This is a genomic window from Pseudarthrobacter sp. NPDC092439, assembly GCF_044754945.1.
Taxonomy (GTDB): Bacteria; Actinomycetota; Actinomycetes; order Actinomycetales; family Micrococcaceae; genus Arthrobacter.
Genome location: NZ_JBIVQB010000003.1, coordinates 280,836 through 337,813 on the forward strand (window position 1 = coordinate 280,836; position 56,978 = coordinate 337,813).

Consider the following 56,978-nt stretch of genomic DNA (forward strand, 5'->3'; position numbering starts at 1 on the left):
AGAATAGCGCTGGTGCGCCAGGCCCTCCCCGGACGTGCGGAAGAAGTCGAGCCCGGTTTCCCCGATGGCCCGGATGCGCGGATGCGCTGCGAGCCGTTCGATCTCCGCAAGAGCCTCTTCCAGCCCGCCGCGTTCCGCGTACCGTGGCGCGTCGTTCGGGTGCAGCGCCACGGCACCGAGCAGCCGCGGATCGAGGTCGACGGCGGCAGCGGTGAACCTGGAGGACTCCAGGTCGCAGCCCACCTGTACGGCACCCTGCACCCCTACTGCTGCGGCGGCATCCATCGCGGCGGCAATCCCCACCGGGGCGTTTCCGTCCGGGAAATCCAAATGGGTATGGTTGTCCATCACCGGAACCGGCAGGGGCTCCGGAGCCGGCGGGAAGGGCCGCGCCTTGGCCACCCCGGAGGGGCCCGGACCGGCAGTCTCTTCGGTGCCCGCACCGCGGTAGGCGGCGGGAACAGCGTCATCACACATTCGTCCAGCTTAATGCCGCCGGCGGTCCGCCAGATTTACCGGAACTCACTCCCGGCCGCAGCAGTTGTGTTAGTAGTCTGGAAGATACAGATGCGAGCGCCTACGGCTGGTAACGGCAGGCTTGCTGACCTGTCCAGGTAATACCCGTTGAAAGGTTGCCGATGGAGTCCCACCAACGCACTGCTGACACGCCGGGCTCCGGCAGCCGCCCGGTGGCGGTCCCCGCGGGTGCGGCCGTCCGGCTGAACGGGCACCGGCCGGTCCCGATGGAAGCCGGCCCGTTCCACGATGCCACCCGCCGCATCCTGGACACGGTCAATACGGTCATCGACGGCAAACCCGATGCCGCCCAGCTGGCATTGACGGTGCTGCTGGCCCAGGGCCATCTCCTGGTGGAGGACGTCCCCGGGGTAGGCAAGACCCTGCTCGCCAAAGCGCTGGCACGCACCGTGGACTGCACGGTGAACCGGATCCAGTTCACGCCGGATCTGCTGCCGTCGGACGTCACTGGCGTGTCCGTCTACAACCAGGCATCAAGGAACTTCGAATTCCGGCCGGGCGCGGTCTTTGCCAACATCGTCATCGGGGACGAGATCAACCGGGCGTCGGCCAAGACCCAGTCCGCCCTGCTCGAATGCATGGAGGAACACCAGGTCACGGTGGACGGCACGTCCTACCACCTCGACGAGCCGTTCATGGTGGTGGCCACCCAGAACCCGATCGAGATGGAAGGCACCTATCCCCTGCCGGAGGCCCAGCGGGACCGCTTCATGGCACGTATTTCCATGGGGTACCCGGACCGGGAGGCCGAGATCGACATGCTTGAGACCCACCAGGCGGCGTCGCCCCTGAACAGCGTCACTGCGGTGGTTACCGCTGCGGAGGTGGCCTCGATGATCACCACGGTGCAGCAGGTGTACGTCTCGCAGGCGATCAAGGAGTACACCGTGTCGGTGGGCCGGGCCACCCGGGAGAGCCCGCTCCTGCGCCTGGGCGCAAGCCCCCGTTCCCTGCTGCAGCTGCTCCGGGCGGCGAAGGCCACGGCCGCGCTGGACGGCAGGGACTTTGTGCTTCCGGACGACCTGGGCCAGGTCGCCGAGCCGGTGCTGGCGCACCGCATCATCCTTGACCGGAAGGCAGCGGCAGCCGGCGAAACGCCGCAGAGCGTGGTGCGCGCTATCCTGTCCCGGTTGCCGGTAGCCGCCGGCGCCGCTCCAGCCACCAGGAACCGCTAGGGCCAGCCATGGCGCAGCAGGGCTGGTTGCCCGGACACCTGTTCACCCGGCGCGGCTGGGGCATGCTTGCAGCGGGTGCAGCGTCCCTCGCGGCCGCACACATCATGGGCCGCCGGGATCTGCTGGCGCTGGCCATCCTGCTGATCATGCTGCCCCTGGCTTCGCTGGCCGGCCTCCGCCTGGTCCATCCCCGGTTCCGGGTGGCAAGGACCTTCACCCCCTCCCCGGTGGAGACCTCAGCTCCGGTCCGGGTGCACCTCATGGTGGCCCGGACCGGTCCCGGGACGGGACGCGCCGTGATGGAGGAACGCCTGCCGGCCCGGTTCGGCGAATCCCCGTCCTTTCGTTTTCCCTCGCGGGCGGCCACGGGGGGCGCCAGCCGGTGCGAGTACCGGCTGCGCCCGCCGCAGCGCGGGCAGTTCCTGATCGGCCCGGTCACCGCCGAGTTCACCGACCCCTTCGGCCTCTCCCTGCACAGGCAGGCGATCGACGACGGCGAGACGCTGACCGTGACTCCGGCCGCCGTCGTGCTTCCGCGGACCGTATTGGCAGGAGCGCGGGGCCACGACGGCATCACCGCCACCCGCAGCCGCGCCAACCCCAGCGACGACGACGTCATGACCCGGGAATACCGCCACGGCGATCCCATGCGCCGGGTCCACTGGGCCGCGACGGCGCGCCACGGCGAACTGATGGTGCGGCAGGAGGAATCCGTCACCACTCCCGAGGCCACTGTCCTCCTGGATCTGCGGGCGGCAGCCTTTCCCGGCGGGAACCATGACGAAGGCGTGGAAGCAGGCAGCCCGGCGTTCGAGTGGGCAGTGGTGGCCGCCATGTCCGTCAGCTCCCACCTGGCCGGACGAAGCTACGCGCTCAGGCTGCTGGACCAGCACGGCGCACCGGCGTTCCGGCATTCGCCGTCCGCGCCGGAACCGGAGACAGAGGAATACGCGGGACCGTCCGGACTGCAGTCCATCGCCGAGAGCCTGGCCGCCATTCTGCCCGCCGCCGCGCACCGGGATGGCCGGGCAACCGCGCTGCCGCGGCGTCCCGATCCGGAATCCCAGCCCGCACCGTTCGACGACGGCCTGATGGACAAGCTGTCGGCGCACCGCATGCGGGGTCCGCTCGTTGCAGTATTGGGACGGATCAGCGCCGCGGACGCGCGTGCCCTGGCACCCGCGGCCACATACGCCACCACAGCCATGGCGGTGGTGGTCACGGACGTACCGGCGGAGGCCGCTGAGGCGCTGGAACTCCTGCGCGCCGCCGGCTGGCGTGCCGTGGCGGCGGCGCCAAGGACTTCCGTCGCCGACGCGTGGGGCCGTCTGGACGCCGGCCGGGCAGCCCGGACGGAACCGGGGTCCGATGCGCGCCGGAGAGCCGGAGCCGGGCTATGACCATCGCACCCGCCCGGAACCGCGGGCAGGGAAGGAATCCGGCGGCTGGTTCCGGGAGCGGACCCGGAGCTGCACCCCCCGCTGCCCTGCGGCCCCGCGTGGGAGCGTTTCCCTGGGCGATGGCCGCCGCCGTGGCCGTGGCAGTATGCGGTGCTGCCCTCTCCCTGAACGGTGTACTCCGCGGCTGGGGCTGGTACCTGCCGGCGCTCACCACGGTCCTGGCCGTGTGCTTCACCCTGGCAGCGCTGCGCTCGTTGCGGGCCCAGCCCATCCTTGTCACTGCGGGCGGATTCCTTTCCCTGGGCGCCGTCCTCACGCTCACTTTCTTCCGCCGCAGCAGCATCGCCGGCTTCATCCCGGCAGGGGCCACCCTGGACGAACTGGACCGGCTGCTGCGCCGGGCCAGCGAGACCGTCCTTGCCGAAACCGCCCCCGTGGCCCCGAACCCGGGCATCGTGATGGTGTGCTGCGCCATTTTGGGCCTTGCCGTGATCCTGGTGGACGCCCTCGCAGTTCCCCTGCGCATGCCCGCGGCCACGGGGGTCGGGCTCCTGGCCCTGATGGTGGTGCCGGCGGTGATCAAACCCCAAAGCGTAGGCCCGTGGTCCTTCACAGTGACCGCAGCCGGATACCTGATGATCCTGGCATTCAGCCAGTGGTTCGTCCCGCAACCGCTGGCCGGGGAGGGCATGGCACGCACCCCCGGCCAGGCGCGCCGCGCGGCGCTCACCGGCTCCGCGGCCCTGGCCGCCACGCTGGTGCTTTCTTCCGTGATGCCGGGATTCGACCAGGGCACCTTTCCCCAGGGCTCCCGGCTGAACCCGTGGGGCGCATCCACGGGGCTGAACCCCATGATCACACTGGGAACCAGCCTGCGCACCCCCGAGGGAAGCGGCAGGATCACCTACGCCACCAGTGCCACGGCACCTGTGTACCTGCGCTCGGTCACGGTTGACCATTTCGACGGCGAGTCCTGGGGCCCGGACGACCGCACCGCCTCCCGTGTGCCCCTGTCCGGGCGCATCGACCCTGGCTACGACGTCCTGGCCGGAGAGCAGCAGCGCGTGATTACCGCAGTTGATGCCGGCACTTTCACCAGCCCGTACCTGCCGGCTCCGTACGCACCCGAAGCGGTGCTGGGACTTAGCGGGCGCTGGACCTGGGACCCCGCCACGCTGAGCATCAAAGGGACAGACACCACTTCCCGCCGGCAGGAGTACGTGGTGGTCTCCACCGCTCCGGCCGTCACCGCTGCGCTGCTGGCGGGCTCACCGCGGCGGGTGGAAGGCATCGCGGAGGACTTCATCCGCGTTCCGGGCAACGTCCCGGACATCGTGCGGGCCACTGCCACCGAAGTGGCCGGGCCGGTAGAAAGCCCCTACGAGAAGGCCATGGCGATCCAGCGCTATCTCCGCTCGGCCGCGTTCACCTACTCACTGGAGTCCCCGGTCCAGGGCGGCTACGACGGCAACGGGCTCTCGGTCCTGGCGGATTTCCTGGACCGGAAAAGTGGCTACTGCGTCCACTACGCGTCGGCTATGGCGGTAATGGCCCGGCTGGAAGGCATCCCCAGCCGGATCGCGGTGGGATACGCGCCCGGCAGGCTGACAGGTGCCACCGTCACCGTTGCCGGCCAGGGTGACCTTCCCGAATACGAGGTGGACGCACGCGATGCCCATGCCTGGCCCGAACTGTACTTCCAGGGCCTGGGCTGGGTACCGTTCGAGCCCACGCCCTCGCGCGGAGTTGTCCCGTCCTACGCCACGGGAGCATCGGCCCCGACCGCCCCGGGTAACCTGGACAACGGTCCGGACCTCCTGCCTGGCGCAACGGCCGCACCCACCGCATCGGCCACCGAAACCGCAGAGCCGGTTCCGGAAGTCGATGCAGGCGCCGGCACCTCCGGGCAGCCCGGGCCGGGCCCGTGGCCCGCCGGAGTGGGCGCGGTGCTGGCAATCCTCCTGCTGGCCGCGGCTCCGCGGATGGTCCGGCTGGGCATCCGCGGGCACCGGATCCGCCAGGCGGCTGCAGGCTCGCCCGGGTCCGGCTGGCGGGAACTGGTGGATCTCGGCAGGGACTACGGACTGCCGCCCGAGGCCAGCGAGACGCCGCGGGCATATTCGTCCCGTTTCCGCGGTTCCCTGCTCGCCGGAGCGGACGGCCCGGACCGCCAGGCGTACTCAACCGTCCAGGTTCTCACCGCGGAGTTTGAACGCCACGAGTATGGGCCTCCTGCCGCGCCGGCGGCATCCGGTTCGGTGCAGGCTCCGCAAAAGGCTGTGCCCGAGGACGGCGTGCTTGACGAGGTCACGGGCCACATAGATGCCCTGGCGGCGGCGCTCAGGGCGAACGCCACCCCCGGGCAGCGGCTCCGGGCGGAGTGGCTGCCGCCGTCGGTGACCGCCCGGTTGGGCCGCTGGCTCAGCGCACCGTTCCGGGCGGCCGGACGCGCCGCCGCGTCATTGCTGGGGTTACCGCGCTATCCCGCGTAAGGATCGGCGATGCCGATGTACTGCGTGTACAGGTATTCCTCAATGCCTTCCAGGCCGCCTTCGCGGCCCAGGCCGGACTGCTTGACGCCTCCGAACGGGGCTGCGGCGTTGGAGATCACGCCGGCGTTCAGGCCCAGCATGCCGGTTTCCAGCCGCTCCCCCATGCGGAGGCCCCGGTTCAGGTCCCTGGTGAAGACGTAAGCCACGAGCCCGTACTCGGTGTTGTTGGCCAGGCGGACGGCATCATCTTCGCTCTTGAAGGTGATGATGGGCGCCACGGGACCGAAAATCTCCTCGGACAGGATCCGTGTTCCTTCGCTGACCCCAGAGAGGATGGTGGGCTGGTAGAAGTAGCCCGGGCCTTCCACCGGTCCTCCGCCCAGGACAGCCCTGGCCCCGGACGAGACGGCGTCGGACACCAGCTCGTGCACCTTGTCCCGGCTCTTGGCATCGATCAGCGGGCCAACCTTGGATTCCGGCTCTGTACCGCGGGCAGTGGTCATTTCCTTCATTTTCGCCGCGAACTTCTCGGCGAACTCCGCTGCCACTGACTCGTGCACGATGAACCGGTTCGCAGCCGTGCAGGCCTCGCCCATGTTGCGGAGCTTGGCGAGCATGGCACCGGCCACTGCGGCGTCGAGGTCGGCATCGTCAAACACCAGGAACGGTGCGTTGCCGCCCAGTTCCATGGACGTCCGGAGCACGGTGCCGGAGGCATCGGCCAAGAGGCGCCGCCCCACTTCGGTGGAACCGGTGAAGGACAGCTTCCGGAGGCGGGAATCCCTGATCAGCGGCCCCGTTGTGGCACCGGCGGTGGAGGTGGGGATGACGTTCAGGACGCCCGCAGGCAGGCCGGCCTCCATCATGACGGCGGCGAAGAGCTGCGAGGTCAGCGGTGTGAGGTTGGCGGACTTGAGGACCATGGTGCAGCCTGCCGCGACGGCCGGTGCGATCTTCCGGGTGGCCATGGCCAGCGGGAAATTCCACGGGGTGATGAGCAGGCAGGGTCCCACCGGCTTCTTGGTGACCAGCAGCCGGGACTTGCCATCCGGAGACAGGGAGTAGCGGCCGAAGGCGCGGACGGCTTCTTCTGAGAACCAGCGCAGGAACTCGGCACCGTAAGTGACCTCACCGCGGGCCTCCGCGAGGGGCTTGCCCATTTCCATTGTCATGAGCAGGGCGAAGTCCTCGGCCCGTTCGGTAACCAGCTCAAAGGCCCGGCGCAGGATCTCCCCCCGCTCGCGCGGCGGCACCTTGGCCCACGACTCCTGCGCGGCTGCGGCAGCATCCAGGGCGGCGGCCCCGTCCTCGGCGCCGGCATCGGCAATGCTGAGCAGCACTTTCCCGGTGGCGGGGTCCTCGACATCGAACGTCTTCCCTGACGCCGCGTCGCGCCACTCACCGTTGATCAGGAGGCCGGTAGGGACGGTGGCCAGGAGGCGGCTTTCGCGGTCGGCGGTAACGGCCTGGGATGCGGTGACAGTCACGGTGACTCCCTCGTCAGTATGGTGGCGCCCGCTGTGAAGGAACCGGGACGGTCCGGAGCCGGCGGGCTGATTTACTGCCAGACTACTGCCGCCGCGGAAGCCGGTCTACGCCGCGGCGCACTGCGGACGGTGGCGCCTGCTGTGCAGGTGCACAGTCATCCACTGTGGGCGCCGCCGGCCGCCCGGGTCACCGCGCGGCCAGCACCGCCGCGTACAGCTCCCGCTTGCTGACGCGGGCATCCTCGGCCACCGCAGCCACCGCTTCCTTGAGCCGGATTCCCTGGGCAACCAGTCCGTTGACCGCCGCGACATGGTCTTCGGGCGTGCCCGGCGCCTTGTCCGGCGCGCCGCCGAGGACCACGGCAATCTCGCCGCGCACCTCATTGGTTTCCGCCCACTGCAGCAGATCGGCGAGGGTGCCGCGGAGTACTTCCTCATATGTTTTGGTCAGTTCCCGGCAGACGGCCACGGGCCGCTCGGGGCCGAACCGCTCGCGCAGGGCGCGCAGCATAACTTCGAGCCGGTGCGGCGCCTCAAAAAACACCATGGTGCGCCGCTCGTCCGCCAGGTCCGCCAGGCGGGAAGCGCGCTCCCCCGCCTTCCGGGGCAGGAACCCCTCGAAGCAGAACCGGTCCGTGGGCAATCCGGACAGCGCCAGGGCCGTCAACACGGCGGATGGCCCCGGAACGGCCGTCACCGTCAGTCCCGCCGCGACGGCGCCCTCAACCAGCCGGAAGCCGGGGTCAGAAACGGACGGCATGCCGGCGTCGGTCACCATCACCAGGGTGCTGCCGGAGCGGACCTGTTCCAGCAGTTCGGCCGTCTTCGCTGCCTCGTTGTGTTCGTGGTAGCTGATGACGCGCCCGGCTACGGTGACGCCGAGGCTCTGGACCAGGCGGTGCAGCCTGCGGGTGTCCTCCGCCGCCACGATGTCCGCGGTGCCCAGCAGTTCCACCAGCCTGGCCGACGCATCACCCATGTTTCCGATGGGAGTGGCGGCGAGGACAATGCGCCCCGCGGTGGCCGGACCGGTGACGGGAAGGGGGCTTGGGTTAGGATCCACGCCCACCAGCCTACTGCCGCACGCGGCCTGCAGCGCCAAAAGGTAGCATGGGGCTCGTGACGCAGACCTCGACCCGGCCGGCCGGGGCCGGACAAGACTGGCTGAACCGACCCGACGAGGCCTTCACCCCGGAGGCGCTCCGGGCCCGCCTCCTCGGCACCGTGCGGAGCTGGCGGGACTACCCGCCGTCGTTGCGCCTGTGGTTCTTCCTGGTGCCCCTGCTGGCTGCCGCCGTCGGAGGCATCCTGCGCTTCGTCCGGCTGGGCACTCCAGGCACACTGGTCTTCGACGAAACGTACTACGTCAAGGACGCCTACTCCTACCTGGTCAGCGGGTACGAGCGCAGCTGGCCGGACAAGGCCAATGACGCGTTCAATTCCGGCAACCCCGCCGGCCTCCTGGACTCCCCCGAATACGTGGTCCATCCGCCGGTGGGCAAGTGGATGATCGCTGCGGGGATGTGGGTGTTCGGTCCGGACAATGCGTTCGGCTGGCGGTTTGCCGCCGCCCTGACCGGCACACTGTCCATCCTGCTCCTGTCCCTGGTCGCGCTGAAGCTTTTCGGTTCCCTTCCCTTGGCCGGGGCAGCCGGGCTGCTGCTGGCGGTGGACGGCCACCACCTGGTGATGTCCCGGACGGCGCTGCTGGATATCTTCCTGATGTTCTGGATCCTCGCGGCATTCGGCGCCCTGCTGCTGGACCGCGACCAGGGCAGGCGCCTGCTCGCCTCCAGGCTGGCACGCGCCGCTGCCGGCAACGGTGGCCGTCCGCCCGCCATGGCGCTGGCTGCCGGGCCGTTTACCGGCATCCGTTGGTGGCGCATTGTTGCCGGAATCTGCCTGGGCCTGGCCGTTGGGACCAAGTGGTCCGGCCTCTTCTTCCTTGCCGCCTTTGGCATCATGACGGTGCTGTGGGACCTTAACGCACGGCGGGTGGCGGGAATCCACAGCTGGATCAGCGGGGGCATCATCAAGGACGGCCTCCCCGCGTTCCTCTCCATGGTGCCGGTGGCCGCTGCCGTGTACGCCGCAACCTGGACCGGGTGGTTCCGCTCGACGGACGCCTACTTCCGGCGTTGGGCCGAAGGGAACCCGTCGCCGGAATGGGGCTGGCTCCCCGATTCCCTGCGCTCCCTGGCCCACTACCACCTGGAGGCGTACAACTTCCACCAGGCTCTGGGTTCTGACCACCCTTACGAAGCAAGCCCCTGGAGCTGGCTGGTACTGGGCCGGCCGACGTCGTTCTTCTACGAAGACCCGGCGCGCGGGACCCCCGGCTGCGACGTGGACAAGTGCTCCTCAGCCATCCTGTCGGTGGGAAACCCGCTGATCTGGTGGGCGGCAGCCGTGTCCCTGGTGGTACTGCTCTTCTGGTGGGCCGGTCGGCGCGACTGGCGCGCCGGCGCCATCCTCGCCGGCGTGGGCGCCGGGTACCTGCCGTGGTTCATGTACCCCGAACGCACCATGTTCTACTTCTACTCGGTGGCGTTTGAACCATTCCTGGTCCTTGCGCTCGTTTACTGCCTGGGGCTGGTGCTGGGACGGTCCACGGATCCGTTATGGCGCCGCCGGTCCGGGCTCTACGTCGCCGTCGTGTTCCTTGCGGCGGCCATCCTGCTGTCCGCCTTCTTTTACCCCGTATGGGCCGCAGAGGTAATTCCCTACACGGACTGGAAAGCCCGGATGTGGATGCCGTCCTGGATCTAGGGAAAGATGGCATGAGACCCCCTGAAGGAGCCGCTGCCGCGGCAGCGGAACGGAGACCTGCGTGAGAGAAGCAAGCACTGAACTGCTCGTAGAGCTTGACCCGGACAGCAACGTCACGGATCTGCTCATCGAACAGGAGGCAGCAAACGCCGCGCACCCCCTCTACCGCCGCAACGGGCCCAACGGCTGGATTGATGTTCCGGCCCACAAATTCCGTGAGGAGGTCAGCGCGCTGGCCAAGGGGCTGATTGCGGGCGGGCTAGAAGCCGGGGATGCCGTGGCGGTTATGTCCGGCACGTCGTATGAGTGGACCCTGGTGGATTTCGCCATCTGGTTCGCCGGCGGTGTCACGGTCCCCATCTACGAAACGTCCTCGCCGCATCAGGTGGAATGGATCCTCCGCGACGCCAACGTGCGGCGGGTCTTTGCCGAAGATGCCGCCAAGGCGGAGCTGGTTGCCGGGGTTCTCGCCGGGGCCGAAGGCCTGCAGGACCGGCTCGTCAGCGTGGTGCGCATGGAGCACGACGGCGCTGCCCCCAACCTTGCCAGCCTCGCCGCAGCGGGGGCGGGGGTGAGCGACGCCGAGCTGGAGCGGCACAGAAGCCAGGCGGGCCTGGCCGACGTCGCATCGCTGGTGTACACCTCGGGCACCACCGGCAATCCAAAGGGCTGCGAGATAACGCATGGAAACTTCGCCCTGGTGGCGAAGAACATCGTGGCGTTCCTGCCCGAAATCCTCCAGCAGGACCAGGCGCGGACACTGATGTTCCTCCCCCTGGCGCACGTCCTGGCCCGCGCTGTGCAGGTGGTGTGCCTCACCGCCGGCGCGACCCTGGGCCACACGCCCGGGGCCGCCCGCCTCCTGGAGGATCTCGGCACGTTCCGTCCCACCTTCCTCCTGGTAGTGCCGCGGATCTTCGAAAAAGTGCGGGCAGCCGCCGGACATAAGGCGGCGCTGGCCGGGAAGTCGCGGCTGTTCAGGGCCGCCTCCGCCACAGCGATCGGGTATTCGCAGGAACAGGACCGGAAAAGCCGGGGCGAGGGGAACGGGCCGGGGCTGCTGTGCCGGGCCCGGCATGCAGTATTTGACCGGCTCCTCTATCCCCGCCTGCGCCAGGCCCTGGGCGGCAGCATCCGTTACACGGTGTCCGGGGCGAGCCACTTGGCCGCCGGGGACGCGCACTTCTTCCGCGGCGCCGGCGTCCCCGTCCTGGAAGGCTATGGCCTTACCGAGACCACGGCACCGTGCACGGTGAACACGCCCTCACGCACCCGCGTCGGCTCGGTCGGCATCCCCATTCCGGGCACGACGGTCCGGGTGGCGCCGGACGGCGAGGTCCTGGTCAAGGGCATCGGAGTCTTCCGGGGCTACCACGGCAACCCTGCCGCCAATGCCGAGGCTTTCGTGGACGGCTTCTTCCGCACGGGAGACCTGGGCGAGCTGGACAGCGACGGCTTCCTGACCATCACCGGCCGGAAGAAGGACCTCCTGGTCACAGCCGGCGGCAAGAACGTCGCCCCGGGGCCGCTGGAGGACGCCATCCGGGCCCACCAGCTGGTGGCCCACGCAGTGGTGGCGGGCGATGGCCGGCCCTTCATTTCGGCCCTGGTCACCCTGGACCCGGAGGGCCTGGCCGACTGGCGTTCCGAACGGGGCCTCCCGCCCCTGCCCGTCGCGGACGCCGTGACGGACCCTGAGGTGCGGGCGGCTGTCCAGGAGGCAGTGGACGGGGCCAACCGCCTGGTTTCCAAAGCCGAGTCCGTCCGCAGCTTCGCGATCCTTGATGCGGAATTCACCGAAGAATCCGGCCACTTGACCCCGTCCCTGAAGCTCAAGCGCGCGGACGTGATCCGTGACTTCGCCGCGGAGATCAGGCGGCTTTACGCCTAGGCTTTACCGGCCTTCGGTTCCTTCATGGCCTTAGGCTCCTTGGACTGCTTCGCGGGCTTCGGCCCCTTGTCCGCCCTGGGTTCCTTGTCCGCCTTGGGTTCGCGGGGCGGCAGGCCACGGCGGCGGCGGGTGGGCCAGGTCAGTACCAGGGTCACGAGGGACGCGATCAGCACCAGGGCGGCAATGACGATCCCGGCGTCCACCCAGAACTGGCCCGGGAACAGCCGGATCAGGGTGTCCCCCAGGCTGAAAGTCCAGGTCCCGTCGGCGAAGAAGACCCGGTGGAACTCGGTGAAGAACTGCTGCCAGCCCAGCACGCCCAACGTGCCCAGGCCCAGGATGGTCACCAGGCTGATGATGGAGCCGGCGAAGAGCCCCCGGCGGACGCCGCCGGTGCTGCGCTTCCGCAGGTAGAGGATTGCAATGATGCTCAGCACCACCAGCAGCGCGCCCGCGCCGAACGAGGACAGGATCACCGCCTTGACGTCGGCCATGTGGCTGACTTCGCCGTCTTTGAACAGGCGCTCGCCGCTGCGGTTCACCAGGTCTCCCAGGTAGCGGGGACCTGCCCAGTTGCTCAGGTAGTCGACGGCGTAGGAGCCGTAGGTCATGCGGTCATCGGTGCTGAAGCCATAACCGTCGCCGGGGAATCCGGGGCGGTTGTACTCCACCCAGAGGAACAAGGGGCTGGTGACGGCGCGGACGGCCAGGACCAGGAGGATGACGGGGAAGAACAGTGCCAACAGGACCTGCATCAGCCTCGGAGCGGCCGGCTTGGCGTTGGCGGCACTGTCCCTCTGCGCATAGCGGCGCGCCACCTCGTCCTCGGGCGGGCGGACCTGGAGGGCTGAGGTGGCCAGGGGTTCCTGGAAGACTGCGGTGCTGCCCTGCCCGGGCGCCGCAACAGCGGCCGAAGTGCCGGATGCGGAAGGGCCGACGGCGGCGTCAGCCGCTTTGCGTTCGGCACGGGTTTCCGGCTGGACCGGACCGTCCCCTGCCGCGTCGGGCGCCGAAGCAGCCGCAGCTGTCGGTCCCGGGCCCGCCGCCTGCGCGGCCGCACCCGTTTCCTTGCCTGTTCCGGCCGTGCCCGTTTCCGTGCCGCTCCCGGCAGTGCGGGGCGCTGCCGGCGTCATCCAGGAGAACGCCGGCTCGTCGGAGTCCGCCGAGGTGTCCATAACCGGTTCCGGGGCCGGTCCTGCGCTCTTGTCGCGGGCCGGTTTTTCGTCTTTCACAGCAGCGTCACTTCCGTCGGTTTTGGCGCCGGGCGGTGTTCCGCCGTCGCCCGTTTTCTGTTGACGAGCCTATCGTTCGTCGGCGATGCCCTGCGGCGGACCACCCCGGACCGTTTACAACGATATGGCACCGGCCTGGCGAGGGGCCTCCGGTCAGTTGTCGTATTCGCTCCATGGAATATTCCAGTCGCCGTAACCGTCGTCATGGGCGGCGTAGTCGCCCTTGGTGTTGATGATGTTCACAACGTCCCCCGTGCCCATGTTCTCGAAGACCCAGGCAGCGCCGGCGGGCGCGAAGCCAATGCAGCCGTGCGAGACGTTCTTGTTGCCGATGTAGGGGTAGGCCGATTTGAGGGCCTGGTGGATGTAGGCTCCGCTAAGCGTCAGCCGGATGGTGTATTCCACGTCGACGTTGCCGTAGTAGGCGGGGTCGCCCGGCTTCAGGCCGATGCTCGAGGCACGGAAGTGGTCGTACCGTTTCTTCTCCATGAGCACGCCGTATCCGCGGGCGGAGGGGAACCGCTCGTCGCCCATGCTGACCGGGAGGGTCTTGACCGGCTTGTCGTTGATGCTCAACGTGAAGGTGTGGGCGGCTGCGTCCGCAATGGCCACCTTCTTGTCCCCGATGGCGATGTTGACCTTCTTGTTGAAGTTGGCGATCTGACCGCCGCCCAGGTCAACCCCGAACAGCTTCATGTCCATGGTGATTTTCGAATTCGCCGTCCAGAAGTTCTGCGGCCGGTAGCGGACCATGGTGTCGCTGTGCCAGTGGAAAGCACCTTTCTGGCCGGCGCTGCTGGTGATGCTGATGGCCTTCTCCACAGCGTCCCGGTTGGTAACCGGTTCACTGAAGATGATCTGCAGGGGCTGGCCGACGCCCACCTTCATGCCGTCCAGCGGATAGATCGCCGCGTCCGCCTCATGGGAACTGGAGACGGTGCTGAACGACCGCGTGGTGCTCGTCTCGCGCCCGGCAGTGTCCTTGACCACATAGGTGTAGCTGTAGTCCGTGTTGAATGCCAGCGGAGCAGTGGCCTTCCAACCCGTGGCGGCGGCGTCGATGCTGCCGGGCACCGTTTCACCGGAGGTGCTGGTGAGGCTCACCCGCTCGATGGTGCCGTTGTCCACCCGCAGGGACACCGGAGCGGCAGGGTTCACCTGCTTGGCGCCGTCCGCCGGCCTGGCTTCGGCGGCCATCGGTGGAATCACCGGCGTGGCAATTCCGGGCGAAGTCCGCACGGCCGACACTGACTCGGATTCCAGCGACGGACCGGCCAGCCCGGGCGCCACAGCGGCAAACACGCCGCCTGCGGCGGCAAGGAGGCACACCGCGGCGATGACCAGGATCTTTTTCAGGGTTGCCGTGCGTCGGCCGGGCTGGGACTGCATCTTCTGATCCTAGGCGCTGAAAGTAACAACCCGGGTGCACGTGGCACCCGGGTCACTCACTTCTTAGTAACGATAGTGCTCGGGTTTGTAGGGGCCGGCCACGTCGATGTCCAGGTACTCGGCCTGGTCCTTGCTGAGCTCCGTCAGCTCCACGCCAAGGGCATCGAGGTGCAGCCGGGCCACCTTCTCGTCCAGGACCTTGGGCAGGACATAGACCTCGTGGGCGTACTCGTCCTGGTCCTTCTTGGTCCACAGCTCGATCTGGGCGATGGTCTGGTTGGCGAACGAGTTGCTCATGACGAACGACGGGTGCCCGGTGGCGTTGCCCAGGTTCAGGAGGCGGCCTTCGGACAGGACGATGATGGACCGCTCAGCGTCGCTGCCTTCCTCGAACACCCATTCGTGGACCTGGGGCTTGATTTCCACCTTCCTGATGCCGGGGACCCGGGCCAGGCCGGCCATGTCGATCTCGTTGTCGAAGTGTCCGATGTTGCCCACGATGGCCTTGTTCTTCATCCCGGCCATGTGTTCGGCCATGATGACGTCCTTGTTTCCCGTGGTGGTGATGAAGATGTCGCCCTGGGCCAGGACCGATTCGAGCCGCGCAACCTGATAGCCGTCCATGGCTGCCTGGAGCGCGCAGATGGGGTCGATCTCGGTGACGATGACACGTGAGCCCTGGCCGCGCAGCGCCTCCGCGGCGCCCTTGCCCACGTCGCCGTAACCGCAGACGACGGCGACCTTGCCGCCCATGAGGACGTCGGTGGCACGGTTGATGCCGTCCGGCAGCGAATGGCGGATGCCGTACTTGTTGTCGAACTTGCTTTTGGTGACGGAATCGTTGACGTTGATGGCCGGGAACAGCAGCTTGCCCTGCTCAGCCAGCTGGTAGAGGCGGTGGACGCCCGTGGTGGTCTCCTCGGTGACGCCCTTGATAGTGGAGGCCGTACGGGTCCACTTCTGCGGATCTGCTGCCAGGGATCGGCGGATCACGTCCAGGAAGATGGCGTATTCCTCGGAATCCTCAGGGCCGGCAGCCGGCACGTTTCCTGCCGCTTCGAACTCCACGCCCTTGTGCACCAGCATGGTGGCGTCGCCGCCGTCGTCCAGGATCATGTTCGGTCCCAGTTCGGGGTTGGAGCCGGCGCCGGGCCAGGTGAGGATCTGCTCGGCAGTCCACCAGTACTCCTCCAGCGTCTCGCCCTTCCAGGCGAACACGGGAACGCCCTGCGGGTCCTCGGGCGTGCCCTTGCCCACCACAACGGCCGCGGCGGCCTCGTCCTGGGTGGAGAAGATGTTGCACGAGGCCCAGCGGACCTCGGCACCCAGTGCAGTGAGGGTTTCGATGAGCACGGCGGTCTGCACCGTCATGTGCAGGGAACCGGCAATCCTGGCGCCCTTGAGCGGCTGGGTTGGACCGAACTCTTCGCGCAGCGACATCAGGCCGGGCATCTCGTGCTCCGCCAGGCGGATCTGGTGCCGTCCGGCCTCCGCCAGGGAGATGTCGGCAACTTTGTAATCAAAAGCCATGGGTGGGTCCTTTGTTCGGCCCGGCGGCAGGGTCCGCCCGGGGTTTTGGACGCCGACGGCGGCGCCCGGTTATGTGCGGGTTGTCTGGCTAGGCGGGTCCCGGCGCCGTGCCGGCGGCGGCGTCGTGCTGGTCCGAGCCCGCGGCGCTGGCAGCAGCCATGAGTTCGGGCGGCAGGAGCAGCGGGATTCCGTCCTCGATCGCGTAGCGCGGCTTCCTGCCTGAAGCGTCCGACGCCGTGGCCACCAGTTCCTCGCCCTCCTGGACCAGGGCGGAGCCCGTCACGGGGCATCGCAGGACGGAGATGAGGGCAGGCGTAATCTTTGGCATTTCTTCGTGCTCCCAGACGGGCGCGCAGGCGCCGGTAGCGGACTGGTGTTCAGATTCCAGCCTACCGTCACATGGGCATCAGGAAGGTTCGCGCAGCACCCTCAGGTGGCCGCGCCGGACGCCGTCCTGGGTGGCGGGGGCATCGATGGCCTCCGGGGCTCCCCGCTGCCCCTGGGGCTCCGGGGCGCGGGCCGGGCGGGCCGCGGCTTCCCGCACCGCGTTGGCGAGGGCCAAAAGGTCATCCGGTCCCGGCTGCTGCGGGGTGGTGGGCATTGCCAGGCGCATCACTTCCCAGCCGCGGGGCACGGTCAGCGAATCTGCATGCTGGGCGCACAAATCGTAACAATGCGGTTCAGCGTAGGTGGCCAACGGCCCCAGGACGGCGGTGGAGTCTGCGTAGACATACGTCAGGGTGGCTACCGCTGACTGGCGGCAGGCAGATCTTGAACACTGACGGATAGCTCCCACGACATCCCAGCGTACTGCCTGCGCGTGACAAAGCCCTGCATTGCCCTCGGAAACGGCCCGGTGTGGCTGCCGCCCGGTATATCGCGCATTGCTGCGGCCGGGTTTACAGTCAATGTATGCAGTCATCGAACCATGAATCACGCTTTACGGTCCGGTTGGCTGACCCGGATGCCGGCACGGATCCGGGAACTGCCGGCCAGGTCCGCAGCTTTGCCCGGCGGAGGCGCAACCGCCACGGCCGCGGCCTGCGCGGCGAAATCATGCTTCCCACCCACCCGGGCTACCGCACGCGGTCCGACCGGTTCGACGACCTGGTCCTCGATTCGGCGCAGCGTCTCCACGACATCTGGGGCCGCACGCTGGACGGCGTCCGGTTTGGAGTGGACGAAATCCCGCCGGACCTGGAACGACTTGCGGCGGACTCGGCCACGGCACCGATGGGCGCATACACGCCCGCGTCAGGCGGCGAAGGGCCCATGATCACGGTCTACCGCCGGGTGGTGGAGCAGGCATGTTCCAGCCTGGAGGAACTCCAGGACCTGGTGCACGACGTTGTGGTCGAATACACCGCCGAGATGCTCGGCGTCGCCCCCGAGACCCTGGACCCGGTATACCGGCGCCGCTACTGAACTGCGCACCTACTGAACTTCGGGCACTACTGAACTGCGGGCACTAACTGAACTGCGGGCCCACAAAAAATCCGCCGCTGCCGGCATCACTCAGTAGCCAACTCTCACCGGCACCGTCTCCTGGCCCGCCGCGGCTGGCAACAGGCCCAGAGCAGAAATGTCGTTTCGTCCGTCCGCGCCATAGATCACAACGGATCCGTAGGCGGCATCGCCGGAGGCGGATACCACGTAGCCCACCACGCCTGAGCCGGCCACCTTCTCCGCCACGGTAACGGCCGCCGTCGTGCCGCCGGCAATGTCAGCCGATTCGGGTGCGTGTACCTTGCCGTCCGCCGTGATGGCGGCGTACGTAATGGTGGCCCGGGTGTCCAGCACCCCAAACACCAGTCGGCGGGTACCGCCAGGCGGAACAGGGACCACGTGCTGGCTCCCGAGCCGCAGCCCGGAAGGGGCCCATGCCATATCCGAGGCAGTGCCTGCTTTCAGCCCGCGCCCCATGCGGGCCGTGGCGACGAAGGACACGTCAGAGGACGCCGAAACGGTGTATTGGCCGGCGGGGACGCCTGCGAGCGAGACTTCCGTGACTGCTCCTGCTTTGGCCGTAACCACTCCGCCCGCGGGCAGGGTCTTCTCCCCGTCCCGCCCCAGCAGTTTGACCTCCACTACGGCGTCGGACGGGCCGGGGACGGTCAACTGGAGCACCGGACCCGCATCTTCGTAGCCGGTGTTCTCCAGGAGTGATTCAATCCCGGCAGGGTCCTGGATGTCCACGCCGGGCATGACCTGCCGCACCGCGGGCGCCGCACCCGGCGCTATGAAGTCGAGTCCGCCCGGTGTGAGTCCGCGCAGGGTGCTCTGCTGGATCACGGCTGCAACCGGGCCGCCCGTGCTGCGCACATGCACGGCAAGTTGCGCTTCGGCGGGCGCCAGGCCGGCAAGGACCACAGAGCGCGTGGTCTTGGGTGCCACCAGCAGGCCGCGGCTGCCCGGCGCCTGGATACGGCCTGCTTTGCCAAAGAGTTCCAGGCTGACCGTTGCCGGCGTGGAGGAAGCGTTGGTCAGGACCAGCACGGAGGTCCTGCCCACGGTAGTGCTGGCCCCTGCAAGCCATTGGTCGTTCGATGGCCGCAGGCAGTTCGCGGCAGCGGAGCCCTGAAGGTCACCGTCCGTAGCGGAAAACTTCATCGCTCCGGCCGCCGACGCCTGTTGGTTGGCCAGCGGATCAGCGGTCAGGACGCTTGGGCCGGTGACCGGACGGGCTGCCACCACGCCGGCCAGGAGATTCTGGGCCCGTTGCTCCGCCGCCGCTTTGTCCCCGGCCTTGGCCAGTTCCACGGTGGTCCTGCCGTCCAGCCCTGCCAGGCGGCTGGGCGGCAGTACACCGGCAGCGCTCAGCACCGCGCCCGTCACGGAGGTGGCGGCGGTTGCTGATTCCGGACTGAACTGGGGGTCCGTGCCGGCTTGGGTCCCTTCGAGCAGGCGCGCCGGACCCGCGCATACCCCCTGGCTTGCTCCGGCCGGAACGGCTGCTGCAGCGGGGGGAACGGTTCGGCTGGATTCCACCGGCGGAAGGGCCGATCCCGCAACGACCACGGCCCCGGCGCCGGCCAGCACCAGCAGGGCCGAGGCCACGCTTCCGACGACGGCTTTCCGCGCCCGCTTTTCGCCCCCCGACTGCTTTGCGCCGGGTGTCGGAAGGTTCCCCCGGGACGTATCGTCGCCGGCTGCAGGTTTGTGCTCCGCTGCCGCCGGGGATCCGGTGTGCTCATGCATTCTGGTGTTCCTTACGCAGGGAGCCCTCATCACGTGACAGACCGGTCCGGACGCGGCGGGCAGGCATGGGAATGGCCAGCAGCACCGTCAGGCCGATGACAACGGCCTGGCCTACGGCGGACCACGCCGCCCAGGGGTTCTGGTAGCGGATGGTGAGCTGGCCGCCGGACGGCGGCAGCGTGAATGCCTGGGACCAGCCCGACGTCGTGGCGGTCAGCTTTCGCCCGTCCAGCCAGGCACTCCATCCCGGGTCGGCCCGTTCGGCCAGTACCACCAGGCGTCCTTCCGGCCCTGTCTCCACCGGAGCGTCCACGCTCTGCGGGGCGGACGGCACCAGGGCGATGACGGCGCCTTCAGCATCCACGATCCGTACCCTGTGGGTGATGTCCGCTGGCTGCAGGGCCGGCTGGTTCAGGGGCGTGACCCGCCACAGCCAACCCACGTCCGTCTGGCCCACAGCTGCCAGGCCCGGTACCGCATCCAGCCGGCTGGCCGTCAGCTGAGCGGCGGTGTCCGCGGACCGCAGCACCACGAAACCGGCGCCCAGCTGTTCCAGGTCTTCGCGTGGATCCACGCCCTGCCCTGCCACGAGGGTGGCCACCACGCGGCGGAGGGCGGCAGTGGCGGCGTCGTCTTCGCGGACCGCTTCCGTGCCCGGGGCGCCCATGATGTTCCGGGCTGCGGCGATGGTGGAGAGGCTGTCAAGGCTGGTTCCGGCGCCATTGACCAGGCTGGCCTCGAACCCGCCGTCCTGCCGGGTGCTGATGAGCAGTGTCCGGGTCTGTTCCGGCCCGGTGCCCCTGTCGATGGCCGTAGCGGGCAGCGTCCGGGTGCCGGTGGCTTCCACCAGCGGGGCGGCGCCCAACGGTCCCGGGCCTGTATCAGTCCGCGCGGCGCCCGCCTGCTGGACGGCAGTCTCAGTTGCCGCCTCCGGATCCTGCAGCGCCGCGGCACTGGGCGGACGCAGCAGGCTTTGGGCGGACCATGCCGCCATGCCGGCCAGCGGGCCGGCCACGAGGACCAGCGTGGCCAGCGCCACGGCGGACCTGGCGGCGAGCCGGCGACGGCCCGGCTGGTCAAGGCGATGGGCGCGGGCCAGCAGGTATTCCGCACCGATCAGGGCAGCGCCCAGCAGCGCCAACGTGGTGGCCGAAACGGCCGGGCCGCTGAACGGCGAAACCAGGGCGTCAGCGTTGAGCCCCGTGGCAACGTGGCCGGCCAGCCATCCGCCGGCCAGGAATATAATCCCTGCAACCCACAGAGCGCGGGCCAGGAGCGCCCGCCGGCCGGGAACGAAAAGGCCGGCCATAGCTAAGGCCAGTACGGGCAGTCCCACCAGGAGCGCCAGAATGAGCGCCCAGGGCGGACCGCCCGGCGGGAACAGGGAAAGTCCACGCAGCCCGCCTGCGGAATCGAACGCCAGCGGCTGTCCCAGCACTTGCTGCCAGAGCGGCGCCGCGGCGAAGTCAAGGGGCAGGCCGGGGTCGGCCAGGAGGGCGCGCGGCCGGTCAAGCACGGACAGCCCGAACGGAATGAACAGTGCAGCGGCGGGCAGCAGGGCCCACCACAGCGTCCGGCCGCGCCGGCGCAGCACCATGCTGCACAGGGCAATGACCGCCGCGGAGGGCAGAAGCAGCGACGGCGCCGACGCGGTAATCACGGCGAGGACCAGACCGGCGGCGGCCGCGGCCGTCCAGGACGGCGTGCCGTTGACCCCCGGTTTGACCGGAGGCGGCTCGGCCGCGGGCAGCGCGAACCGGCCGTGCCCTGCGACTGATCCGGTGGCCCGGAGGAGCGCCAGGACAAGCAGCGGCAGCAGGATGTGGACAATCAGGGCTCCTGCACGCCCTTGGTTCAGGGCCGCCTGCAGCGCCGGAGCGGCTGCCCAGCAAAGCGCAGCAATCAGGCGAAGCCGGCGTCGGTCGGTAAGGGAGCCCGCGGCAAACCATGCCGTCAAAGCGGACAACGGCGTGCCCAGGAGCAGCAGCCATACGATGGCCGCGTTGGCGTTACCGCCGCCCAGCACTCCCAGGAGCCAGAGCACGTAACCGAACGGGTCTCCGTGGCCAGGTAGCCCGGCCCCCGCCGGGATCCACCAACTCGAGGCGTGCTGCCAAATCTCCCCCAGGCCTGCCGAGACAGGAGTCAGGGCGCCGCCGGAGGCAGCTTCGGCGCGGAAAAGGCCGCCCAGCGCAAGCACGGAGGCCACCGTCCCGATCCCGGCTGCTGCGACGGCCCCGTTTCCCACCCAGCCGCGCCTGGTGGTGGCGAGTGCTGCGAAGTCGTCCGCGGAGTCCCCGCTGGGCTGGAGAGCCAAGGGGTCCTGTTCAAGATCGTCGCCGGCAGTATCCGAGCCGAAGGCTTCCATCAGGGAGCGCCTGTGGCTCCAGACCTCGCGGCGGGGCGTCTGGAGTTTGCGGATCACGGAGCGCCGGATCCGCCGCGTCCTGCGTGCGGCGGCACGTGCCCTGGCGATGGCCCGGGGCCGGCCCAGTGCAGCCCAGGTGGCGAGCATCTGGGCAAATCCGTGCCCGGGATCCTTGACCAGCACGCCGAAGACCAGACGGACCAGACTGCCGACGAAGGCGCCGGCGGCGTGCACCGGAACCATCCAGAGGGGCGCATGCTTGAGCCTCAGGTGGATCTGGGCCTTCCTGGCGGCCGCCGGACTGCCCAGGCCGTGAGGCCGGTGCGCCACGTGGTACATCCGGGCGCTGGGCACCACCACCACGCGGTGTCCTGCGAGGCGGTTGCGCCAGCAGAAGTCCACGTCGTCGCCGCTGCCGGGCAGTGCGGGGTCGAACCCTCCCAGCTGCTCCCAGACGTCACGGCGGACCAGCATGCCCGCGGAGTTCACCGCAAAGGTGTCGCTCCGGCCGTCATACTGGCCCTGGTCCATTTCCTCGGCATCGATGAGCGTCAGCCGTTCCGCCCAGCGGCTGGTGGAGAGCCCGACGTCGATCAGGCGCCGCTCCATGTGCCAGTCCAGCTGCTTGCAGCCGGCAACCGTGACCGAAGGCGCGCGTTCGACGGCGCCCAGCAGTTCCGCGAGGGCGTCAGGATGTGGCGCCGCGTCGTCGTGGAGCAGCCAGATCCATTCGGTGCGTCCCGCAGCGGAGCCGGACCACGGAGCGGAGGCCGAGAGCCCGGCGGAAACCGCCGCCCCCATGCCTCCCTTTGCACGTGAAGTGCTGATGACATTGGGCCGACCGAGCGACTGTTCCAGGAGGACCAGCGAATCATCCGAGGACGCGGCATCAACGCCGACGGCGCGGTCCGCCGGACGCGTCTGGTCCGCCAGGGCCGCCAGGGTTCTGGGGAGATAGTCACTGCCGTTGTGTGCGACCACCACGGCGGTGACGTGTACTTCCTGGTGAATTAGAGTGCTCGCTTCCTCAGCCGCCGGCGTTCACGCTCGGACAGGCCTCCCCAAATACCGAACCGCTCGTCGTTTGCCAGTGCGTATTCCAGGCACTGCGAGCGGACGTTGCATGCGCCGCAGACCTTCTTGGCGTCACGGGTGGAACCTCCCTTTTCGGGAAAGAACGCCTCCGGATCCGTCTGGGCGCACAGCGCGTCCGTCTGCCAGCCAAGTTCGCCTTCATCGTCGAAGTCCTGCTGAAGCGGCAGACCGATCCACACGGGCTGGCCTGCGCCTGCGGCAAGCTCCATGGGCGGATCCAGATTCTCCTCCGGCTCGTCGCCCCCGTCCAGGAAAGCCTCGTGGGCGGCCAGGAACGCGGTGGCCTGGTCCTCCAGGGCCCCTTCCACGTTCTTGTTGAACCGCTCGGCAGCGAGGGGGTCGGCGGGGTCGATATACCAATCCCCCGGCACCCCCCGTGCACGGTATTTCGCGGTGGCCTGACCGGCTACTGCGGCATCTTCCTGGATAAGCTCTGCCTGCCCCATGTGGCGACCCTCCTGTGTTGCGGCGCCTGCCCTTCTGCGTGGACACTCGGTTGTGTGCCGGCAATTAGGCAGCTGCCTTAGATCTCTAATTACACGCGTGTAACTAGGGCGAGTCAAGCCGTCCCGGGATAATAATCAATCCCTCCCCGTTTACGGATGCACGCCACGCCCGGACTTTTTCGGGGCTTCGACCGGCGGGCCGCGGCCGTCAGCGTACGAGACGAAGATCACACCCGCCGGGCGCCCAAATTCCCTGCCTGCGCGCCGTGACCCGCACCCGGGGCGGGTGGCAGGATGGAGCCATGACTATTCCCGCGAGAGACCTCATGGCCCGGCTCCGTTCAGGCAACTCCACCGCCCCGCGGCTGACCTGGTACGGGCCGGACTCCGAGCGGGTGGAGCTCTCCGGACGGGTCCTGGACAACTGGGTTGCCAAGACCGCCAACCTCCTGCAGGACGAACTCGACGCCGAACCGGGGATGCGCCTCCGGCTGGATTTGCCGGCCCATTGGAAGGCCCTGGTATGGGCGCTGGCCGGCTGGCAGGTGGGACTGGAAACCGTCCTGGGCAGCGGGGAGGCTGAGTTCCTGGCCACCAGCCGTCCCGAAGCGGCGGACGGGACGCACGACGCCGTTATCGCCGTCGCGCTTCCCGCGCTGGCCATGCGGTGGCCGGGTGCGCTCGCGGCCGGCTGCCTGGACTATGCCGCGGAAGTGCGCTCCCACGGGGACGTGTTCATGGCGCATTCGGATCCGGACCCGGATTCGCGCGCGCTCGTGGGCGCAGACGGCACCGAGTACCGGCACCGGGACCTGCTGACCGGCTTCGCGGCCGGCCACGAGGACGGCGCCAGGCTCCACGTGGCTGCCGCGGAGGGCCTGGAGCCGGCGCTGGCCAACGCCCTGGGCGCCTGGGAGCGTGACGGTTCAGTGGTGCTTACCCATGCGGATGCGGCACTGACGGAGAAGCTGCTCGCCGCCGAACGCATCCACGGCAGTTAGGCCGGCTCAGCAGGTCAGCGGGTTTCCTCCATGCCGTGCTGCGGTTCGGGGGCCGCCGCGGGTTCGCGGTGCGGATGCAGCTCAATGAGTTCGTGGTCGTGGGAGAACTCCGGCTCGGCATCCAGTTCGTTGTTGAACACCAGGAAGCGGTAAGCGAAGAACCGCACCACTGTTGCCACCAGGATGCCCGCCACGCCGGCGAAGAACAGCATGTTCTTGTCCGTGATGCCCATGCCGTACTTGGCCAGGGCAGTGAAGCCGGTGGAAATGCCAATACCGATCCCGTTAATGAGGACGAACATGAGGAATTCGCGGGCCACGTTGGCCTGCCGGCGGTGCCGGAACGTCCAGAGCCGGTTGGCGATCCAGGAGAAGACGGTGGCCACGGTGGCGCCCACAAAGCGGGCTTTCGCTTCACTGTCCGACATCGGCCCGTGCATGAGGTAATACGTCAGACCGTTATCGATGACGAACGCCACACCGCCGACGGCGCCGAACTTTGCCACCTCGCGCCAAAAAAGCGAGGCAAGGCCCCGGATCCGATCTGCAAGTGCGCTAAACATGACCCTCCATGGCCGTACGAACTAAAGGGCCACTCGGCCAGAGGCCCATTTTAGCCCCCAAAGCGCGGGACGGACCGGCGGAGCTGCAAACCCCGGAGCACGCAACAGGAAATTCCGGGGCATTGCCGCCCCAAAGGGCGTGAATCCGGCACTCTTGGGTAGGCTGGCCCATGTGACTTTTCCAGTGATAGGTGTGGTTGGCGGCGGACAGCTCGCCCGAATGATGGCCCCGGCAGCTACCGCTCTCGGCTTCGAGCTGCGTGTCCTTGCCGAAGGTGACGATGTTTCCGCGGTCTCCGCAGTGTCTTCCTCGCCCGTGGGCGACTACAAGGACCTGCAGACCCTCCTCGAATTCTCCCAGGGCCTGGACGTCATGACGTTCGACCACGAGCACGTTCCCACCGCGCACCTGCGGGCACTCCAGGAAGCCGGCGTCAACGTCCAGCCCGGCCCGGATGCCTTGGTCCACGCCCAGGACAAGCTGGTAATGCGTGCAGCGATCGACCGGCTCGAACTTCCCAACCCCGAGTGGGCGTCGGTGGCCGACGTAGCCGCCCTGATGGCCTTCGGGGAGAGCATCGGCTGGCCGGTTGTACTGAAGACACCCCGCGGCGGCTACGACGGCAAGGGCGTCCGGATCATTTCCTCCGCAGAGGAAGCGGCGGACACCGCAGACTGGTTCGAGGCCATGAGCCCGCTGCTGGCCGAGGCCAAGGTGGAGTTCACCCGCGAACTGTCCGCGCTCGTGGCCCGCACTCCGGACGGCGAAGCCCGCGCCTGGCCCGTGGTCCACACCATCCAGGTGGACGGCGTGTGCGACGAGGTCATCGCCCCCGCCCTGGACATCCCGGTGGAGGTTGCCGCGGCCGCCGAGGACGCCGCCCTGCGCATCGCGGCGGAACTGGGCGTCACCGGCGTGCTGGCCGTGGAGCTCTTTGAAACCCCTGGCACGGGCGCGGGTTTCCTGGTCAACGAGCTCGCCATGCGCCCGCACAACACCGGCCACTGGACGCAGGACGGCTCCGTCACCAGCCAGTTCGAGCAGCACCTCCGCGCGGTCCTGAATCTTCCGCTGGGCGCTACGGACGTCCTGGCGCCGGTCGTCGTCATGAAGAATTTCCTGGGCGGCGAGAACCAGGATCTGTTTGCCGCCTACCCGGCCGCCCTGGCCGCTGAACCCGCGGCCAAGGTGCACTGCTACGGCAAGTCCGTGCGCCCGGGCCGGAAGATCGGCCACGTAAACCTGGCCGGACCGTCGACGGCGGAGGTCGACTCGGTCCGCCGCCGCGCCACCATCGTGGCGGGCATCATCCGGGACGGCAAGATGCCCGCAGAAGAACCGGCAGCCACTTTCGAGGAGAACGCATGAACGCCCAGGCCGCAGGGAACTCCGCAGCCGCCCCGCTGGCAGGACTCGTCATGGGGTCCGACTCCGACTGGCCCGTCATGGAAGCCGCCGCAGAAGCACTGGCTGAGTTCGGCATTCCCTTCGAAGCGGACGTGGTCTCCGCGCACCGGATGCCCACCGAGATGATCCGATACGGCCAGACCGCGCACGAGCGCGGCCTGCGCGTCATTATCGCGGGGGCCGGCGGCGCCGCCCACCTGCCGGGCATGCTGGCCAGCGTCACCCCGCTGCCCGTGATCGGCGTTCCTGTTCCGCTCAAGACCCTGGACGGCATGGACTCCCTGCTGTCCATCGTGCAGATGCCCGCCGGCGTGCCGGTGGCCACCGTGTCGATTGGCGGCGCACGCAACGCGGGCCTCCTGGCCGTGCGGATGCTGGCCGCGGGCACGGATGAGCTCGCCGCGTCACTGCGCTCGGATCTGCAGGAGTTCGCCGCGGACCTCAACGCCGTGGCCAGCCGTAAGGGCGCCAGCCTCCGCCAAAAAGTCAGCGAGGTCTTCGCCGAAGGCAACGGCCTCCGGGGCAGCCATTAGGACCCCGCCCATGTCCAGCAGCAAGGTCCCCCAGTCCGCGTCCGACACCGGCATGACCGATCCGGTCCGGTACCCGGTCAGCGCCTCCCAGCCGATCCGTACCAAGCGCGCCTTCGTCCTTGTCCTCATGACGCTCCTGGTGCCGGGCAGTGCGCAGCTGGTAGCCGGCGACCGCCGGCTGGGCCGGGCTGCGCTGCGCGTGACGCTGACCGCCTGGGCAGTGGTTGCGCTGGCCTTGCTCCTCCTGCTGGTCAACCGGTCGCTGCTCATCAACATCCTGAGCAACCCGGCGGCGTCGCTGGCGATCATCGTGCTGCTTGCTGCCCTGGCCGTGGGGTGGACCGCGCTGTTCATCAACACGCTTCGGATCATCCGCCCGGTACTGCTCAGGCCGCCGATGCGCCCCGCCGTCGTGGTTTCCCTCGTCTTTGCCATGGTGCTGGGAAGCGGATCGCTGGGATATGCCGCCTACCTGCTCAACGTCAGCCGGAACGCCATCGGCAGCATCTTCTCGTCCGGCCCGGCCATCGATCCCGTGGACGGCCGCTACAACTTCCTGATGATGGGCGGCGACGCCGGCGAGGACCGCACGGGACGCCGTCCGGACAGCCTCTCAGTGCTCAGCGTTGACGCCGAGACCGGCCAGACCGCCATCATCTCGGTCCCCCGCAACCTGCAGAACGCCCAGTTCGCCGAAGGATCGCCCATGCGGGAAATCTACCCCGAGGGCTACAACTGCGGCGATGAATGCCTGATCAATGCCATCAACACAGAGGTGACCAACGAACACGCCGACCTCTACCCCGGCGTCACCGACCCGGGAGCCCAGGCCACGCTTGAGGCAGTGTCCGGGACACTGGGCCTCACCGTGCAGGCGTACGTCCTCGTGGACATGGAAGGGTTCTCCTCCCTTATCGACGCCATGGGCGGGATCCGGATCAAGGCCGGTGGATGGGTGCCCATGAGCGGCTACTTTGACGATTACACCCAAACCCACGGCAAACCGCTGGGCTGGATCCCGGCAGGCGAGCAGACACTGACCGGCGAACAGGCACTTTGGTACGGGCGGTCCCGCGAATATGTGGACGACTACGCGCGCATCCAGCGGCAGCAGTGCGTCCAGCAGGCCATGCTGCGCCAATTGGATCCCACCACGCTTCTGGCCAAGTTCGAGGACATCGCCAACGCCGGAACCAAGGTGGTGGAATCCAACATTTCCTCCTCCCAGCTGGGCAGTTTCGTGAACCTTGCCATCAAGGCGAAGGGGCAGGACGTCAAACGCATGACCATAGGGCCGCCGGACTTCGACGCGTCCTTCTCCACGGTGCCCGACTTCGACGAGATCCATCGCCGCGTGGATGAACTGCTGGCCTCAGCGTCTGGCAAAGCCGAACCGGCCGCGGCCCCCGGGGACGGCATCGTGGAGCCCGCGGCCACCGGCGGCCGGCTGCAGGCGGCCGCATTCCGTGCCCCCGCGTGGGCGCCGGCGGACGGGGCTGCCGCCCAGCAGTCTCCCCCGCCGTCGGACTTCACCCCGGTGACCACCACGCCGGCCGGCGAGCCCATCACCGAAGCGATGCTGGAGCAGCTCAAGAGCGAAGGCAATGAAGAAGCCATCCGCCAGCTCGTAGCCACCAACGGCCAGTGCGCGCCGCTGTAGCCGGCCCTTCCCACCTAGCGAACGGAACAGAATTTGTACCAGCTCGAAAACGTCCTCCGGGACTACGCATGGGGTTCGACGACGGCGATCGCCGCCTTGCTGGGACGGCCCGAGTCGGGGCGTCCGGAGGCTGAGCTGTGGATCGGTGCACACTCCGGCTCGCCGTCCGTGGCGCACGTTCCGGAGGACGGCACCGACACCCCCTTGGACGCCCTGATCGGCAGGGACCCAGATTACTTCCTCGGGGCCGAATCCGTGGCACGCTTCGGGCCGCGGCTGCCGTTCCTGGCCAAGGTCCTGGCCGCCTCGGAGCCGCTGTCCCTCCAAGTACACCCGAGCCTCGAGCAGGCACGGGAGGGGTTCGCCAGGGAGAACGACGCAGGCCTGCCCGCTGACGCTGCCAACCGCAACTATCGCGATGACAACCACAAGCCGGAAATGATCTTCGCCCTCACCCCGTTCGAGGCGCTGTGCGGGTTCCGGCCGGCGGCGGATACACGGCGCATCCTTGACCACCTGGTCCAGTGCTTCGGCACCGCCCGGACTCCGGTTCCCGCCGTACTCGCCGGGCTGCTTGAGGACCTGTCCGGAGGCGGTGACAGCGAGGCGCTGCAGCGGGCCTTCAGGCGGCTGATCACCGGCGGGGAAGACGTAGCGGCGGCTACGGACCAGGTGGCCTCGCTGCTGAAATCCGGCGCAGCATTGGCTCCCTACCAGGCCGAACTGGCCACCGTGGTCAGTCTGAACGAAAAGTACCCCGGCGACCCGGGCGTCATGATCTCCCTGCTGCTCAACCGGATTTCACTGGGTCCGGGCGAGGCCGTCTACCTGCCCGCAGGGAACGTCCACGCCTACCTGCACGGGCTGGGCGTGGAGGTCATGGCGTCCTCGGACAACGTCCTGCGCGGCGGCCTGACGCCGAAGTTCGTGGACGTGCCGGAACTGCTGCGGACCATCGACTTCCAGCCCGTCGCCGTCCCGATGCTCGCGGCCGAACGGACCGTCCTGGACCAGGAACTGTTCCGGCCGCCGTTCGAGGAGTTCCAGCTCCAGCGGATAGAGCTCGGCCCCGAGGACGGCCCTGTGCCGTTGGCCCAGTCCGGGGCAGCCGTGGTGATCGTGGTTTCCGGTGCCGTGTACCTGGACTCCCCCAAGGGCGACCTGGAACTCGCCCGTGGCGGCAGCGCCTTCCTGCCGGCCGCCGAGGCGCCCGTCAATGTCCACCTCGCCGCCGGCAGCACCGGGCCCGCGCTGGCCTTCGCTGTCACTACGGGGTTGTGACCGCCGGGCTGTGACGGCCTGCCAGGCTGTGTGACTACCGGGAGGCGGGACGGATCCGGGCGGCCACGGTCTTGAGCAGCTTCCGGGCTGCCTGCAGTCCCTTGCGCGCCAGGGGCATGGCAGTGGAGTACGCCGGGTAGAACGGGGACAGTGGCTTGTCCCAGGTGCCCATCAGCATGTTTTCGTGCTTGGCGAACTGCTTCTTGAAGTCGCTGATGCCGTCGTTGAGGAGCCCGTTGAAGTCGTAGCGCTTGCAGCCGTCTTCCCGCATGGCCTGCAGTGCAGCCCACTTGACTCCGTAGTTCACGCGCTGCTTCTGCCCCTCGGCCGAGACGCCACCATACAGTTCGAACGCTGTTGCCCCGCTCCTGGCGAGCCAGACAAACGCAAGGAGGTTGCCGCCGTCGAACGCTCCAATGATGGGTGATCCGTCACCCATGTTCCGGAAGATGTCCCGGTAGTACTGGTCCTCATGGATGCCGAAACCGGCACGGTCTGCGGTCTCGTGGTAGACGGCGAGGACCTGCTCCAGCTCGGCATCGTCCCGGATCCTGCGGAACTCCACGTCGCTGCGCATGGCCTTGCGGATGTTGGCCCGGGTGGACTTCGACATCTCCGCCATCAGCTCATCGTCCGTGCGGGTCAGGTCCAGGATGAGGGTGCGGGGAATCAGTACGGTGTTGGCCGTCCCGCGGAAGCCGGCCGAAGACACGGCTGCCGCAAAGTCCGAGTCCCTGTCCCAGTCAGGCTCGATGCTTAGGGCCACGGCGCGGTGCCGCACGGCGGCGTGCTCGGCCAGCCGGTCCAGGACTGTCGCTGCGTGCTCGGGCGCGCACATGGGTCCCCGGGGGATGTACGCCAGCGCGCGGAACGGAACGGGCAGCTGGCGGATGAGCAGCTGGGCGGCGCCGATGGTGGCTCCACCTTCGGTGACCTGGACGCGGTCCACGGACCAGCCATGCATGGCCTTGGTTTCGCCCCAGCCCCACAGCTGCTGCGGGTGCCCTTCGAACTGGTCGACGTGGCCATCCCAGAGGGCGCGGTCAGTACAAGGCACAACAGCAGGATTCATGGCATAAACCCTATACCAACGCTTTAACGCGCCGGTCCCCGGCAGCGCCGCTGCGCTGCCGGGGACCGGTTGCCGTGCCATGGAATCTGACGAGCGGTCAGTTCTTGCGGGCGTAGCCCTCCCACTTGCTGGCCTGGTGCTCGCCGTCTACGAAGCGGATGGTGCCGGACTTGGAACGCATCACGATGGATTGGGTCAGGACCTTGTCCTTGGAGTAGCGGACGCCCTTGAGGAGGTCGCCGTCCGTAATGCCGGTGGCCGCGAAGTAGCAGTTGTCGCTGGAGACCAGGTCGTTGGTGGACAGCACCCGGTCAAGGTCATGGCCGGCGTCGATGGCCTTCTGCTTCTCTTCGTCGCTGGTGGGCCAGAGACGGCCCTGGATGACGCCGCCCAGCGACTTGATGGCACAGGCCGCAACGATGCCCTCCGGGGTGCCGCCGATGCCCATCAGGGCGTCCACGCCGGTGCCGGAACGGGCGGCGGCAATGGCGCCGGCCACGTCGCCGTCCATGATGAATTTTGTGCGCGCGCCGGCCTCGCGGATTTCCTCCACCAGCGGGCGGTGGCGGTCACGGTCCAGGATCATGACGTTCAGCTGGTTGACCTTGACGCCCTTGGCTTTGGCAATCAGGTGCAGGTTCTGCTTTACGGGCAGGCGGAGGTCCACCATGTCCGCCGCTTCCGGGCCGGTGACCAGCTTCTCCATGTAGAACACTGCGGAGGGGTCGAACATGGAGCCGCGCTCTGCCACCGCCAGGACGGCAAGAGCGTTATTGATGCCCAGGGCGGTCAGGCGGGTGCCGTCGATCGGGTCAACGGCCACGTCCACCTCGGGGCCGGTGCCGTCGCCCACGCGTTCACCGTTGAACAGCATGGGGGCTTCGTCTTTTTCGCCTTCGCCGATGACCACGACGCCGTTGAAGTGGACCGTCTGCAGGAAGGATCGCATGGCGTCCACGGCTGCGCCGTCGGCGGTGTTTTTGTCACCGAAGCCCACCCAGTGTCCGCCGGCAATGGCTGCGGCCTCGGTGACCCGGACGAGTTCGAGGGCAAGGTTGCGGTCCGGCTCGTCGTTGCCCACAGCAAGGGATGGTGAGATCGTGGAGTACTTCTGGGTCATGGACGCTGGTGACACGTGAACCTCTTCTTCGAGTGGCGATCATTGAACCCGCCCGCCGGTGCAGCAGCGCGGTGATTCCTCTGCTATCGATCATAGTCGGGGGCGACCGCCGCCGGGCCGCGGATGACGCAACCGCGCAATGTGCGGGCTGGTGCGGTCCCCTCCCCGCCCGCGGCCGGCCCCACTGCACTGCCTCCTCCGGCTGTGAACAGGGCGCCCGAATGTGAGTTCAACGGCGGCATGGGCGACTATGGAAGGGTGAACGATATGCAGGAAAAGGCCCCCACCGGTCCCGAAGCCGCCCGCCCGGCACCCCCAGCCAAGCCCGTGATTGCCGCCGCCGCGGCCAAGCGCGCCAACGCCTCCGTGATCGGCATGGGCATTGCCCTGCTGCTGAGCATCGCCGCCTTCCTGCCCATCGTGCTGATGAATCCCGCGCCCAAGTCGGACGGTTACCGCCCTAACGTGGACGTGGCCGCAACAGCCCGGAATGCCGCCGGCGTGGCGGGATTCACACCCGCGGCACCGGATGCGGGCGAAGGCTTCCGGCCGAACTACGCGCGCTGGGAAGCCGGCACCGGCAACGGGGTGCCCACCTGGGAGGTTGGCTTCCTCACCCCGAAGGAATCCTTCATCGGGCTGGTGCAGACCAGCAAGGCGAACCCCACCTGGCTCCTGCAGCAGACCCGCAACGCCCCGGTCACCGGGACCCGGGCCGCAGGCGGCCAGGAATGGGAACTCCGGGACACCGGAAAAGGCGAGAAGTCCATGGTCCTGGACTACCGCGGAACCACTGTCGTCCTTTCGGGTGCCGCCCGCCTGGACGAATTCGCGGTCCTGGCAGACGCCGTCGTGAAATCCATGGACAGCAACGCGGCAGTCACAGTTTCCCCCGCGGCCAGCCCGACGCCGTAAAGTTGGGGCCGTGACAACTTATCTCACCCCTGCTCTGGCCTGGCGCCGCCTGCGCGAAGGCAACGAACGCTTTGTCAACGGCGAATCCTCGCACCCCAACCAGGACGCGTCCCGCCGCTCGTCGCTCGTGGAAACGCAGAATCCCTTCGCCGTGATCTTCGGCTGCTCGGATTCGAGGCTGGCCGCTGAAATCATCTTCGACGTCGGGCTGGGTGACGTCTTCGTGGTGCGCACCGCCGGCCAGGTGATCGACGACGCCGTCCTCGGCTCCCTGGAGTACAGCGTCGGTGTCCTGAACGTGCCGCTGATCGTGGTCCTGGGACACGACAGCTGCGGTGCCGTGATGGCCACGAAGTCCGCGGTGGAGACCGGAGAGATGCCGGCGGGCTTCATTCGCGACCTGGTGGAACGGATCACGCCCTCGGTCCTGACCTCGCTGCGCAACGACGAAACCGAGGTCAATGACATGGTGGTGGAACACGTCAAGCAGACCTCGCACCGGCTGGTGGACAGCTCGCGTGTGATTTCGGACGCAATCGAAACCGGCCGCACCGCCGTGATCGGCCTTTCCTACAGCCTGGCTGACGGCCAGGCGCACCTCGTTTCCGGAATCGGCGAGCTGTAGCCGGTGCTGCGGGCGGCTCCAGGGCCGCCCGCGGCACCCTCTTAACGGTTTTCGATGCGGCCCCGGTGCGTCCTAAGCTAGGCCCATGACTTCCACTGAAGAGTTCCGCATTGAACATGACACGATGGGCGAAGTCCGCGTCCCCGTGAACGCACTGTACCGCGCGCAGACGCAGCGGGCAGTGGAGAACTTCCCGATTTCCGGCAAGACCCTGGAACGCGCCCACATCGAGGCGCTGGCCCGGGTCAAGAAGGCTGCCGCCCTGGCCAACGCTGAACTGGGCGTGCTCGATGGCGAGCTGGCCAAGGCGATTGCAGAGGCAGCCGACGAGGTTGCCGGGGGCAAGTACGACGGCGATTTCCCCATCGATGTTTTCCAGACCGGTTCGGGCACCTCCTCGAACATGAACACGAACGAGGTCCTGGCCGAGCTGGCCACCCGTTCGCTGAAGGCCGCCGGCAGCGACAAGGTGGTCCACCCGAACGACCACGTCAACGCCTCGCAGTCCTCCAACGACGTATTCCCGACTTCCGTCCACGTTGCCGCCACTTCTGCGCTGATCAACGACCTTATCCCCGCCCTGGGCTACCTGGCCGAGTCGCTGGAGCGCAAGGCCGTTGAATTCAAGGACGTGGTCAAGTCCGGCCGGACCCACCTTATGGACGCCACCCCCGTGACACTGGGCCAGGAGTTCGGCGGCTACGCGGCACAGGTCCGCTACGGTATCGAGCGCATCAACGTCTCTCTCCCCCGCGTTGCGGAGGTCCCGCTGGGCGGCACCGCCGTCGGCACGGGAATCAACACCCCGGCGGGCTTCCCCGAGCGCGTCATTGAGCTCCTCGCCACGGACACCGGCCTGCCGCTGACCGAGGCCCGCGACCACTTCGAGGCCCAGGCCAACCGCGACGGCCTGATCGAGGCCTCCAGCCAGCTGCGCAACATCGCGATCTCCTTCATGAAGATCAACAACGACCTCCGCTGGATGGGATCCGGCCCCAACACCGGCCTCGGCGAAATCGCCATCCCGGACCTCCAGCCCGGTTCCTCGATCATGCCCGGCAAGGTCAACCCGGTAATCTGCGAGGCGTCCATCATGGTCTGCGCCCAGGTCATCGGCAATGACACCGCCATCGCCTGGTCGGGCACCAACGGCGCTTTCGAGCTCAACGTCGGCATCCCCGTCATGGCCGCCAACCTGCTCGAGTCCGTCCGCCTGCTGGCCAACACCAGCCGCGTCATGGCAGACAAGATGATCGACGGCATCACCGCAAACGTGGAACGCGCGCGCTTCCTCGCCGAGGCCTCACCGTCCATCGTCACGCCGCTGAACAAGTTCATCGGTTACGAAAACGCGGCCAAGATCGCCAAGACCGCCGTGGCCGAAGGCCTCACCGTTCGCCAGGCGACCGAGAAGCTTGGCTTCGTCGGCGAAGGTGAAGGCAAGGTCTCCGAGGCCGACCTCGACAGGGCCCTGGACGTCACCACCATGACCTCCCCGGCCCACAAGGCCTAGCCTCTCCCTCTCCGGGGAACAAATAAAGTACGACGGCGGCCGCCAACCTTCGGACGAAGGCGGGCGGCCGTCGTCGTCGCTGGAGTTTTTGGGAAGGCGAGGGGTCAGGCGGGGAGAAGCATTGCCGCCGCGGCGCCGGCCAGCATGAACGGCCCGAAGGGAATGTCGGACTTGAGGCTGCCGCGCCGGCTGGCCAGGAGGGCGAGCGACCACAGCCCGCCCAGCAGGAACGCCAGGAAAGTTCCGGCGAACAGATGCGACCAGCCCAGGTAGCCCAGGTACATGCCCAGCACGCCGGCAAGCTTGACATCGCCAAAACCCATACCGGGCGGGTAGACCAGCCGCAGCACGAAGTAGAACAGCCACAAAGCTGCGGCGCCGGCCACCACCCTCGGAGCCGGTGACGACAGCAACCCTCCAGGCTGCGCGCCTGCCGGTCCGGCCAGCAGTGCAGCCGCCAGCAGCAGCACCCCGGCCACGGCATAGGACGGGAACACGATCCTGTCGGGGAGCAGGTGTTCCCGGATGTCGACGACGGTGAGCCGGACGGCCATCACGGCGAAATAGGCGCAGGCAGCAAGCACCAGCCAAAACGCCACAGGGGCGTCCCGCCACAGGCTGCCGAGTTCTCCGATCACCCCTCGGATGCTACTGGAATCCGCACCTCGGCCCCAGCGTCCGCGCTGTAGCTGTGGATATGTTGGGCAGCCGCCCGGATATGACAAGCCCGGCGGCGGTGCATCGGCTAGGCTTCGCGGATGACCGCCCTATCCACCATCTGGCCCCTCTTCGACCTGAAGCTGACCACGCCCCGGCTGGAGCTGCGCCCGGTCCTGGACCAGGACATCCCCGACGCCGTCGCTGCCGCGGCCAGCGGCATCCACGAACCCGGCCTGAACCCGTTCAGTACGCCCTGGACGGCACTGCCGGCCGACCAGCTGGGACCCAACATGGCCCGCTGGTACTGGCGCTGCCGGGCGGAGGCCACGCCGGAACACTGGACGCTGGTCCTGGGCGTCTGGCACGAGGGGGGCTTCATAGGCTGCCAGGACATCGGAGCCCGGGATTTCGCGTCCCTCCGCACCGTCACGACCGGCTCCTGGCTCAAGCAGTCCGCGCAGGGCCGCGGCCTGGGCAGGGAGATGCGCGCCGCCGTCGTGCTTTACGCCTTCGACTGGCTGGGCGCGGAAGTGGCCGAATCGGAGGCGGCCGCGTGGAATGGCCCCTCCCTGGGCGTCTCGCGTGCCCTCGGCTATGAGCTCAACGGCACATCGCGCAAGGAGTGGGGCGGCGTTGTCGAGAACCTCCAGCACGTCCGGGTCACGCCGGAGACGTTCCGGCGGCCGGACTGGCCGCTGCAGGTCCGGGGACACGATGCAGCGGCCAGCCTGCTGAAGGCCGCCCCGCCTTCCGGCAGTTAGCCTTCCAGAAGTTCTGTCACCAGGGCGGCGATGGGCGAGCGTTCGGACCGGGTGAGTGTCACGTGGCCGAAGAGCGGGTGGCCTTTCAGGGTTTCGACGACGGCGGCGATTCCGTCATGGCGGCCCACCCGGAGGTTGTCGCGCTGGGCGACGTCGTGGGTGAGGACGATCTTGGAGTTCTGGCCCATGCGGCTCATGACCGTGAGGAGGACGTTCTTCTCCAGTGACTGGGCCTCATCAACGATGACGAACGCGTCGTGGAGTGAGCGGCCGCGGATGTGGGTGAGCGGCATAACCTCCAGCATGCCCCGGTCCATGACCTCCTCCACCACTTCCTGGCTGACCAGTGCGCCCAGGGTGTCGAAGACCGCCTGCGCCCAAGGGTTCATCTTTTCGGATTCGGAACCGGGCAGGTAGCCCAGTTCCTGCCCGCCCACGGCGTAGAGGGGCCGGAACACGATGACCTTGCGGTGCTCACGGCGCTCCAGGACCGCTTCCAGGCCGGCGCAGAGTGCCAGGGCCGACTTTCCCGTGCCGGCACGCCCGCCGATGGACACGATACCCACGCTGGGGTCCATCAGCATGTCGATGGCCAGCCGCTGTTCCGCGGAGCGCCCGTGGAGGCCGAAGACGTCGCGGTCGCCCTTGACCAGGCGGACCTGCTTGTCCGCGCCTACCCGGCCCAGGGCCGAGCCCCGGTTGGAGAGGAGGACCAGCCCGGTATTCACGGGCATTTCGGCTGCGGCCGGGATGAAGACGGGTTCGTGGCCGTACAGGGTGGAGATTTCCTCTTCCGTGGCTTCGACTTCGGCCACGCCGGTCCAGCCGGAGTCCTTGACCAGCTCGTTGCGGTATTCGTCCGCGGCCAGGCCCATGGCGGAAGCCTTCACCCGCATGGGCAGGTCCTTGGAGACCACCGTGACGTCCTTGCCCTCGTTGGCAAGGTTCTTGGCGACGGCGAGGATGCGGCTGTCGTTGTCCCCGCTGCGGAACCCCAGCGGAAGCACCTCCGCGGAAATGTGGTTCAGCTCCACCATGAGGGAACCGCCGTCGCCGATGGGAATGGGCTGGTTGAGGCCGCCGTGCTTGACGCGCAGGTCATCGAGGAGCCGAAGGGCCTTGCGGGCGAAGAATCCGAGTTCGGGGTCGTGCCGTTTGGCTTCGAGCTCAGTGATGACCACCACGGGGACGATGACTTCGTGTTCCGCGAAGCGCAGCAGGGCGTGGGGGTCGGACAGCAGAACGGAGGTATCGATCACGAACGTATGGATGACGGAGTCCCCTCCGGAAACGGCAAAACCGGCCGCAGCGTCTGGTGCTGCGCCGGATTCAGAAATGGCTCGCGTGGCGCGAGAGGTAGCTTTTCCTGCCTGGTCGGAAAGGACCGTGGACAGCGTTTCAGAAGTAGCCACATCGACTCCAGCCCCGGGCCCCAGCCCGGAATTGTTATTGGTGAGGCGGCTCGGCCACGAGGCCGGATCCGGCCTCCCATACAACCGGTGCGATGATTCGCTCCATGTACTGGCCTCCCCGATCAGCCGGCGGTTTTGCCTGCTGATGGGTATAACGTAAATCCATCCTCCGGAATTTCCGCATACATCCGACGGCGATTCTTCTGGCCGGCGCGTGAACGCGGGATGAACCCGGATCCGCCAGGGACTGGTCCGTCAGGAACCGAAGCGGCGCTGCCTGCCGGCATAGTCACGAAGGGCCCGCAGGAAGTCCACCTTCCGGAACGCAGGCCACAATGCTTCACAGAAGTAGAACTCGCTGTAGGCGCTTTGCCACATCAGGAAGCCGGAAAGCCGCTGCTCTCCGGAGGTGCGGATCACCAGGTCCGGATCCGGCTGGCCGCGCGTGTAAAGGAAACGCGAGATGTCCTCGACGGAGAGGCTGTCCGCCAGTTCAGAGATGTCCGCCCCGCGCGCCACTGCGTCGTGCAGCAGTTCCCGGACGGCGTCCACAATTTCCCGCCGCCCTCCGTAGCCCACGGCGACGTTCACCTGGATCTTCTCGTTGACCGGCGTCCGGGCCGTCAGTTTGTTCAGCCGCTCGGCCAGGTAGCCGGGAAGCAGCTCCGGAGCCCCCATGGCATGCACGGAAAGGTCCGCGTCCTCGTCCAGCCGGTCCAGGGTGTTGGCAATGATGCCCATGAGCAGGTCCAGTTCCTCGCTGGAGCGGTTCATGTTGTCCGTGGACAGCATGTAGAGCGTGACCACCTTGACGCCCAGCTCCTGGCACCAGCCGAGGAATTCGTGGATCTTGTCCGCGCCGGCCTGGTGGCCCTGGCTGGTGGGGGCATTAAACTGCTTGGCCCAGCGGCGGTTGCCGTCCACCATGACGCCGATGTGCCGGGGAATGCGGTCCCGCGGCAGGTCCCTGAGGAGCCGCCGCTCGTAGAAGCCGTAGAGGAACCCGGGCAACTCCACGCGTCCACTCACCTGACTTCCTTGCTGACGGTACTTTGCACATCCTAGGCTACCGTCCGCAGCGGCAGCCGCCGTCCATCGGCCCCGGGCCGATGGACGTAACACTTGTTACCAGTGAGTAACCTACCCGATCGTAGGTTACTCTGGGAGCATGACCAGCGACCCCTCGGATGCCCCGGGGCGGGGCCCCGCCCGCGGCGCAACGGACCACCACCGCCAGCCGGAAGCCACCGCCGTGGACGACGCCGCCGTCCGCCTCGCGGAACTGCTGATGATCAAGCCAATGTGGCGCGGCTGGATCCACACCATCGCCGCTCCCCTGGCGCTGGCTGCCGGGATCGTCCTCATTGCACTGGCTCCCACGGCGGACCGCAAGGTGACCTCGGCCATTTACGCCGCGACCGGCGTTCTGCTCTTTGGCGTCAGCGCCGTCTACCATCGCGGCAACTGGTCCCCGAAGGTGAAAATGGTCCTCAAGCGGCTGGACCACACGAACATCATGTTGGTTATCGCCGGCAGCTACACGCCGCTGGCCTGGACGCTGCTGGAGCGTCCGCAGGCCGTGCTGCTTCTCTGGGTTATCTGGGCCGGTGCGGTGCTCGGGGTACTGTTCCGGCTGCTCTGGACGGATGCACCGCGCTGGCTGTACGTCCCCATCTACATCGCACTGGGCTGTGGAGCCCTGGTCTACCTCCCGCAGTTCTTCCAGGCCAGCATCCCGGCCGCGGTCCTGATCTGCGTGGGCGGCGCGCTGTATATTACCGGCGCGGTGTTCTACGCCCTCAAGAAGCCGAACTTCAGCTACCACCACTTCGGTTTCCATGAGCTCTTCCACGCGTTCACGGTGTTCGCGTTCACGGCCCACTACATCGCGATCACCATCGCTGTTCTCCGCTGACGACGGCGGACCGGCCTCCCTTTCGCGGCGGCGGCTACTCCGCCGGCCGGGCGGGGCCGGGAGTGTCCCGACCGTCAGCCCCGGGAGCCTGTGGAGCCGCCGGTCCGTCCGTCGTGTCCAGCCCGTCCTGCGCGTCAGCGGCAGCAACATCGGCGGCTGCAGCGGCCTCCATGCGTTCCTGCTCGGCCTGGGCGCGGTAGCGGACCCGGCGGATGCGGCGGACCATATCCACGATCAGCAAGGTGGTGGCCACCACGAAGAACGCGGTCATGATGAATCCCCACAGTCCCGGGGTGATCTGGTCCTCTGAAATTCCTTCACGCAGCGTAGGCGTGGGCAGGGGTGTAGGGGTGGTGGCCAGGCCAAGGAGCAGAGAATGCACAGTGAAAACCTTCTGTGGATCGGGGGACGGCAGGAGCAGCACTGCACCGCGGGGCGGCCGTGTTCTACGCCAGATAGAAATTGCCTGCAGTGACTATCTTAGCCCGGCGAACAGGTCCTTTTCCGGGAGTTCGGACGCCACCCGGGACTTGATCAGCGAGTAGTCCTCCCAGGGCCACGCCCGGCGCTGCATCTCCGGCGAGACGGCGAAGAAGAAGCCCAGCGGGTCAACCTGGGTCCGGTGGGCGCGCAGGGCGTCGTCGCGCACTTCGAAGAAATCGCCGCAGTCGATCTGCGTGGTGGTGGGATGCCGGGCCGGCGGGGGCGTGTGCCCTTCTGCGTCAGATTCCAGCCAGGCCGCCAACCGCTCCGCATAGGGCGACTGCAGGCCGGCTTCCTCCAACGCAAAGTGGAGGGCCCGGAAGCGCTCCGGGCTGAAGGCGCGGTCGTAGTAAAGCTTGCTCGGTTCCCAAGGCCCGCCCGCCTCCGGGTAGCGCTCCGGATCCCCGGCCGCGTCGAACGCTTCGACAGCCACGCGGTGGGCCATGATGTGGTCCGGGTGCGGGTAACCGCCGTTCTCGTCATAGCTGAGGATGACGTGCGGTTTGAAGGACCGGACCAGGCGCACCAGGGGCGCGGCAGCCTGGCGCAGCGGCAGTGTGGCGAAGGATCCTGCGGGCAGCGGCGGGAGGGGGTCGCCTTCAGGAAGGCCGGAGTCCACGAACCCCAGCCACTGCTGCCGGATGCCCAGGATTCTGGCCGCCGTCTCCATTTCGAGGCGTCTGGCGCCGGCCATGTCCCGTTTGGGATGGGGTTCGCCCTCCACCGCCGGGTTCTGGATATCCCCGCGTGAACCGTCGGTGCAGGTGGCCACCATGACCTCCACGCCGGCGGCGGCATACATTGCCATCGTGGCAGCGCCCTTGCTGGACTCGTCGTCCGGGTGGGCGTGGACTGCGAGCAGCCGAAACGGTACCGGGGCGGTGCTGGACGCTGTCATGGGAGGACGGCTCCTTAATTCTTCTGCCGCGGCGTGTGGCTGCTGGCTGGTCGGGTCATACTGCGGGGCGGTCCGGACGGGCGCCATCCGCCGGGATGGGCACTAAACTGGACTGGTGACTTCCCCGGACCAGCAGGACCCTTCCGCGCCCGCACACACTAGCCTAGCCAATCGCTACGGCACCCAAAAGCGCAGCCTTCCCCCGCGTACCAAGCGCATCGTTGCCGGTGCAGCCCTTGCCGCCGGCATCGGTTTCATGGCCTGGGTCTCCACGTCCACCGCGGTCTCGGGGGTGACGTTCAAGGACATCGGGTACAGCACTGTGGACGCAACCCTGGCCGAGGTCGATTTCCAGGTCACCCGGGAGCCCGGCACTCCGGTCAAGTGCGCCGTGAAGGCGCTCGATTCCAAATACGCGGTAGTGGGATGGAAGGTGGTGGACGTTCCCGCTGCGGCCGCGGAAGGAGCGCCCGACGGCGGCCGGACAGTTGCGCAGCGGGTTACCGTCCGCACGGAGTCACTTTCCGTCTCCGGCGTGGTGGACGGCTGCTGGGAAGCGGATGAAGACGGCCACAGCATGTGACGTGCACCGCTTGCTTATTGGGTTTCGTCCAAGGGATTGACTACAATGAATCAATACCTTTACCCCGCTGAGCTGGTTGCTGTTCCACAAGTGGCCACCGTGGCGGGGTCTTTTGCATGTAGGACCATTAGAGGAGAAGTCCGTGTCTACCACCAACAGCGCAGCTGCAGCCTGGCTCACCCAGGAAGCTTTTGACCGCCTGAAGGCAGAGCTGGACCACCTTTCCGGCGCCGGCCGCGCGGAGATCGTCCAGAAGATCGAAGCCGCCCGGCAAGAGGGCGACCTCAAGGAAAATGGCGGGTACCACGCAGCCAAGGAAGAACAGGGCAAGATCGAGGCCCGCATCCGCCAGCTCACGGTCCTGCTCCGCGACGCACACGTCGGCGAGTCCCCCGCCGATGACGGAATCGTGGAGCCCGGCATGATCGTCGTGGCCCGGATTGCCGGTGATGAGGAGACCTTCCTCCTCGGATCGCGCGAAATTGCCGGGGACTCGGACCTGGACGTCTTCAGTGAGAAGTCGCCGCTGGGTGCTGCCATCCTGGGCCACAAGGAAGGCGACACCCTCAGCTACACCGCGCCGAACGGCAAGGACATCAAGGTGGAGATCCTCTCCGCCAAGCCGTACACGGCATAGTCACTGCCAGCACCGACTGGTGCCGGCCGCCCAAAGGGTGGCCGGCACCTGGCGTTTAAGGGCAGCCGCCTCCGGCGTTCAGGCCGCGTTGAAGGCAGGTCATGCCCGTTCCCTTGCGCCGAAGCGCCGGCGCAGGAGCACGGCGGCCACCACGCCGCCCGCGGCGCCGCCCAAATGCGCCTGCCAGGAAATCTGGCCGCCCATGAGGGGCAGCACTCCCAGCAGGATGCCGCCGTACCCCATAAAGAGCACCACTGCCAGCAGGATCTGCCGCCAGCTGCGGTTCAGGAAGCCGCGGACCAGCAGGAAGGCGAACAGGCCAAACACCAGCCCTGAGGAGCCGACCGTGATGCCGCCGGCCCCGATCAGCCAGACTGTGAGTCCGGAGCCCAGCCAGCTGGCGGCCAGTGCGGTAAGGAACACGCGAAGGCCGGAAAGGAACACCAGGAACCCAAACACCACCAGCGGGAGGCTGTTGGAGAGCAGGTGGCTCAGGTTCGCGTGCAGGAGTGGAAAGGTGAAGATGTCCAGCAGCCCGTCCGCACTGCGCGGCCGAAGCCCGAAGGTCCGGTTCAGCGAGCGCAACATCAGCAGATTGAGGACTTCGATGGCGAACAGCAGGGCCACGAAGCCGCCCAGCACCAGCAGCCCGCCCCTGGCACGCCCCGCCAGCACCCGCCGCTGGCTTGGCTGCCCGTTACCTGCCGGCAGGACCATGGCGTGCTAGTGGACCACGATCGGCTGGAAGCCTTCGGCGCGCAAAGCACTGAGGACCTGTTCGCCGTGCTGGTGGCCCTTGGTCTCCAGGTTCACGGTGATGGAGACGTCGCCCATGCTGATGGAACCTCCGACCCGGGTGTGGTCCAACCCGGTGACGTTGGCATCGTTTTCGGCAATGATCCGGGCGATGGTGGCCAGCGAACCGGGCCGGTCATCGAGCATCATCCGCACGGTCATGTACCGGCCGGCAGCCGATAGGCCGCGCTGGATGACTTTGAGCATCAGCATGGGGTCGATATTGCCGCCGGAGAGAACCACAGCGGTGGTTCCGGGGTTTTCGATCTTGCCGTCCATGAGGGCGGCGACACCCACGGCGCCTGCCGGTTCCACCACCATCTTGGCCCGCTCCAGCAGGAAGATCAGGGCGCGCGCCAGGGAATCCTCGCTGACCGTGACAACGTCGTCCACGAGTTCGCGGATGATGCTGAACGGCAGCTGTCCCGGGCGCCCCACGGCGATGCCGTCAGCCATGGTGGAGACCTTTTTCAGCGGCACCAGGGCATCGGCAGCGAGCGACGGCGGGTAGGCGGCTGCGTTTTCCGCCTGGACTCCGATGATCCTGATCTCCCGGCCCAGTTCCTTGGCGCGCGCCTTCACCGCCACGGCAACGCCGGCAAGCAGGCCTCCGCCGCCCACGCCCATCAGGATGGTGTCGACATTGGGTACCTGCTCCAGGATTTCCAGGCCAAGGGTTCCCTGGCCCGCCACCACATCAACGTTATCGAAGGGATGCACGAACACCATTCCCGTCTCGTTGCTGTACCGCTGGGCCTCGGCGAGCGCCTCGTCCACGTTGTGCCCGTGCAGGATGACCTCGGCGCCGTGGCTTCGGGTGGCCGCGAGCTTGGGCAGGGCAACTCCCAGCGGCATGTAGATGCGGGCTTTGATTCCCAGCGCTTTTGCCGCCACGGCCACGCCCTGGGCGTGGTTCCCTGCGGAGGCCGCCACCACGCCGCGCTTCTTTTCTTCGGCCGAGAGCCGTGCCATCCGGACATAGGCGCCGCGGACCTTGAAGGAACCGGCGCGCTGCAGGTTCTCGCACTTGAAGAAGACTTCCCCGCCCGCCATCGCTCCCAGCGCGCGGGAAGACTCCACGGGAGTCCGCGCAATAATCCCGTCAAGCAGCTTCTGCGCCGCAAGGACATCGTCCAGGGTGACGGGAAGGGTTTCCAGGATGTTCACGGACTCATTCTCCTCTGGTTCGGCCCCGGCGCCCGCATCCCGCTGCGGGCAGCAAGGATTCTTCGCTGCTGTGCCGGCTGCCTGTGCGCGTTGTTCGCACCGCGGCGGTCCCCCGATGCCGGCAGCGCCCTAAGGGAGGTCCGGCGGTTCAACGTCCTTGACGGTGGCGTTCCCCCCGGCTGCGGCCGGCATTGGCGCTCCGGGCAATGCCGGCACTTGTTCATGTTCCCACGTTCTCGCCGCGATGTAGCGAACCGCCGAGTTTGCTACGGCGAGGACGGGAACCGAGAACAAGGCGCCGGGTATCCCGGCCAGGTATGAACCTGCGGCAACGGAGAGGATCACGGCTACCGGATGGAGGGAGACGGCTTTGCCCATGATGAGCGGCTGCAGGATGTGGCTTTCCAGCTGCTGGACCAGCAGGACAATGCCCAGCATGACGAGTGCATTGACGAGTCCGTTGGCAACCAGCGCCAGCAGCACGGCAATGGCGCCGGTCACCAGGGCGCCGACGATGGGGATAAAGGAACCGATGAACACCAGGACACTCAGCGGGAGTGCCAGCGGCACGCCGATGATGGCTGCGCCTGCCCCGATTCCCACGGCGTCCACGAAGGCAACGAACATCTGGATGCGCGCGTAGCTCACCATGGACGCCCAGCCCTTGCGGCCGGCACCGAATGCCGCAGGCCGTGCCTTCCGGGGCAGCAGACGCACAATGAAGCCCCAAATCCTTTCGCCCTCCAGCAGGAAGAAGATCAGGATAAACAGGGCCAGGATCAGTCCGGCGGCGAAGTGCCCGGCGGTGCTGCCGAAGGAGAGGGCGCCGCTGAGGATGCTGCTGGTGTTGTCCTGAAGGGCCGTGCCGGCTTCCTTGAAGTACTGGTCCATCTGATCGGCGGTGAGGTGGAGTGGGCCCTCTGCGAGCCACTCCTGGATCTGCCTGATGCCGGTCAGGGCCTCGGACCAGAGTTCACTGAACCCGGTGTACAGTTGGCGGCCGACCAGCGCCAGCGCCCCGCCTATGAGTCCCAGGAAGCCGACGACGGTGATCGCCACAGCCGCCCCGGCGGGCAGGCGGTTCTGCTTAAGCCAGCCGACGACGGGATTCAGCAGGCCCGCCAGCAGGGCAGCCACCATTACCGGAATGATGAGGAAGGTGACATGGCTCAACAGCCACACGAGGCCGCCGCCCACCAGCAGGATCAGGCCCAGGCGCCACGACCATGCGGCGGCGATGCGGATGCCGTAGGGAATGTCCGTCTCCAGGTCGCGGTCCCGCCGCGGAGGTGCCTGCGGTGCCGGCACGGGATGGTCCGGCGCGGGCGTTGCGGGCGTTACCGCATCGTCAGGGGGCGTCATAGCCTAATAATTCCCCAGCGGCCCCGGATTGTGAAACCGTCACGCGGCGCGGTAGTCGATGCCCCATTCCATGGCAAATGATTCGCCGGGCTCCAGCCAGCGGAGGCCCTCACCGGAGTTGAAGGCGTTCGCCGGACCTGTCATCGGTTCGAGGGCCACCGCCCGGCTCCGGCCGGGATAGGTGGGCGTCACGAACACGTGGACGTACCCGCAGGAACGGTCCTGCCAGAGACTGACCGTCCGCCCCTCCGGATCCGCCAGCACATGCCGTGCCCGTCCGTCGCGGAAATCCAGTCCGGTCAGTGCAACATCGATGTCGAGGGCGCCGATGGTCCTGCCGCCGCGGAAATCCACGTCTCCGGACACCGGCTCCTGGCTGCGCGGAATCTTCCGTTCATCCGCCACCAGTTGGGTGTCCGCCTGGACGGTGAGCACCAGGTCTTCGGCCGGAGCATCGCCGATGCGCAGGTAGGGGTGGGCGCCGAGGACGAACGGCGCCGCAGCGCCGCCGCCGTCGTTCAGCAGCGTCTGCCGGACCTCCAGTCCAAGCACTTCATTGATCCCGTAACGGACCTGGTGCCGGACCAGGAACGGGTATCCGTGCTGGGGAAAGATGGCGGCTTCGAGCGTGACGGAGTGTTCGGACTCGTCCACGAGCGTGTAGCCGGTGTTCCGCAGCAGGCCGTGGCTGGCGTTGTTCCGCGAAACTTCGGTGATGTCCAGCTGTTGTTTCTTGCCATCCAGATGCCACAAACCGCCGTCAATCCGGTTGGCCCACGGTGCCAGGGTGATCCCGGCGGCGCCGGGTGGAATCTCGTGGTCGGCATATGTTTCCGTCAGGAGCGTCCCGCCCCGGCGGAATTCACGCAGCCCGGCAGCAAGCTCGGTCACCACGGCCACGGCATCGCCGCGCCGGAGTTCATACTGGCGGCCGGTCGCATAAGCCCGGACTTCGGGACCGGAAGGAACGGGCGCACTGGAAGACATCGTCATGTGCACCACCGTACCCGGCCCGGGCACCGGCCACGGAGCCGGATGTTAGTTTTTGTTAAAAACTATTCTTTTTTGATAGGGCGTGGGACACTCGATGCATGACCGTGATAACCGCCACCACGCTCTCGGACGGCCGGGAGCTTTTCTACTTTGACGACGCCGGAGCCAACGGTCCCCGGGGAAGCGCCGGCGGCGTTTGGGCCGGCGCAGCGGAGCCCGCCGGTGCGGCCGGAGGAGCCGCGGCCGCTGTGGACCGGCGCGCCCTGCCGCCCCGCGGCGAGCCCGGCGAGGTCCGCTACGACGCGCTCACGGATGAATGGGTCGCCGTCGCGGCGCACCGGCAGACCCGCACGCACCTGCCGCCTGCGGACCAATGCCCCATCTGCCCTACCTCCCCCGGGAACGCGTCGGAAATCCCGGCGGCTGACTATGACGTCGTCGTGTTCGAAAACCGCTTCCCATCCCTTGGCCCGGCGCTTGGTCCCGTACCCGGCCACGCCGGGTGGGGAACCGCATTGCCGGCGTACGGCCGGTGCGAGGTGGTGTCCTTCACTCCGGAGCACACCGGCTCCTTTTCCGGGCTGGGCCACACGAGGGCGCGCACCGTGGTTGAAGCCTGGGCGCACCGCACAGCAGCACTAAGCGCGCTCCCCGGGATAAGGCAGGTGTTTCCGTTCGAAAACCGCGGCGCGGACATTGGCGTGACCCTGCACCACCCGCATGGCCAGATCTACGCCTATTCCTACGTGACCCCGCGCGCTGCCGCCATCGGGGCAGCTGCACGCCGCTACTACGAGGCGCAGGACGGACGCGGCACCCTGACCGGCTCCCTCCTGCGCTCTGAGCGCGAGGACGGCAGCCGGATGGTCCTGGAAGGCGAACACTTCAGCGCCTACGTGCCCTTTGCCGCTCGCTGGCCCCTGGAAATCCACCTGGTGCCGCACCGCCAGGTTCCCGACCTGGCCGCCCTGGACGGGAACGAGAAGGACGAACTGGCCCAGGTGTACCTGGAACTGCTGCAGCGGGTGGATGCGCTTTACCCCACTCCTACGCCATACATTTCGGCGTGGCACCAGGCCCCGCTGGAGGCGGCGCACCGCAGCTCGGGCTACCTGCACCTGCAGCTCACCTCCCCGCGGAGGGCAGCCGACAAGCTGAAGTACCTGGCCGGTTCTGAAGCGGCCATGGGCGCTTTCATCAACGACACCACCCCCGAGGCTGTTGCCGGGCGCCTCCGCACCGTTACGGTGCAAGGGTCCCCCGCCGCGGCCGCACCAGCGTCCGGGACGGCGATTCCCGGACCAGCAGCACCCGAAGGAGCCCGCCTGTGAACGCCGCCCCTTTCCGCCCCGAAGAACTGGCCGCACGCTTCCAGCGTGAGTATGGCGCGGCGCCGGACGGAATCTGGCAGGCTCCCGGCCGGGTAAACCTGATCGGCGAGCACACCGACTACAACGAAGGTTTCGTCCTGCCGTTCGCCATCGACCGGGCCGCGCGGGTTGCCGTAAGGGTCCGCGGGGACTTGCAGGTCCGGCTGCTGTCCACCTACGGGGACCAGGGGCCGGCAAGTGCCAACCTGGACCAGCTGGAACCCGAAAGCGCCAAGGGCTGGACCAAGTACCCCCTCGGGGTGCTCTGGGCGCTGCGCGAAGCAGGCATCACGGTGCCCGGCATCGACCTGCTGCTGGACTCGGACGTCCCGCCGGGGGCCGGCCTCTCCTCCTCCCACGCCATCGAATGCGCCGTGATTTCCGCGCTGAATGACCTCACCAGCGCGGGCCTGACTGCGCAGGACATGGTTCTGGCCACGCAGCGGGCGGAAAACGGCTTCGTGGGCGCACCCACGGGGATCATGGACCAGTCGGCCTCGCTGCGGGGCGCCGAAGGCCATGCCGTTTTCCTCGACTGCCGGGACCAGAACGCTACGCTGGTTCCGTTCGAGACCGGCCCGGCCGGCCTGGTCCTCCTGGTGATTGACACCAAGGTTTCGCATTCCCACGCCGACGGCGGCTACGCGTCCCGGCGCGCGTCATGCCAGCTGGGAGCGGAGGTTCTCGGGGTTGGTGCCCTGCGTGACGTGCAAGTGGGCGACCTCCCCGAAGCGAGCGGACTCCTGGACGAAACCACCTTCCGCCGCGTCCGCCACGTCGTCACCGAGAATGACCGCGTGCTGCAGACCGTGGAGCGGCTTGAGGCGGAAGGCCCGTCAGCCATCGGGCTGCTGCTGGATGCCAGCCACGCCTCCATGCGGGACGACTTCGAGATCTCCTGCCCGGAGCTGGATCTCGCCGTCGAAACCGCCCGGGCCCACGGAGCCATCGGCGCCCGGATGACCGGCGGCGGGTTCGGAGGGGCGGCCATAGCCCTCACGCCGGTGGAGGCAGAGCCAGAGGTACGTTCCGCCGTCGTACGCGCCTTCGCGAGGGCGGGATACAGGGAACCCGGGATCTTCACCGTGTCCCCCGCCCCCGGCGCCCGGCGGATCGCCTAGCCCCGGACGCGGGCAGGGCCCCGCCACACTGGCGGGGCCCTGCTCATGCGTACGTACGACGGCGTTAACCGACCGCCGCCTAATCGTCGCCGCGGAGGATGGCCAGCAGGCGGATGATCTCGACGTAGAGCCAGACGAGCGTCACCGTCAGGCCGAACGCAGCCGTCCAGGAGAAGCGCTGCGGAGCGCCGCTGCGGACGCCGGCTTCAATGCTGGTGAAGTCCATGATCAGGGAGAAGGCGGCCAGGCCGATGGCCAGCAGGCCAATGAAGACGCCAAGCGGGATACCGAAGATCTCTACGCTGGTGCGCAGTCCGAACGGCTCCTGGACAGCCCCGGTGAGCATCATGACCATGTTGACCAGCGCGAATACCGCGTAACCAATGATCGCAATCATGAAGAAGCGCATGGCCTTGGGCGTGGCGCGGACCTTGCCGCTCTTAAACAGCACGAGGGTCACGGCGAACACGGACAGGGTGCCAATGACAGCCTGCAGGCCGACGCCGGGGAACTGCGCGTCGAGGATGCGGGTCAGGCCGCCAAGGAAAAGTCCCTCGAGCGCTGCGTAGGCAAGGATCAGCGCCGGGGACGGCTGCTTCTTGAACGTATTGACCAGGGCCAGGACGAAACCGCCCAGCGCGCCGGCCACCATGAGCAGCGAGGCGAGGCCCATGCCGACCACCATGGTCACAGCCGCGCCGGCGATGACCATGCCCAGGCAGGCGGCGGTCTTGACGATGACATCGTCGAAAGTCATCCGCCCGGTGTCCGCGGGGCCCGCGGCCGGCTGGTTGTACATGTCCCGCAACTGCTGGTCCGTCATGTCCGGCCGGGTGTTCCAGCCCTGCTGCTGTCCGTAGGGAGCCTGGCCATAAGGCTGCTGCCCGTATGGCGCCTGGCCGTAGCCCGGCTGGCCATACGGCGAGTGGCCGTAGGGTGCAGGCGGTGCCTGGGTCGCTCCACGGAAACTCTTTCCGTTGAAGATCGGGTTGCCGCCAAGTGCCATTGCGGAATTCCTCCATTAGGGATGTCAGTGAAACCTTAAGGTTTACGGTACCAATTACCACGCGGGTGTGGTGCGTAAAGTTCCCGGACGCCGCGGGCGCAACCCAACCGTAACCAACCGACTGTTTAGAAATACCGTGGCTCAACATTTGTTTATTTAGACCGGCTACATCAAGGCGTGACTGTGGCTTCACAGTTGTTATCCGATCGCTACCTTCGCTGCGCCAATCGGGGCGTTTCAGCCCGTCAGGCGGCTGTAGCATAAACCCCAACAGGGTGACGCAACTCACAACCGTGGGTGGCGTGTGACCTTTCGGCGCCTGCCAGCCCTGTATCCGTTCGCAATGGCTTGCAATGGTGCAGCCTAGACCGCCCCCAAGTGGAGGTTTTTCAATTTGAGAAGTACACCCCAAGGCCCACCGGCCGCAGGACGCCTCGGTTTGCTCAGATTATGGGGAGCCGTGAGCGCTGCCATTCTGGCCCTCCTTCTGGTGGCAGCGCCGGCCTCCCAGGCCACTTCCCCCTCACCGACACCATCCCCGTCGAACCAAACCTTCCAGAACAACATCAGCGGATTCCTCCGCGATGATGCCCGCGCTCCGCTGGCGGACGTGACCATTACGGCGAAGAGTGGCGACTTCACCGGCACGGCCAAGTCCTCTGCCAACGGCTCGTGGAGCATCGGCGTGCCCGAGCAGGGTACCTACACAGTGGAGTTGGACGAGTCCACGCTCCCCGAAGGAATCAAGCTCGCGGACGGCCAGGAAAACCCGCGTGATGTGACATTCAGCCAGACGTCCAACCTGTCCGTGATCTTTGCCTTCGGCAAGGGCATCGTGGTCCAGGAACAGGACTTCGGCCAGAACCTGCTCAACCGCCTGGTCGCAGGCCTCAGCTTCGGCCTGCTGCTGGCCCTTGCAGCCGTCGGGCTGTCGCTGATCTTCGGCACCACCGGGCTGACCAACTTTGCCCACGGTGAAATGGTCACCCTGGGCGCGGTGCTAGTCTTCGCTTTCAATGCCCTGGGGCTCCCCTTCTGGCTGGCGGTGGTCCTCTCCCTGTTGGGCGGCGCACTCTTCGGCTATGCGCAGGACCGTGGCCTCTGGCGGCCCCTGCGCCGCCGCGGCACCGGTTTGGTTCCCATGATGATCGTGAGCATCGGCCTGGCCCTCGCTGTCCGCTACGTCATCCAGTTCTACTTCGGGGGCGCCACGCAACAGCTCCCGTACGCGCAGAGCCCCGAGGTCCAGATCGGCCCGGTATCCATCTCCCCGAACAACCTGTGGTCGCTGGTTATCAGTGCCGTGGTGATCGGTCTGCTGGGAATCGTGCTGCTCAAGACCCGCCTGGGCAAGGCCACCCGCGCCGTGGCCGACAACCCGGCACTCGCTGCCGCTTCCGGCATCGATGTGGACGCGGTCATCCGCCTCGTGTGGATCACCGGCGGCATGCTCGCCTCCCTCGGCGGCATCCTCTGGGCCTACTACCGGCCCGGCGTCACTTTCGACATGGGCTCGGCCATCCTGCTGCTGATCTTCGCCGGCGTTACCCTCGGCGGCCTGGGCACCGTGTTTGGCGCCCTGATCGGTTCCATCATCGTGGGTATCTTCGTTGAGCTGACCACCGTGTTCGGCCTCGCAGCAGACCTTAAATACGTGGGAGCACTTTTCATCATGATCGTTGTCCTCTTGTTCCGGCCCCAGGGCATCCTGGGCCGACGCGAGCGCGTGGGTTAGGAGAGAACCATGGACTTTGGATTCATTCTTGCCAGCGCCGCCGGCGAAATTTTCAGCCCCACGACTGCGGCCTACGCGCTTGCCGCACTGGGCCTCGCCGTCCACTTCGGCTACTCCGGCCTGCTGAACTTCGGCCAGGCCGGCTTCATGGCGGTGGGAGCCTACGGGTTCGCCATCTCCACCCTGACCTTCGGCGTCCCGTTCTTCGTGGGACTGCTGATCGCCATAATCGCCGCCGCCGTCTTCGCGCTGCTGCTGGGTATTCCCACCCTGCGCCTGCGGGCGGACTACCTCGCCATCGTCACCATTGCCGCTGCGGAAATCGTCCGGTACATCGTCACCACCAACCAGCTGACGTCCGTGACCGGTTCGGCCAACGGCCTGGCGGCGTTCGAGGGCGGGTTCTACGCAATGAACCCGTTCCCGGACGGCGACTACTTCGGCATGAACAACCGGGACTTCTTCATCCGCGTGGTGGGCTGGGCACTCGTTGCCGTGTGCTGCCTGCTGGTATGGCTGCTGATGCGCAGCCCGTGGGGCCGTGTCCTCAAGGGCATCCGCGAAGACGAAAACGCCGTCCGCTCGCTGGGTAAGAACGTCTACGCCTACAAGATGCAGGCGCTGATCATCGGTGGCGTGCTGGGCGCACTTGCCGGCATGATCTTCACCCTTCCCCGCGGAGCGGTGCAGCCGGCCAACTACGGCACCGAACTGACGTTCTTCCTCTACACCTGCCTGCTCCTTGGCGGGCTGGGCACGGTCCTTGGACCCGTCGTCGGCGCCATGATCTTCTGGGTTGTCCTGTCCCTGACCCAGGGCGTCCTCTATGGCCTGATCGAATCAGGTGCCATCACCTGGCTGAACACCGTCCAGGCCGGGCAGCTGCGCTACATCCTGGTGGGTGTGGCCCTGATGCTGCTGATGATTTTCCGGCCCCAGGGTGTCTTTGGAAACAAGAAGGAGCTGGCGTTCGCATGAGCATGCACAGCGAAGAACCCACATCGGCGTCCGGCGCCCAGCCGGACTACATGACTGACGCACGGCCCATTGCGGCCGGCGAAACCGGTCCGGGATGTAAGAAACGCGATCCCATCGTGGTTGCGGAGAACGTAACCCGCAGCTTTGGCGGCATTAATGCGGTGGACGTCGATTACCTCGAGATCCCCCGCCATAAGATCACCGCGCTGATCGGGCCCAACGGTGCCGGAAAGACCACGCTGTTCAACCTGCTGACAGGCTTCGACACGCCCAACACGGGCAAGTGGCAGTTCGAAGGCAAGAGCCTCGCGGGCGTTTCCCCCTACAAGGTGGCACGGATGGGCATGGTCCGCACGTTCCAGCTCACCAAGGTGATGGGCAAGCTGACGGTCATGGAAAACATGCGCCTGGGTGCCTCGAACCAGCCTGGGGAGAAGCTGTACAAGGCCCTGTTCAAGGGAATCTGGGGAGGCCGGGAGAAGCAGATCACGGAGGAAGCCAACGTCCTGCTGGAGAAGTTCAAGCTGGATGCCAAGAAGGACGACTACGCTGCCTCCCTCTCCGGCGGCCAGCGCAAGCTCCTGGAAATGGCCCGTTCCCTCATGGTCCGGCCCAAGCTGGTCATGCTGGACGAGCCCATGGCCGGCGTGAATCCGGCACTGACCCAGTCCCTGCTGGACCACATCAAGAACCTGAAGGCCGAAGGCATGACGGTTCTGTTCGTGGAGCATGACATGCACATGGTGCGGCACATCGCCGACTGGGTAGTGGTCATGGCGGAAGGCAAGGTGGTGGCAGAGGGCCCGCCTGGCGAGGTCATGAAGAACCCCGCCGTGATCGACGCCTACCTTGGCGCGCACCATGACGTGGACCTTGGCGACACCGAGGGCATCAAGGAACTCGCGGCCGAACTGGTGGCTGACGAGGAATCCATCGTGGGCACGGAGAACGCAGGCATCATCGCCGTGGATGTCGTTGAGGCGGAAACCGACGCTGCACCGGAAGAACGGGGCGCGCAGGACCATCCCCGCGGACGGCACGGAAGCACGGAAACGGGCCGGACAGAGAAGGACAGCCAATGAGCAGCACCAGCGCGGCACCAGCCGCACACCCCGTCAACGACGGCGACTCGGTAGTCAAGGTCACGGACCTCGTGGCCGGCTACCTGCCCGGCGTGAACATCCTCAACGGCTGCAGCATCGAAGCCCGCAAGGGTGAGCTGATCGGCATCATCGGCCCCAACGGCGCCGGCAAGTCTACGCTGCTGAAGGCCATGTTCGGCCTGGTCAAGGTCCACTCCGGCACTGTTGTGGTGCGGGGCCAGGACATCACCGGGCTGAAGGCCAACAAGCTGGTCACCCGCGGTGTCGGTTTCGTTCCGCAGACCAACAACGTCTTTGCCACGCTGTCCATCGAGGAAAACCTGCAGATGGGCATGTTCCAGCGGCCCAAGGACTTCGCCGAGCGCTTCGACTTCGTCACGGGCCTGTTCCCCGAGCTGGGCAAGCGACGCGCGCAGCGCGCCGGATCGCTCTCCGGCGGTGAACGGCAGATGGTTGCCATGGGGCGCGCCCTGATGATGGACCCGGCGGTGCTGCTGCTGGATGAACCCTCCGCAGGCCTCTCCCCCGTCAAGCAGGACGAGACGTTCCTTCGGGTCCACGAGATCAACCGGGCAGGCGTCTCGGTGATCATGGTGGAACAGAACGCCCGCCGCTGCCTGCAGATCTGTGACCGCGCCTACGTCCTGGACCAGGGCAAGGACGCTTACACGGGAACCGGCCGCGAACTCATGAAGGATCCCAAGGTCATCCAGCTGTACCTGGGCACCCTGGCCGACACTGTCGACTAGGAACCGCTCTCCAAGGGCTCCAGGGCCCGCAGAAGGGGCCGTCACCGCAAGGTGGCGGCCCCTTCTGCATGCCTGCGGTGCAGGCCGGCACGCCAGCAGGGCGGGGAGCCAGGCAGGCAGCCCGGCCAGCGGCAGGCGATGCCGGCAGGCAATCCTTCGGCAAGGCAGCCTCAATTCTTCAGCAGGCGGCTTGGCGGCGGACAGCAAAAGACCCCCGCCCGGGGTGAACTGGTCACTGGGCGGGGGCCTTTCGGTCGGTCAGGAAGCGGCTTAGAGCTTGCCGAACTCTTCCTTCACTGCGGAGTACGTGTTGTCATCCTGGTACTCGTAGATGCCGATGTACGCCTCCGTGGGGTCACCCGCGTCGGAGAACGTTACGGGGCCGGACTGGCCGTCGTAGTCGATGTCCTTTCCGTCGCGGAGGAGCGTGACACAGCCTGCGTAGGAGGTGCACTTCTCGCCGCCTTCGGAAACTTCCTTGAGCTTGGCGGCGATGTCTACGCCCTTGGTGCTCTTGGCGGCTTCCGAAGCCAGTGCGATCAGGTTGACGGCGTCGTAGGACTCGCCGGCGTAGCTGTAGTCCTTCAGTGCGGGATCGATCGCCAGCAGCTTCTTCTTGAAGTCCTCCTTGGCGAAGGTACCGGGGATGGTGCCCTGCGCGCCCTTCAGGGTGCCTGCCTTGAAGTCCTTGCTGTAATCGGACGTGTTGCCGTCCACCATGAACAGCTGCGTGGGCTTGACGCCCTTGCCGGTGATCAGCGGAACGATGCTCTTGGCCTGGTCGAAGGTGATCAGGGCAATGGCGTCCGGCTTGGCGGCGAGGACCTTGTCCACCTGGCTGCTGAACTGGGTGTCGCCTTCGTTGAAGAGTTCTTCGGCCACAACCTTGCCGCCGGCGGACTCGAAGGCCGACTTGATGTTCTTGGCCAGGCCCGTGCCGTAAGCATCGTTGAGGACGATCAGTCCAACCGTCTGGGCACCACACGTTGCCATGTAGTTGCCCAGGACCTTGCCCTGCAGCACGTCGGACGGGGCAGTACGCCAGTACAGGCCCTTGTCATCCCAAGTGGTGAAGTCCGGAGACGTGTTGGCCGGGGAGAACTGGATGACGCCCGCGCCGGTGATCTGGTTGATGACCGTCTTGGACACACCTGAGGATGCGGCGCCGATGATGGCGCTCACGCCCTGGCCCAGCAGCGCTGAGGTGGACTGGGTGGCGATGTCCGTCTTGGTATCGCCGGAGTCGCGGTGGACCACTTGAATGGGCTTGCCCAGTACGCCGCCGGCCTTGTTGACTTCATCGACACCAAGGTTGACGCCGGCAATTTCGGGCGGGCCCAGGAAGGCCAGGGAGCCCGTGGTGGGCAGCAGTGACCCGATCTTCAAAGGCTTATCGGTGGTGGTGCTGGAGGGCGGAACCGATCCGGGCGCCGGAGCCTGGCTCGCTGCCGCGCCGCCGGTGCCTTCAGGTGCGGGGCAGGCGATGCCGGCCGCAGCTTCGGAGGCGGTCTCGGACGCCGTGGGTGTGGACGAACCGCCGCAAGCCGTTGCCATAAAGGCAACGCCGATGCCAAGCGCTGTCAGCTTGGCAACGCGGGTTCCCGCCTGGGGAAATAATGTCATGAACTAGCTCCTCGATCTAAAGGTGCGAACGGCCTTTGACGCGAAAAATCAGGTATTCCTGATCAGGTTCAAGCTAATGTAATTTCCCGCCGAAAATAAGTGATTGAGGTCACATCCTTATAACAGTCGTTGCCTATGCGGAATTAAAGGCCGGAAGCCGCCCGCTGAACGGACGGCTTCCTCTTCCCGGCGCGCTTTTCCGGGCATTTTTCGCGCTTGTACCCCAGGTGGGACTCGAACCCACAACACGCGGATTTTAAGTCCGATGCCTCTGCCAATTGGGCTACTGGGGCGCCGCAACAATGGTATCCCGTCACAGCCCGCCGACCGGATCAGCCAGGCGGGGGCTCCGGCCTGCGGTTCCTGGACGAGAGTGCGGCCAACTCCTGCAGGGCGCGCGGCGCCTGCGCGACGGGAACCAGCAGGTGGTCGTGGTGGAACCCGGCCAGCACGTTGCAGCTGATCCCCGCCTCCGTAAGCGCCCTGCTGACGGCGGCGGTAAGGCCAACGGCCTCCAGCGCGGAATGGACCTCCAGGGTGATCCAGGCGGCCACGAAGTCGTAGCTGAGCCCTTCCGCGTCCGCGACGGACCGCGGAAGGACCACAGTCAGGCCCTCGGCCTCGCGGACGGCGGCCTCAATGCCAGGCGTCAGGGGCCGGCCGTGGGGCCACAGGACGTACACAAACTCACCATGGCGCTGCATTGGCCGCATGCCTGCCAGCAGGGCCTGCAGGTTCATTTCGCCGCTCATGGGGACAGTCTAGGCCGCAGGCCGCGGCAGCGGGCGCTGCGGGAACGCACGACGGCGGCCGTCCCCCGAAAGGGACGGCCGCCGTCGTGCGTCAAAAGGGAGGCGGGCTACTTGGCGTTGGCCGGCGCCGATTCCTTGGTCTCCGGCACGGCTGCAGCCGGAGCGGGAGCCGCCG

Annotated in this window: 51 protein-coding genes and 1 tRNA gene (2 of these 52 cut by a window edge); 24 read left to right on the top strand and 28 right to left on the bottom strand. The window is 67.4% G+C overall.

Annotation, left to right across the window (positions count from 1 at the left end; translation table 11 throughout):
* A protein-coding gene (locus tag ACIQCM_RS09365; protein ID WP_400605898.1) for a TatD family hydrolase crosses the window boundary here: on the bottom strand, window positions 1-477 show its 5' portion. The gene continues 438 nt to the left of window position 1, outside the view; the window shows 477 of its 915 coding nt (coding positions 1-477); its start codon is at window positions 475-477; the stop codon falls past the left edge of the window.
* 161 nt (window positions 478-638) lie between these two features.
* On the opposite strand from ACIQCM_RS09365, the gene ACIQCM_RS09370 reads away from it, so the two are divergent.
* The 3 genes from ACIQCM_RS09370 to ACIQCM_RS09380 are packed head-to-tail and all read left to right on the top strand — an operon-like array spanning window position 639 to window position 5,604.
* Complete coding sequence (locus ACIQCM_RS09370; RefSeq protein ID WP_400605897.1) at window positions 639-1,712, top strand: AAA family ATPase; 1,074 nt, start codon at window positions 639-641, stop codon at window positions 1,710-1,712.
* Window positions 1,713-1,720: 8 nt separating this feature from the next.
* A complete protein-coding gene (locus ACIQCM_RS09375) occupies window positions 1,721-3,112 on the top strand; it encodes a DUF58 domain-containing protein (protein ID WP_400605896.1) in 1,392 nt (463 codons plus the stop codon).
* The gene (locus ACIQCM_RS09380) at window positions 3,109-5,604 is read left to right on the top strand and encodes a DUF3488 and DUF4129 domain-containing transglutaminase family protein (protein WP_400605894.1); all 2,496 of its coding nucleotides are present in this window, start codon (window positions 3,109-3,111) and stop codon (window positions 5,602-5,604) included. Before ACIQCM_RS09375 ends, ACIQCM_RS09380 begins: the two co-directional genes overlap by 4 nt.
* Here the strand turns inward: ACIQCM_RS09380 and ACIQCM_RS09385 are convergent.
* Window positions 5,592-7,091, bottom strand: a complete 1,500-nt coding sequence (locus tag ACIQCM_RS09385; RefSeq protein ID WP_400605892.1) for an NAD-dependent succinate-semialdehyde dehydrogenase — start codon at window positions 7,089-7,091, stop codon at window positions 5,592-5,594. The genes ACIQCM_RS09380 and ACIQCM_RS09385 overlap by 13 nt on opposite strands.
* A 187-nt stretch (window positions 7,092-7,278) precedes the next feature.
* Window positions 7,279-8,154: a 16S rRNA (cytidine(1402)-2'-O)-methyltransferase gene (rsmI, locus tag ACIQCM_RS09390; RefSeq protein ID WP_400605890.1), complete on the bottom strand. Its 876-nt coding sequence runs from the start codon at window positions 8,152-8,154 to the stop codon at window positions 7,279-7,281.
* Window positions 8,155-8,201: 47 nt separating this feature from the next.
* On the opposite strand from rsmI, the gene ACIQCM_RS09395 reads away from it, so the two are divergent.
* Entirely contained in the window at window positions 8,202-9,860 is a 1,659-nt protein-coding gene (locus ACIQCM_RS09395) for a dolichyl-phosphate-mannose--protein mannosyltransferase (protein WP_400605888.1), read from the top strand.
* Between the two features lie 61 nt (window positions 9,861-9,921).
* Entirely contained in the window at window positions 9,922-11,751 is a 1,830-nt protein-coding gene (locus ACIQCM_RS09400; RefSeq protein ID WP_400605886.1) for an AMP-dependent synthetase/ligase, read from the top strand.
* Here ACIQCM_RS09400 and ACIQCM_RS09405 read toward each other — a convergent pair.
* From ACIQCM_RS09405 to ACIQCM_RS09425, 5 genes are all read right to left on the bottom strand, one after another.
* Entirely contained in the window at window positions 11,748-12,983 is a 1,236-nt protein-coding gene (locus ACIQCM_RS09405) for a TIGR01906 family membrane protein (RefSeq protein ID WP_400605884.1), read from the bottom strand. The genes ACIQCM_RS09400 and ACIQCM_RS09405 overlap by 4 nt on opposite strands.
* Window positions 12,984-13,136: 153 nt before the next feature.
* The gene (locus ACIQCM_RS09410) at window positions 13,137-14,372 is read right to left on the bottom strand and encodes an Ig-like domain-containing protein (RefSeq protein ID WP_400605882.1); all 1,236 of its coding nucleotides are present in this window, start codon (window positions 14,370-14,372) and stop codon (window positions 13,137-13,139) included.
* A 63-nt stretch (window positions 14,373-14,435) separates the two neighbouring features.
* Complete coding sequence (ahcY, locus tag ACIQCM_RS09415) at window positions 14,436-15,902, bottom strand: adenosylhomocysteinase (protein ID WP_400605880.1); 1,467 nt, start codon at window positions 15,900-15,902, stop codon at window positions 14,436-14,438.
* Window positions 15,903-15,990: 88 nt separating this feature from the next.
* Window positions 15,991-16,230, bottom strand: a complete 240-nt coding sequence (locus ACIQCM_RS09420; RefSeq protein WP_400605878.1) for a Trm112 family protein — start codon at window positions 16,228-16,230, stop codon at window positions 15,991-15,993.
* A gap of 78 nt (window positions 16,231-16,308) precedes the next feature.
* Complete coding sequence (locus tag ACIQCM_RS09425; RefSeq protein WP_400605877.1) at window positions 16,309-16,698, bottom strand: DUF3499 domain-containing protein; 390 nt, start codon at window positions 16,696-16,698, stop codon at window positions 16,309-16,311.
* A 116-nt stretch (window positions 16,699-16,814) separates the two neighbouring features.
* On the opposite strand from ACIQCM_RS09425, the gene ACIQCM_RS09430 reads away from it, so the two are divergent.
* The gene (locus ACIQCM_RS09430; RefSeq protein WP_400605875.1) at window positions 16,815-17,327 is read left to right on the top strand and encodes a metallopeptidase family protein; all 513 of its coding nucleotides are present in this window, start codon (window positions 16,815-16,817) and stop codon (window positions 17,325-17,327) included.
* Between the two features lie 90 nt (window positions 17,328-17,417).
* Here the strand turns inward: ACIQCM_RS09430 and ACIQCM_RS09435 are convergent, their stop codons facing one another.
* From ACIQCM_RS09435 to ACIQCM_RS09445, 3 genes are read right to left on the bottom strand one after another with little or no spacing between them, the layout of a single operon-like run.
* Window positions 17,418-19,100 carry a DUF5719 family protein gene (locus ACIQCM_RS09435; RefSeq protein WP_400605873.1) on the bottom strand — a complete coding sequence of 561 codons (1,683 nt, stop codon included), beginning with the start codon at window positions 19,098-19,100 and terminating at the stop codon, window positions 17,418-17,420.
* A complete protein-coding gene (locus ACIQCM_RS09440; RefSeq protein WP_400606410.1) occupies window positions 19,093-22,449 on the bottom strand; it encodes a glycosyltransferase in 3,357 nt (1,118 codons plus the stop codon). Before ACIQCM_RS09440 ends, ACIQCM_RS09435 begins: the two co-directional genes overlap by 8 nt.
* Window positions 22,450-22,478: 29 nt before the next feature.
* A complete protein-coding gene (locus ACIQCM_RS09445) occupies window positions 22,479-23,009 on the bottom strand; it encodes a WhiB family transcriptional regulator (protein WP_400605871.1) in 531 nt (176 codons plus the stop codon).
* Window positions 23,010-23,311: 302 nt separating this feature from the next.
* On the opposite strand from ACIQCM_RS09445, the gene ACIQCM_RS09450 reads away from it, so the two are divergent.
* Window positions 23,312-24,010 carry a TIGR03089 family protein gene (locus ACIQCM_RS09450; RefSeq protein WP_400605869.1) on the top strand — a complete coding sequence of 233 codons (699 nt, stop codon included), beginning with the start codon at window positions 23,312-23,314 and terminating at the stop codon, window positions 24,008-24,010.
* Window positions 24,011-24,024: 14 nt separating this feature from the next.
* Here the strand turns inward: ACIQCM_RS09450 and ACIQCM_RS09455 are convergent, their stop codons facing one another.
* On the bottom strand, window positions 24,025-24,573 hold the full coding sequence (locus tag ACIQCM_RS09455) for a GtrA family protein (protein WP_400605867.1): 549 nt from the start codon (window positions 24,571-24,573) through the stop codon (window positions 24,025-24,027).
* A gap of 220 nt (window positions 24,574-24,793) precedes the next feature.
* Here ACIQCM_RS09455 and ACIQCM_RS09460 point away from each other — a divergent pair, with 220 nt between their 5' ends.
* The 4 genes from ACIQCM_RS09460 to manA are packed head-to-tail and all read left to right on the top strand — an operon-like array spanning window position 24,794 to window position 29,455.
* The gene (locus tag ACIQCM_RS09460) at window positions 24,794-25,942 is read left to right on the top strand and encodes a 5-(carboxyamino)imidazole ribonucleotide synthase (RefSeq protein WP_400606408.1); all 1,149 of its coding nucleotides are present in this window, start codon (window positions 24,794-24,796) and stop codon (window positions 25,940-25,942) included.
* Entirely contained in the window at window positions 25,939-26,514 is a 576-nt protein-coding gene (gene purE / locus ACIQCM_RS09465; RefSeq protein ID WP_400605865.1) for a 5-(carboxyamino)imidazole ribonucleotide mutase, read from the top strand. The genes ACIQCM_RS09460 and purE overlap by 4 nt, the downstream gene beginning before the upstream one ends.
* A 10-nt stretch (window positions 26,515-26,524) precedes the next feature.
* Window positions 26,525-28,174 carry an LCP family protein gene (locus ACIQCM_RS09470; protein WP_400605863.1) on the top strand — a complete coding sequence of 550 codons (1,650 nt, stop codon included), beginning with the start codon at window positions 26,525-26,527 and terminating at the stop codon, window positions 28,172-28,174.
* Between the two features lie 33 nt (window positions 28,175-28,207).
* On the top strand, window positions 28,208-29,455 hold the full coding sequence (manA, locus tag ACIQCM_RS09475; RefSeq protein WP_400605860.1) for a mannose-6-phosphate isomerase, class I: 1,248 nt from the start codon (window positions 28,208-28,210) through the stop codon (window positions 29,453-29,455).
* 34 nt (window positions 29,456-29,489) lie between these two features.
* Here the strand turns inward: manA and ACIQCM_RS09480 are convergent, their stop codons facing one another.
* Together ACIQCM_RS09480 and glpX are read right to left on the bottom strand one after the other, a co-directional pair.
* On the bottom strand, window positions 29,490-30,527 hold the full coding sequence (locus ACIQCM_RS09480; protein WP_400605859.1) for a lipid II:glycine glycyltransferase FemX: 1,038 nt from the start codon (window positions 30,525-30,527) through the stop codon (window positions 29,490-29,492).
* Between the two features lie 97 nt (window positions 30,528-30,624).
* Complete coding sequence (glpX, locus tag ACIQCM_RS09485; protein WP_400605856.1) at window positions 30,625-31,647, bottom strand: class II fructose-bisphosphatase; 1,023 nt, start codon at window positions 31,645-31,647, stop codon at window positions 30,625-30,627.
* Window positions 31,648-31,914: 267 nt separating this feature from the next.
* Between glpX and ACIQCM_RS09490 the strand changes: the two genes are divergently transcribed.
* The 3 genes from ACIQCM_RS09490 to ACIQCM_RS09500 all read left to right on the top strand — a co-directional run bounded on the left by ACIQCM_RS09490 (window position 31,915) and on the right by ACIQCM_RS09500 (window position 34,700).
* Window positions 31,915-32,562, top strand: a complete 648-nt coding sequence (locus ACIQCM_RS09490; protein ID WP_400606406.1) for a DUF4245 domain-containing protein — start codon at window positions 31,915-31,917, stop codon at window positions 32,560-32,562.
* 10 nt (window positions 32,563-32,572) lie between these two features.
* Window positions 32,573-33,187, top strand: coding sequence for a carbonic anhydrase (locus tag ACIQCM_RS09495; RefSeq protein WP_400605854.1), 615 nt, complete (start codon window positions 32,573-32,575; stop codon window positions 33,185-33,187).
* Between the two features lie 85 nt (window positions 33,188-33,272).
* On the top strand, window positions 33,273-34,700 hold the full coding sequence (locus ACIQCM_RS09500) for a class II fumarate hydratase (protein WP_400605852.1): 1,428 nt from the start codon (window positions 33,273-33,275) through the stop codon (window positions 34,698-34,700).
* A gap of 104 nt (window positions 34,701-34,804) precedes the next feature.
* On the opposite strand, the gene ACIQCM_RS09505 is transcribed toward ACIQCM_RS09500, so the two are convergent.
* A complete protein-coding gene (locus tag ACIQCM_RS09505) occupies window positions 34,805-35,338 on the bottom strand; it encodes a prepilin peptidase (RefSeq protein ID WP_400605849.1) in 534 nt (177 codons plus the stop codon).
* A 120-nt stretch (window positions 35,339-35,458) separates the two neighbouring features.
* Here ACIQCM_RS09505 and ACIQCM_RS09510 point away from each other — a divergent pair, with 120 nt between their 5' ends.
* A complete protein-coding gene (locus ACIQCM_RS09510) occupies window positions 35,459-36,121 on the top strand; it encodes a GNAT family N-acetyltransferase (protein ID WP_400605846.1) in 663 nt (220 codons plus the stop codon).
* Here ACIQCM_RS09510 and ACIQCM_RS09515 read toward each other — a convergent pair.
* On the bottom strand, window positions 36,118-37,533 hold the full coding sequence (locus tag ACIQCM_RS09515) for a PhoH family protein (RefSeq protein ID WP_400605843.1): 1,416 nt from the start codon (window positions 37,531-37,533) through the stop codon (window positions 36,118-36,120). The genes ACIQCM_RS09510 and ACIQCM_RS09515 overlap by 4 nt on opposite strands.
* A 255-nt stretch (window positions 37,534-37,788) precedes the next feature.
* Window positions 37,789-38,550 carry an isoprenyl transferase gene (locus tag ACIQCM_RS09520; protein WP_400606404.1) on the bottom strand — a complete coding sequence of 254 codons (762 nt, stop codon included), beginning with the start codon at window positions 38,548-38,550 and terminating at the stop codon, window positions 37,789-37,791.
* 151 nt (window positions 38,551-38,701) lie between these two features.
* Here ACIQCM_RS09520 and ACIQCM_RS09525 point away from each other — a divergent pair, with 151 nt between their 5' ends.
* Window positions 38,702-39,448 (top strand): hemolysin III family protein, encoded by a 747-nt coding sequence (locus ACIQCM_RS09525; protein WP_400605841.1) that lies wholly within the window; start codon window positions 38,702-38,704, stop codon window positions 39,446-39,448.
* Between the two features lie 34 nt (window positions 39,449-39,482).
* On the opposite strand, the gene ACIQCM_RS09530 is transcribed toward ACIQCM_RS09525, so the two are convergent.
* Together ACIQCM_RS09530 and mca are read right to left on the bottom strand one after the other, a co-directional pair.
* Entirely contained in the window at window positions 39,483-39,830 is a 348-nt protein-coding gene (locus ACIQCM_RS09530) for a hypothetical protein (protein ID WP_400605839.1), read from the bottom strand.
* Window positions 39,831-39,923: 93 nt separating this feature from the next.
* Window positions 39,924-40,829: a mycothiol conjugate amidase Mca gene (gene mca, locus ACIQCM_RS09535; protein ID WP_400605836.1), complete on the bottom strand. Its 906-nt coding sequence runs from the start codon at window positions 40,827-40,829 to the stop codon at window positions 39,924-39,926.
* Window positions 40,830-40,944: 115 nt separating this feature from the next.
* Between mca and ACIQCM_RS09540 the strand changes: the two genes are divergently transcribed.
* Together ACIQCM_RS09540 and greA are read left to right on the top strand one after the other, a co-directional pair.
* Window positions 40,945-41,412, top strand: a complete 468-nt coding sequence (locus ACIQCM_RS09540) for a DUF4307 domain-containing protein (protein WP_400605833.1) — start codon at window positions 40,945-40,947, stop codon at window positions 41,410-41,412.
* Window positions 41,413-41,554: 142 nt separating this feature from the next.
* Complete coding sequence (gene greA, locus ACIQCM_RS09545) at window positions 41,555-42,049, top strand: transcription elongation factor GreA (protein ID WP_377215302.1); 495 nt, start codon at window positions 41,555-41,557, stop codon at window positions 42,047-42,049.
* A 99-nt stretch (window positions 42,050-42,148) separates the two neighbouring features.
* Here greA and ACIQCM_RS09550 read toward each other — a convergent pair whose 3' ends face one another.
* The 4 genes from ACIQCM_RS09550 to ACIQCM_RS09565 all read right to left on the bottom strand — a co-directional run bounded on the left by ACIQCM_RS09550 (window position 42,149) and on the right by ACIQCM_RS09565 (window position 46,366).
* Window positions 42,149-42,766, bottom strand: a complete 618-nt coding sequence (locus ACIQCM_RS09550; protein WP_400605830.1) for a rhomboid family intramembrane serine protease — start codon at window positions 42,764-42,766, stop codon at window positions 42,149-42,151.
* A 6-nt stretch (window positions 42,767-42,772) separates the two neighbouring features.
* Window positions 42,773-44,011: a threonine ammonia-lyase gene (gene ilvA, locus ACIQCM_RS09555; protein WP_400605828.1), complete on the bottom strand. Its 1,239-nt coding sequence runs from the start codon at window positions 44,009-44,011 to the stop codon at window positions 42,773-42,775.
* A gap of 129 nt (window positions 44,012-44,140) precedes the next feature.
* Window positions 44,141-45,373 (bottom strand): AI-2E family transporter, encoded by a 1,233-nt coding sequence (locus ACIQCM_RS09560; protein WP_400605827.1) that lies wholly within the window; start codon window positions 45,371-45,373, stop codon window positions 44,141-44,143.
* Between the two features lie 39 nt (window positions 45,374-45,412).
* Window positions 45,413-46,366 (bottom strand): aldose 1-epimerase family protein, encoded by a 954-nt coding sequence (locus tag ACIQCM_RS09565; protein ID WP_400605825.1) that lies wholly within the window; start codon window positions 46,364-46,366, stop codon window positions 45,413-45,415.
* Between the two features lie 98 nt (window positions 46,367-46,464).
* On the opposite strand from ACIQCM_RS09565, the gene galT reads away from it, so the two are divergent.
* Entirely contained in the window at window positions 46,465-47,697 is a 1,233-nt protein-coding gene (galT, locus tag ACIQCM_RS09570) for a galactose-1-phosphate uridylyltransferase (protein ID WP_400605822.1), read from the top strand.
* Window positions 47,694-48,857: a galactokinase gene (gene galK / locus ACIQCM_RS09575; protein ID WP_400605820.1), complete on the top strand. Its 1,164-nt coding sequence runs from the start codon at window positions 47,694-47,696 to the stop codon at window positions 48,855-48,857. Before galT ends, galK begins: the two co-directional genes overlap by 4 nt.
* A gap of 79 nt (window positions 48,858-48,936) precedes the next feature.
* Here galK and ACIQCM_RS09580 read toward each other — a convergent pair whose 3' ends face one another.
* Window positions 48,937-49,863, bottom strand: a complete 927-nt coding sequence (locus tag ACIQCM_RS09580; protein ID WP_400605818.1) for a Bax inhibitor-1/YccA family protein — start codon at window positions 49,861-49,863, stop codon at window positions 48,937-48,939.
* Between the two features lie 439 nt (window positions 49,864-50,302).
* On the opposite strand from ACIQCM_RS09580, the gene ACIQCM_RS09585 reads away from it, so the two are divergent.
* Genes ACIQCM_RS09585 through ACIQCM_RS09600 form a run of 4 tightly spaced genes read left to right on the top strand, consistent with a single transcriptional unit; the run spans window position 50,303 to window position 54,428 of the window.
* A complete protein-coding gene (locus ACIQCM_RS09585; protein WP_400605815.1) occupies window positions 50,303-51,598 on the top strand; it encodes a branched-chain amino acid ABC transporter permease in 1,296 nt (431 codons plus the stop codon).
* Between the two features lie 9 nt (window positions 51,599-51,607).
* Complete coding sequence (locus tag ACIQCM_RS09590; protein WP_400605814.1) at window positions 51,608-52,576, top strand: branched-chain amino acid ABC transporter permease; 969 nt, start codon at window positions 51,608-51,610, stop codon at window positions 52,574-52,576.
* Entirely contained in the window at window positions 52,573-53,658 is a 1,086-nt protein-coding gene (locus ACIQCM_RS09595) for an ABC transporter ATP-binding protein (protein WP_400605812.1), read from the top strand. The genes ACIQCM_RS09590 and ACIQCM_RS09595 overlap by 4 nt, the downstream gene beginning before the upstream one ends.
* Entirely contained in the window at window positions 53,655-54,428 is a 774-nt protein-coding gene (locus tag ACIQCM_RS09600) for an ABC transporter ATP-binding protein (protein ID WP_400605810.1), read from the top strand. Before ACIQCM_RS09595 ends, ACIQCM_RS09600 begins: the two co-directional genes overlap by 4 nt.
* Before the next feature lie 270 nt (window positions 54,429-54,698).
* Here the strand turns inward: ACIQCM_RS09600 and ACIQCM_RS09605 are convergent, their stop codons facing one another.
* The 4 genes from ACIQCM_RS09605 to ACIQCM_RS09620 all read right to left on the bottom strand — a co-directional run.
* Window positions 54,699-56,051 (bottom strand): ABC transporter substrate-binding protein, encoded by a 1,353-nt coding sequence (locus ACIQCM_RS09605; RefSeq protein WP_400605808.1) that lies wholly within the window; start codon window positions 56,049-56,051, stop codon window positions 54,699-54,701.
* Window positions 56,052-56,270: 219 nt separating this feature from the next.
* Window positions 56,271-56,344, bottom strand: a tRNA-Leu gene (locus ACIQCM_RS09610).
* A 39-nt stretch (window positions 56,345-56,383) separates the two neighbouring features.
* Window positions 56,384-56,803: an ACT domain-containing protein gene (locus ACIQCM_RS09615; RefSeq protein ID WP_400605806.1), complete on the bottom strand. Its 420-nt coding sequence runs from the start codon at window positions 56,801-56,803 to the stop codon at window positions 56,384-56,386.
* A 107-nt stretch (window positions 56,804-56,910) separates the two neighbouring features.
* Window positions 56,911-56,978, bottom strand: partial view of an NAD(P)/FAD-dependent oxidoreductase gene (locus ACIQCM_RS09620; RefSeq protein ID WP_400605804.1) — the final stretch only. It continues 1,378 nt past the right edge of the window; 68 of the gene's 1,446 nt are visible here — the last part of the coding sequence; its start codon lies off the right edge, out of view; the stop codon is at window positions 56,911-56,913.

Coding starts and splice junctions, on each gene's coding strand:
- purE (WP_400605865.1), top strand. CDS start 25,939: ATGAACGCCCAGGCCGCAGGGAACTCCGCAGCCGCCCCGCTGGCAGGA.
- ACIQCM_RS09430 (WP_400605875.1), top strand. CDS start 16,815: ATGCAGTCATCGAACCATGAATCACGCTTTACGGTCCGGTTGGCTGAC.
- mca (WP_400605836.1), bottom strand. CDS start 40,829: ATGACAGCGTCCAGCACCGCCCCGGTACCGTTTCGGCTGCTCGCAGTC.
- ACIQCM_RS09410 (WP_400605882.1), bottom strand. CDS start 14,372: ATGCAGTCCCAGCCCGGCCGACGCACGGCAACCCTGAAAAAGATCCTG.
- glpX (WP_400605856.1), bottom strand. CDS start 31,647: ATGACCCAGAAGTACTCCACGATCTCACCATCCCTTGCTGTGGGCAAC.
- ACIQCM_RS09470 (WP_400605863.1), top strand. CDS start 26,525: ATGTCCAGCAGCAAGGTCCCCCAGTCCGCGTCCGACACCGGCATGACC.
- ACIQCM_RS09370 (WP_400605897.1), top strand. CDS start 639: ATGGAGTCCCACCAACGCACTGCTGACACGCCGGGCTCCGGCAGCCGC.
- ACIQCM_RS09500 (WP_400605852.1), top strand. CDS start 33,273: ATGACTTCCACTGAAGAGTTCCGCATTGAACATGACACGATGGGCGAA.
- ACIQCM_RS09445 (WP_400605871.1), bottom strand. CDS start 23,009: ATGGGGCAGGCAGAGCTTATCCAGGAAGATGCCGCAGTAGCCGGTCAG.
- ACIQCM_RS09600 (WP_400605810.1), top strand. CDS start 53,655: ATGAGCAGCACCAGCGCGGCACCAGCCGCACACCCCGTCAACGACGGC.
- ACIQCM_RS09435 (WP_400605873.1), bottom strand. CDS start 19,100: ATGCATGAGCACACCGGATCCCCGGCGGCAGCGGAGCACAAACCTGCA.
- ACIQCM_RS09490 (WP_400606406.1), top strand. CDS start 31,915: ATGCAGGAAAAGGCCCCCACCGGTCCCGAAGCCGCCCGCCCGGCACCC.
- ACIQCM_RS09615 (WP_400605806.1), bottom strand. CDS start 56,803: ATGAGCGGCGAAATGAACCTGCAGGCCCTGCTGGCAGGCATGCGGCCA.
- ACIQCM_RS09510 (WP_400605846.1), top strand. CDS start 35,459: ATGACCGCCCTATCCACCATCTGGCCCCTCTTCGACCTGAAGCTGACC.
- ACIQCM_RS09395 (WP_400605888.1), top strand. CDS start 8,202: ATGGGGCTCGTGACGCAGACCTCGACCCGGCCGGCCGGGGCCGGACAA.
- ACIQCM_RS09375 (WP_400605896.1), top strand. CDS start 1,721: ATGGCGCAGCAGGGCTGGTTGCCCGGACACCTGTTCACCCGGCGCGGC.
- ACIQCM_RS09455 (WP_400605867.1), bottom strand. CDS start 24,573: ATGTTTAGCGCACTTGCAGATCGGATCCGGGGCCTTGCCTCGCTTTTT.
- ACIQCM_RS09580 (WP_400605818.1), bottom strand. CDS start 49,863: ATGGCACTTGGCGGCAACCCGATCTTCAACGGAAAGAGTTTCCGTGGA.
- ACIQCM_RS09595 (WP_400605812.1), top strand. CDS start 52,573: ATGAGCATGCACAGCGAAGAACCCACATCGGCGTCCGGCGCCCAGCCG.
- ACIQCM_RS09560 (WP_400605827.1), bottom strand. CDS start 45,373: ATGACGCCCCCTGACGATGCGGTAACGCCCGCAACGCCCGCGCCGGAC.
- galT (WP_400605822.1), top strand. CDS start 46,465: ATGACCGTGATAACCGCCACCACGCTCTCGGACGGCCGGGAGCTTTTC.
- ACIQCM_RS09605 (WP_400605808.1), bottom strand. CDS start 56,051: ATGACATTATTTCCCCAGGCGGGAACCCGCGTTGCCAAGCTGACAGCG.
- ACIQCM_RS09450 (WP_400605869.1), top strand. CDS start 23,312: ATGACTATTCCCGCGAGAGACCTCATGGCCCGGCTCCGTTCAGGCAAC.
- ACIQCM_RS09460 (WP_400606408.1), top strand. CDS start 24,794: ATGATGGCCCCGGCAGCTACCGCTCTCGGCTTCGAGCTGCGTGTCCTT.
- ACIQCM_RS09565 (WP_400605825.1), bottom strand. CDS start 46,366: ATGACGATGTCTTCCAGTGCGCCCGTTCCTTCCGGTCCCGAAGTCCGG.
- ACIQCM_RS09550 (WP_400605830.1), bottom strand. CDS start 42,766: ATGGTCCTGCCGGCAGGTAACGGGCAGCCAAGCCAGCGGCGGGTGCTG.
- ACIQCM_RS09525 (WP_400605841.1), top strand. CDS start 38,702: ATGACCAGCGACCCCTCGGATGCCCCGGGGCGGGGCCCCGCCCGCGGC.
- ACIQCM_RS09480 (WP_400605859.1), bottom strand. CDS start 30,527: ATGAATCCTGCTGTTGTGCCTTGTACTGACCGCGCCCTCTGGGATGGC.
- ACIQCM_RS09590 (WP_400605814.1), top strand. CDS start 51,608: ATGGACTTTGGATTCATTCTTGCCAGCGCCGCCGGCGAAATTTTCAGC.
- ACIQCM_RS09380 (WP_400605894.1), top strand. CDS start 3,109: ATGACCATCGCACCCGCCCGGAACCGCGGGCAGGGAAGGAATCCGGCG.
- ahcY (WP_400605880.1), bottom strand. CDS start 15,902: ATGGCTTTTGATTACAAAGTTGCCGACATCTCCCTGGCGGAGGCCGGA.
- ACIQCM_RS09420 (WP_400605878.1), bottom strand. CDS start 16,230: ATGCCAAAGATTACGCCTGCCCTCATCTCCGTCCTGCGATGCCCCGTG.